Below are 57,671 nucleotides of genomic sequence, written 5' to 3' on the forward strand. Positions count from 1 at the left end.
GGTCGCGACGCCATGCGACGACTGACGCCTGCGCACGTCGCCGACGATCTCGACGCGCTGCTGTCCGGCCTGCGCGGCGGCGCGCCCGATACGCGCACACCGCTTCCCGCTCCGACCGATGCCGAGGATGCCGATGCACGCGCCGCCGCGTAGCCGACTGCTCCACCACGACACGGGCTGGTGCCTGCGCGCCAACCGGGCCTGCACGCGGCTGGGGATCCGCCGCTACTTCTCCACCGTCAGCCGCCTCGGCGACGGCGTGTTCTGGTATCTGCTGATGGCCGCGCTGGTGCTGATCGACGGCTTCGACGGCCTGGTCGCCGCAACGCACATGGCCGCCACCGGCGCGGTCGCGCTGCTGCTCTACAAATCCCTCAAGCGCTGGACGAAACGCCCCCGCCCCTTCGCCGCCGACGGCCGCATCCGCGCCTGGGTCGCCCCGCTCGACGAATTCAGTTTTCCGTCCGGACACACGCTGCACGCGGTATCGTTTTCGATCGTCGCGGTGGCGTGGTATCCGATGCTCGCCGGCGTGCTGGTGCCATTCGCAGCAAGTGTGGCGGTGTCGCGGGTGGTGCTCGGCCTGCACTATCCGAGTGATGTACTGGCGGCGACGGCGATCGGCAGTGCGCTCGGCGCCACTTCGCTCTGGGCGGGTGGTGTCATCTGATCCGACTTGATATTGACGAAGCATCGATCCGCTTTTCGCTTTTCGCTCTCCGGATCGGCGCCGTTCTGCCCGCAGACCCGTAGGGCGCCGCACATGGATGTGCGGCGTTTTTCGACCGAGCCAGGATGACGAGTCGAAAAATCCCGGAACGAACAACCCGCCATGACGCTGTGATCGGGGCTGGCCCTTTTCTTTGGTTCCGTTTCTTTGACTCGCATCTTCGATGCTCGCCCCTCCGGGGCCGGCTGCGCCGTTCGCACTACGTGCGTGGGGCCAGCAAAAGAAATGAACCCGCTCGCCGCAAGGCGAGTGGAAGCGTCTGACTTTGCTTCTCTCGACAGACGAACAAGTAAACGCGCAGATCAAACGCTTTCGTCCGCTGACGCGGCCGAGTTCATTTCTTTTGGTAGACGCCAAAAGAAACGGAACCAAAGAAAAACGTCTCCCCGACACGTCCACAGCCCGCGGCTTGTCGTGCACAGGGATTTTCCGACTCGGCATCCTGCCTCGGTCGGAAAACGCCGCACGTCCTGTGCGGCGCCCTCCGGGTGAGTGACTACCGCAACGGCGGATCGGAGATCAGAAGCAGATTTCTCGCGCGATTGACGCTGGAGCGAGCGCTAAGCGATCGAATCAAACGACGACAGCACCGCCCGCGCCAGCGCCGGCCGCGCCTGCCCCACCCAGTCCCGATCATTGTCGACCTGCGCGTCCAAACGCGCGGCCTCAAGCGCCTCCACATCGAGATCGGCGATCGCCCAGACATCCGCGTTGCCGGTCTCGACCAAGACCCCGCCTGCCGGAAATCCCGCATCCATCGGCGCGAACAGACCGGCGCTGCCGGTGTTGACGTCGAGGATCGGCGTCCAAGGCGCGTCGCCCGCCGTCACCGACTGGGCGACAAAGCAGCGGTTCTCGAGCGCTCTCGCGAGGCAGCCGACACGCACGCGGGTCGCGCCGGCGGCGGTGTCGGTGCAACTGGGGACCAGCAGCAGGCGTGCACCGGCGTCCCACTGCGTGCGGGCCGGCAGCGGGAACTCGATGTCGTAGCAGATGGCAATGCCGACACGCACGCCGCCCAGATCGAAGACCTTCAGCGCGTCGCCGGGTTCGATCACACCGGTCTTCTTCTCGAAGCCGGTCAGCTGCAGCTTGTCCTGCCAGCCGTGTCCGCCGTCGGGCGATAAGATGTCACTGCGGTTGCGGTAGCGGCCGCCGCCGATGTCGACGAGGAAGGAGCCGGCGACGATGTGCATGCCGGTGTCCCGCGCCAGACCGGCGAACAGCGTGAGCCAGTGGTCGCGGTAGCGCTGCACTGCCGCCAGCGAGGCAAGCGTGTCGCTGCGCACGCTATCGTCGAAGGTCGCGGCCAGTTCCAGTGCGAGGTATTCGGGCAGCACGGCGACCTGTGCGCCCTGCGCGGCGGCGTCGCCGAGCAGCCGGCGCTGGTGCGCCGCGAAGGCGTCGAAATCTGGCGGCATGCCGATGGCGTAGCGCGCGGCGGCCACCCTCATGCGCTGGCCTCCAGCGGCCGGGTCCAGAACGTCATCGGGTGCGCCACGTCGCCGACATCACGCTCGTCCCAGCGCAGCAGCATGGTCATGCCCGGCTGCCGCACGTAGCCGCGCTTGTGCCAGAACACCTCGTTGTCGTGGTGATCGGCGGGCCGACGCGGATCGTCCTCGGCGCGATCGACGGCGGCGAAGGCGGTCATGTCGAAGCCACCGAGCGCGCGCGCGTGGGCCTCGCGCAGAGCGAAGAATCGATGCCCGATGCCGTGCCCGCGCCACTGCGGCAGCAGCACCGACTCGCCGAAATAGAACACGCGGTCGACGGCGACATCCTGATCGACGAACGGCGCCTGGAACTCGGCGGTGTCATCGGCCAGAGGCAGACCGGTCGACGCGCCGACGATCGTGTCGCCGTCGAAGGCCAGCACGAACACGCTGCGCGGCGAGCGCGCGTATGCGGCCAGATAGTCGCGTTCGTAGTCGGCATCGCCCGCGTAGAGATACGGCCAGTCGTGGAAGACGGTCATGCGCAGCCGGGCGACTGCATCGAGCCAGGGCTGCATCGCAGCGCCCGACAGCGCGCGCACGGTGGGAACGGAAGACGTCATGCCCGAAGTCTGGCATGCGCGCAGTGGGCGTTTCGTATGCAACACGGAACGCAGCGTGGCCGCAGGCATCCCTGTGGCCACGTGCGCACGACAGCGGGATCAGCGCGGCGGCAGAGGCGGCGGTGCCACCGTCGGCGTGGCGGCGACCTGGTACCAGTCGACCCGGCGCGTCACCAGCATGATCGCCGCGAGGATCGCGAACAGCAGGCCCGCACCCAGCACCAGCGCGTTGTCCTCCGAAACCAGCAGGCCGTACAGCGCGGCGTAGAGCAGGCCCAGACCGGCCGCGAACCCCACACCGCGCACGCGGCTGCGCAGCACCGCGCTCAGGTACACGCCGATCAGGCCGATGCAGGCGCCACTCGCGGCGAGGTAGGCCCAGTCGAAGGCGATGTGTTCCGACAGGCCGAGCAGCAGCAGGAAGAAGATCGCCAGCGCCAGGCCGACAAGGCCGTACTGGATCGGATGGATGCGCAGTCCCCGCAGCATTTCGAACATGAAGAACGCGGTGAAGGTCAGCAGCACGAACACGATGCCGTATTTGCTGGCGCGGTCGGCCCGGGTATAAGCGTCCACCGGGTCGACCAGTGAAATGCCGAGCACGTCGACGCCGGCATCGCCATGGCCGCGCAGCAGCGATGCGGTGCCGGATTCGGCCCGCGTGCCGTTGCGGTACTGCAGCTGCGCATCGCTGGCCAGCGAGGAGACCGCCCACTCGGCGTGGAAGCCGCTGCTGGAAACCTCACGGGTGCGCGGCAGGAAGCGGCCGTTGAACTGCGGATGCGGCCATGGCGAATCGAGCGCCACCCGGTTTTCGTCCGCCAGCGGCACCACTGCCAGCGTCTCGGCGCCGGTCAGTTCGAAGTCCAGCACCGTGCGCAGCCGCAGCGGCGCGCCGGCGAGTGCGGGCCGCGTCAGCAGACCGTGTACACCGCTGCCGCCATCGCTGCCCGCGCCCTGATGCAGCACGACGCCGGCGCCGTCGACCCGCAGACGCGGCGTGCCACGCAAACCGCGCACGTCGGCCACGGTGTAGCCGATCCAGGGCGTGCCGATCTTCCGCGGCGGCAATCCCTCGGCGTCTTCGGGGATCCGCACATCGAAATCCGCCGACAGCTGGCCGCCGAGTGCATACATGCGCACGTCGTGCAGGCCGAGCTGGCGCAGGTACGGCGACATGGTGCCGGTCATCTCCATGGTCTTCGGGAAGAACGTCCAGGCGCCGCTGCGGTCACGCCAGACGCGGCCGGTCGGCCGGCCCCGGTCATCGGTCTGTTCCACTTCGACGCGCTCGGTGTAGGGCACGACGAGCACCGGCGCGCTCAGCGTCTGGGCGCCCGCCTCGCTCGAGGCGATGCGCGCGACCGCGGCGGCGCGGTGCTGTTCGCGGTCCTGGATCACCACGCGGATCAGCACCAGCGGTATCAGGATCGCCAGGCTCAGCCCGGCGATGATCAGGATCTTCAGCATCAGTCGCATCGCGACGCTCCGTATTGGGATGCGCGCAGACTGCGCCGCCCACGTGTGGGCACGCGGGCGGCTGTGTGAAGCGGACAAGAAGTCTCAGCCGGTGGCCGACAGCGGCAGCTCGACGATCGCGCACGTGCCGCCGCCGTCGCGTTGCGCCAGCCGTACGGCGCCGCCATGCAACGTCGCGACCTCGGCGGCGAACGCCAGTCCCAGTCCGCTACTGCGGCTGCGTCCGCCGGGACGTGGCAACGAGAAGAAGCGCTCGAACACACGCGGCAGGGCGTAGTCCGGCACGCCGGGGCCGCGATCGGCGACGACGATCCGCAGCTGCGCGCCGTCGTGGCGTGCCGTGACGTCGACCACGCCGTCGGCAGGCGAGAAGTCGCAGGCGTTGTCGACGAGGTTCGACAGCAGTTGCCGCAACAGGAAGGCGTCGCCGCGGATGTGCAGGCCCGACGCGTCTCCGGTGTCCACCCGCAGCTGCACGCCGCGATCGGCGAACGGCGCGACGGCCGCGTCGATCAGAGTGCGCACGTCGATGTCGGCCGGCTGCTCGATCCGCTGGCGATGTTCGACCGCGGCCAGCGCCAGCAGTTTGTCGATCATCTGCGCCATGCGCTCGCTCTGTTCGCGCACGCTGGTGGCGAAGCGCGCGCGGTCGGCATCGGGCAAGGGCGATTCGAGCAGCTCGGACGCGCCGCGCACGGCCGCCAGCGGCGCTTTGAGTTCGTGGGTCAGCGCATGCACGTAGCGCTCGACGTACTGCTTGCCCTCCAGGCGCTCGCGCATGGTTTCCAGCGCGCGGCCGAGATCGGCGAATTCGCCGGCCGAATCGGGCAGCGTCGCGCGCTCGCCGGCGGTCACCTTGTCGGCATACCGGCGCAGACCGCCGAGCTGGCGCGACAGCCACCACGCCGCGAGCAGACCGACCGCCAGCGCTGTGCCAAGCAGCAGAAACCCCCAGCGCAGGATCGTGCGTTCGCTGCGGGCGATGAAGGGGGCGATCGCGCTGTTGGGCTTGGCGACCGTGAGCACGCCGACGACGCGGTTGCCGTCGCGGATGGGCGCGGCGACGTGCATCACCGACGTGCTGTCGTCGGCCGGATCGGTCCGCGTGGAGCGCGCGCCGTATTGGCCACGGAGCGTAAGCAGCACGTCGTTCCAGCGCGAGTAGTCGCGGCCCAGGTCGCGACCGGCGGAGTCGAACACCACGATGCCGTCGGCGTTCGTGACGTAGACGCGGTACTCCGCCTGCGTCTTGCGGAAGCCCCAGATGTTGCCGCCGATGTCGCGTTCGCGCAGCGCGCGCACGCGGGTGGCGAACCGACCGTCGTCGATGCGCCCGGCGAGGAAATCGTCGGTCGCCAGTTCGGCGAGCACGTTGGCGGTGTCGGCCAGCGTGTCTTCCATCGCCTGGCGCACACCCGGCTTGATCTCCTGGGTGAAGACGCGCATCAGCAGGAACGCCGCGAGCGCGACGATCAGGAAGTAGCCCAGCAGGATCCGCAGCCCGATGCGCACGTCAGTCCAGATCCAGCGAATAGCCGATGCCGCGATGCGTGCGCAGCGGATCGGACCCGGGCGCGACCGCGCGCAATTTGCCGCGCACGGTCTTCACGTGGGTGTCGACGGTGCGGTCCCCGCTGTCGAGCGCGTCGCCCCAGACCCGCTCCATCAACTGCATGCGCGACAGCACCGCGCCCGGCCGGGCCAGCAGCGCGGCCAGCAGGCCGTACTCGTAGCGCGTGAGGTCGAGCGCATGGCCGTGATAGCGGATGCGCCGGCCTTCCGCGTCGTGCGCGAACGCACCACTGCGCGTCGCCTCGCCGCTCACCGTGTCGGGCGCGCGACGCAGGACCACCCGCACACGCGCCACCAGCTCGCGCAGCGAAAAGGGTTTGGCGATGTAGTCGTCGGCGCCGAGATCGAAACCGAGGACGCGGTCCGATTCCGCCGCCTGCGCGGTCAGGAAGATCACCGGCAGCGGCGCGTGTCGGCGCAGTTCACCGCACAGCGCGAAGCCGCTGATGTCCGGCAGGCCGACATCGAGGATCGACAGATCGAATGCGGTGTCGACGACGGCCGCCCGCGCCTGTTGCCCGTCGAGACAGTGGCGCACCGTGTGGCCGTCGGCCTGCAGCGCATAGACCACGGTCTCGGCGATCGCGATTTCGTCCTCGACCAGCAGGATGGCGCTCATGGAATCCACGACGTCGGAAGTCGCCGAATCCTAACCTGCGCCGCCGATCTGCCCACGCGCAGCCGGCGCGTTCGCAACGAACCGTCAGTCCGCTTGCGGTCCCGGGTACGCTGTCGCGATGAATTACCAACATGCCTTCCATGCCGGCAACCACGCCGACGTCCTCAAGCACCTCGTGGTCCTCGCGATCTGCGATGCGCTGACGGCGAAGCCCGCGCCCTGCTTCGCGCTCGACACCCACGCGGGCGGTGGCGTCTATCGCCTGCGCGAGGAGCGTGCCCGGCGCACCGGCGAGGCCGACGACGGCATCAGCCTGCTGCTGGCGACCGCGCCGAAGCAGCCGCTGGTCGCGCGCTATCTGGCGGCCGTCAACGCCTGCCGGGCCGAGCACGGCGCCGATGCCTATCCCGGTTCTCCGTGGTTGCTGGCGCACGCATTGCGCGAGCAGGACCGCATCGCCTGCTTCGAGACCGAACCGGCGGCCGCGGGTGCGCTGCGCCGGGCCCTGGGCGCCGACCCGCGCGTCGCGATCCATTCGGGCGACGGCTACGCGGCATTCAAATCGCTGCTGCCGCCGAAGATCGGCGACCAGCGGTTCAACCGCGGCCTGGTGCTGGTCGACCCACCCTACGAGGCGCAGGCGGCCGAGTTCGAGATCGCCCTCAAGGCGATGCGCGAGGGGCTGACGCGCTGGCCGCAGGGCATCCAGATGCTGTGGTATCCGATCAAGCAGCGCCGCACGCTGACGCCCTTTCTGCGCTCGGCCGCCAAGCTGCAGACCAAATCCTCGCTGCTGGTCGAACTGCTGGTCCGCGCCGACGACTCGCCATTGCGCATGAACGGCAGCGGCCTGCTGATCCTCGATCCGCCGTGGCAGCTGGCGACCGCGCTCGCCCCCGCGCTCGACGCCCTGAAGGGCGCGATCGGCGAGGCCGGCGCCGACACCCGCCTGCACTGGCTGCGCGAGCCGGCCTGAACGCTGCACGTCGACCTGCCGGATGAATGGGGAAACTTCGCGCAACCGGCGCGACCCCTTCACGGTTCGTGAATAGACGGTCCGGGTAAGGTCAGGCAAATCCGTTCACACATGACTTTCGATGACCGCACGCAACCGACTTCCCCCGTGGCACGAGGAGATCCGCCTCGCCAATGGTCGCCAGGTGCTGATCCGCCCGATCCGTCCGGCCGATGCCGAGCCGCTCCGGGCGTCGTTCGCGCTGCTCGAGCCCGATGAGGTCCGGCAGCGCTTCCTGTACGCGAAGGCGGAGCTGTCGCCCGAAACCGCGAACCGTCTGACCCAGCCGAATCCGAAGTCGGAGTTCGTGCTGGTCGCCGCCGAGCCCTACACGCCCGGCGACGCGCTGGTGGGTGCGGTGGCCCGTGCGGCCGTGCTGCCCGGCACGCGCCAGGCCGAGTTCCACATCCTGGTCAGTCACTACGTGGCCGGCATGGGACTGGGCCGGCACATGCTCCGGCGCCTCGTGCGCTGGGCCAAGGGCAAGCGTCTGGAGCGCATCTTCGGCGACGTGCTGGAGGAGAACGAGCCGATGCTCGCCCTGGCCAAGTCGCTCAGCTTCCAGCAGCAGGCCGTCGAGGCGCCGGGCATGGTCCGGGTGTCGCTCGAACTCAAGCGCCAGGTCGTCGACACCACGCCGAACGTGCGCCTGGGCTGACCGCTTGCACCCCACCGCGCCGGTCTCCGGCGCGGTTTCGTCTCCGCCGTCGCAGGTCCTGCGACGCGCTCGTCTAGACTTCACCCCCTGATTCGCGCCGGCCACGTGGCTTTCGGCGCTGCCGTTGTTTTGTGTTTCCGCCATCCGGATCTCCCATGCCGCACGCCGTCATCGCTTCGCCTCCCCTGCCAACCGCCGGTCATGCACGCGCCTGGTGGCGTGCGCCCGCCAGCCGCAGCGCGCTGGCGTGGGCAGTGCTGCAGGCGGCGCGGACGCATGACGGTCCGCTGCTGCTGGTCGCCCGCGACAACCACGGTGCGCAGCAGCTCGAGCACGATCTGCGCACGCTGGGCGGCGACGATCACGAGCTGCCGGTGGTGCCGTTCCCGGACTGGGAAACCCTGCCCTACGACCGGTTCAGCCCGCATCCGGACATCGTCTCGCAGCGCCTCGCCGCCCTGCACCGCCTGCCCTCGCTGAAGCGCGGCATCGTCGTGGTGCCAGTGCAGACGCTGATGCAGCGGCTGGCGCCGGTGCGGCACGTGTCCGGCGCCAGCTTCGATCTGGAGATCGGCCAGACGCTCGATCTCGACGCCGAGAAGCGCCGGCTCGAAAGCGCCGGCTATGCGCACGTGCCGCAGGTCCATGATCCGGGCGACTTCGCCGTGCGCGGCGGTCTGCTCGACGTGTACCCGATGGGCGCCGACCAGCCGTATCGCATCGAGCTGTTCGACGACGCGATCGAAACCATCCGCGCGTTCGATCCCGAATCCCAGCGTTCGCTCGACAAGATCGCCGCGCTGCGCATGCTGCCCGGTCGCGAAGTGCCACTGGACGAGGCCGCGACGGCGCGCGCGATGGACACGCTGCGCGAGCGTTTCGACATTGACACGCGCCGCAGCGGTCTGTACCAGGACCTCAAGGCCGGCGCCGCGCCGGCGGGCATCGAGTACTACCTGCCGCTGTTCTTCGAAGCGCCGCGCCGCGCACTGGCCGACAAGGGCGAGGCCCCGCTGTCGACGGCAACGCTGTTCGATTACCTGCCGGCGAACACGCTGCCGGTCATCGACACGGGTGCGTCGCCGGCCAGCGACCATTTCTGGACGCAGCAGGTCCTGCACCGCTACGACCAGCTCCGTCACGACATCGAACGGCCGCTGCTGCCGCCGCCCGAGCTGTGGCTCACTCCGGACGCGCTGCGCGAGCGGCTCAACCAGGGCGCGCGCGTCGAAGTCTGCGACGCCGAACATCCGCGCCACGCGCAGGCGTCCGCGCTCGGCGACCAGCCCGCGCCCGACCTGCCGCTGGCCGCACGCGACCACACGCCGGCCGATGCGCTGGTGACCTTCCTCGGCAGCTATCCGGGTCGGGTGCTGATCGCCGCCGATTCGGCCGGTCGCCGCGAAGCACTGCTGGAGATCCTGCACGCGGGGAAGTTGCGGCCTTCGGTGCTGCAGGACTTCCCGGGCTTCATCGCGGAGACGGACACCAGGTTCGCCGTCGCGATCGCGCCGCTCGACAACGGCTTCGCCCTCGATGCACCGCAACTGACGGTGCTCACCGAGCGCCAGCTGTTTCCCGAACGTGCCGCGCAGCCGCGTCGCCGCAAGCGGGCCGCGCGCGATCCCGACAGCATCATCCGCGACCTCGGCGAACTCAGCGAAGGCTCGCCGATCGTCCACGAGGATCACGGCGTCGGCCGCTATCGCGGGCTCGTCGTGCTCGAAGCCGGCGGTCAGCCGGGCGAATACCTCGACATCGAATACGCCAAGGGCGATCGCCTCTACGTGCCGGTGTCGCAGTTGCATCTGGTCAACCGCTACTCGGGCGCCTCGCCGGAAACCGCGCCGCTGCATTCGCTCGGCGGCGAAGCCTGGACCAAGGCGCGTAAGAAGGCTGCCGACAAGGTGCGCGACGTCGCCGCCGAACTGCTGGAAATCCAGGCCAAGCGCCAGGCCCGTGCCGGTCTCGCGCTGGAAGTCGACCGCACGATGTACGAGCCGTTCGCGGCCGCGTTCCCGTTCGAGGAAACGCCGGACCAGCACGCGGCGATCGAAGCGATGATCCGCGATCTGGCCTCCAGCCAGCCGATGGACCGCGTGGTCTGCGGCGACGTGGGGTTCGGCAAGACCGAAGTCGCCGTGCGCGCAGCCTTCGTCGCAGCCGCGGCCGGCAAGCAGGTCGCGGTGCTGGTACCGACCACGCTCCTCGCCGAGCAGCATTACCGCACGATGGCCGACCGCTTCGCCGACTGGCCGATCCGTGTCGAGGTGCTGTCGCGCTTCAAGAGCACCAAGGAGATCAAGGCCGAGATCGGCAAGATCACCGACGGCACGCTCGACGTCATCGTCGGCACGCACCGGTTGCTGCAGCCGGACGTGAAGTTCAAGGATCTGGGTCTGGTCATCGTCGACGAGGAACAGCGTTTCGGCGTACGCCAGAAGGAAGCACTGAAAGCACTGCGCGCCAACGTGCATCTGCTCACGCTCACCGCCACGCCGATCCCGCGCACGCTCAACATGGCGATGGCCGGCCTTCGCGACCTGTCGATCATCGCGACGCCGCCGGCGCACCGCCTCGCGGTGCAGACCTTCGTCGTGCCCTGGGACGACGCGCAGCTGCGCGAAGCCTTCCAGCGCGAGCTCAGCCGCGGCGGCCAAGTGTATTTCCTGCACAACGATGTCGAGAGCATCGGCCGCATGCAGCGCGAGCTGGAAGAACTCGTGCCCGAGGCGCGCATCGGCATCGCCCACGGCCAGATGCCCGAACGCGAGCTCGAAAAGGTGATGCTGGATTTCAATAAGCAGCGCTTCAACGTGCTGCTGTGCTCGACGATCATCGAGTCGGGCATCGACATCCCCAACGCCAACACCATCATCATCAACCGCGCCGACAAGTTCGGCCTTGCCCAGCTTCACCAGCTGCGTGGCCGCGTCGGTCGCTCGCACCACCGCGCTTATGCGTATCTGGTGATTCCCGACCAGCGTTCGATCAGCAGCGATGCGAAGAAGCGCCTGGAAGCGATCGCCTCGATGGACGAACTCGGCGCGGGCTTCACCCTCTCGACCCACGATCTGGAAATCCGCGGCGCTGGCGAACTGCTGGGCGAAGGCCAGAGCGGGCAGATGGCCGAGGTCGGGTTCAGCCTCTACACCGAGCTGCTGGAACGCGCGGTGCGCAGCATCAAGCAGGGCAAGCTGCCGGACGTCGACGACGTGGACGCGCGCGGCGCCGACATCGAGCTGCACGTGCCCGCGCTGATTCCCGACGATTACCTGCCCGACGTGCACACGCGCCTGATGCTCTACAAGCGCATCAGCAGTGCGCGCGACATCGACAAGCTGCGCGAGCTGCAGGTCGAGATGATCGACCGGTTCGGCCTGCTGCCCGATCCTGCCAAGCATCTGTTCCAAATCGCCGACCTCAAGCTGCAGGCGACCGCGCTCGGCCTGCGCAAGCTCGATCTCGGCGACACGGGCGGCCGCGTGCAGTTCGTCGAGAAGCCGAAGGTCGATCCGATGGCGGTGATCCGCCTGATCCAGGGACAGCCCAAGCACTACAAGATGGATGGGCCCGACAAGCTGCGGATCACCCTGGACCTGCCGGACGCCGAGACGCGCATCCAGGCCGCACGTGGACTGCTGATCGCGCTGGCGCCGTCGCAGGCGGCCAAGTGATGCACCGCCAGCGCTGATGCTCAGCGCGGTGGTTCGGCCGTGCTGGACAGGATCAGTTCGGCGAGCCGCGCGTAGTCGCCGCCGAAGTGGTGACCGCCGGGCAGCGTGCGCACGGTGACGTGGCCCGGCGGCAATGCTGCGCAGGTCGCGTCCGTATCGCCCTCGCCTTCGATGCACAGCGTGCGCCCGGCCGACAGACGCAGCACTTCCGGTGCGATCTCCAGCGCATCGTCGTCGCCGGCCGACAGCCAGTTGCCGACGTGGAACTCGAACGACGCGCGCTTGCCCAGTCCCATCAGCACCGTGTGTGCAACTGTCGCGCGCGTGGACGCCGGCAGGCGGTTGACCGCGAACGGCAGCACGTCCGCGCCCTGCGAGTAGCCGATCAGCAGCACCTGCGGGCGCTGCCAGCGCGCGGCATACGCGCGGACCACGCGGTCCAGATCGCGGGCGAGCCCGTCGGGCGTGCGCGCGGACCAGAAATAGCGCAGCGAATCGAATCCCACGACCGGAATGCCGCGCGCGGCGAGCGCGGCGGCGACTTCGGCATCGAGGCCCGCCCATCCCCCGTCGCCGCTGAGCAGTACGGCGAACACCGGTTGCGCGGTGCCGGTTGCGGGCACCTCGACCAGCGGTAGATCACGCACGTCGGCTGGCGGGGGCGACGGCTGCCTGCGCGCCGATGCGGTGGCGAACGCGCCTACGGCAGCCACCAGCGGCGGCAGCGCATCGCCATGCGCACGCACCGCGGCGCCCTCGATGGTGCCGGCGAAGGCCTGCAATTCCGTCGACTGGCGCGCATCGCCCAGCGCCAGCCACGGCGTCGCCAACGTCGACACCGCCTGCAGCGCTACTGTCTTCGACACCGGCGTCGACGCCTTGAACAACGTGCCCGCCCCCTTGCACGGCGGCTTGCCGAGCGCGAGCAGCGGCAGCGCGCCACGCGTGATCGCGCCGGCGAACACACCGCGATCGGCCTGTCCCGCCATCGCGTAGACGATCGCAGCACCGTCGCCCTGCCCGATCAGCACCGGCGGCCGGTAGTCGGGCAGCCGTGCATATCCCTGCAGCCAGTGCGAGAGATTCTCGAGATCGCCGTCGGGAAACGCGCAAGGACCACCGTCCCTGGCGAATGCGGCCTGCAGGCGCGCCACGTCGATCGTCGCGACCAGCGCACCCTCGCGTGCGAGCGCGGCTGCCGTGGCGGCATCGTCGCCGCTGCCGAGCAGCAGCACGGTGTGCGTGGCCGGCTGCGCCGGACGCGTCAGCGCGACATCGTGAAAGAAACCGTGGCTCACGCGTTCCTGCGCGGCCACGGGACACGTGCACAGCAGTGCGAGCACGCAGATCCACAGCAGTCTCATTTTGACAGCACTCCACGATAGCCACCGGCGATCAGCGCCGCGGCGTCGGCCAGCACCAGCAACGGCGCCACGCCACCGGGCGTGGCGAGGTAGCGCGCATCCCATTGCGGATCGAACTTGTCCTTGAACGCGCGCAAGCCGCGGAAGTTGTAGAACTGCTCGCCGCGCGCGAACAGCAGCCGGCCCATGCGATGCCAGTTCGGTGCGAGGGCGTGCGCGGCCATGCCCGACAAGGGCGCCATGCCGAGGCCGAACTGCACGTAGCCCGCGTCGGAGAGATGCTGCAGCAGGCGCGCGAACAGGAAGTCCATCGTGCCGGGCGGCGCATCGGGCAGATGCCGCATCAGATCGATGCTGGCCTCGGCTTCTCCACTTGAAGGATCGCCGGCGACCAGCAGGCTCGCGAACGCGACGATCCGCTCGCCATTGCGCACCACCGCGACCGGATTGCGCGCGATGTAATCGGGATCGAACGCGCCGATCGAAAAGCGTTTCTCGGCCGCACGATGCTCGCCGAGCCAGGCATCGGACACCATGCGCAAAGCCGGCACCGCAGCCGGCACGTCGGCGGCGTCGATGATCGCGAAGGTCAGTCCTTCGCGCTCGGCGCGGTTCACCGCGGTGCGCAGATTGCCGCGGCGTTTGCCCTGCAGCGAGAAGCCGGCCAGCGGCACACTCGCGTACTCGCCGAGCTTGAACAGTCGCAGACCCGCATCGAGATACAGCGGCAGCGCGTCCTGCCCGACCTGGTAGAAGCAGCCGCGCGCGCCGGCATCGCGGGCCAGCTCGAGAAAGCGCCAGACCAGTTCCGGCCAGGATCCGCGCGGGCCGACCGGATCGAACAACGCGATCCACGAGCGGCCCTGCCGGCCGTACATCAGGAACGCATCGCCGGACTCCGAGAACAGCAGATGCTTGTCGCCGGTCAGCACCAGACCCGCGTCGGCCTGCGACTGCATGCGCAGGATCGCCTGCGCCTGCGCGAGCTGCGCGGCATGGGGCAGCGGCGGCGCCGGCATGCCCGGCCGCACCAGCTGGCGCAGCGCCAGCACCAGCGCGACCACCGCGACCGCGACCATCGCGCGCAGCGACCGCGGCGCCTCGCCCGACACCGCGAACTGCCACCACAGCTGGTGGCCGTAGGCGACGTCGCGATAGGCGAAGAACAGCAGACCCGTCACCGCGATGCAGATCACCGCCATCGCCAGCAGCCAGCCACCGGTGAACGGCACCGCCAGCAGCGATGCACGTCGCTTGAACGAACGCCGCGACGCGAGCAGCGCGACCAGCAATGCCGACAGCACGACCGCTTCGGTCAACGCCAACCCCTTGGGCAGCGCGAACAGCAGCGCGAGGGCGACCAGCAGGACGGCCGCCCACCACGCCGCATCGAGCCGCCGCAACAACGCGCGCGCGACGAACAGCAGCAGCACGCCGATGATCGAACTGAGAAAATGCGCCGCTTCGACCAGCGGCAGCGGCAGCACCTGCAGGGTCTGCAACGCGCGGCCGGTCGCCGGCGTCGCGCCGGAGACCAGCAGCATCACCGCCGCGACCAGCGTGGCGGCAGCAAGTACACGCGGCGCCAGGCCGGACAGGAAGCGCCGCGCCGGCGTCGCCAGCTGGCCGGTCTCGTGGACGATCAGCACGCCCAGCGCGATCAGCAGCGGCAACACGTAGTAGACGATCCGGTACAGCACCAGCGCTCCGGCCAGTTCGCCCGCGGGCACGCTGCTGCCGAGCGCGACCAGCATCACCGCCTCGAACACGCCCAGTCCGCCGGGCACGTGGCTGATGACGCCGATGACGACGGCTGCCGCATAGAACCCCAGGAAGGTCGCAAAGCCGACCGCGCCTTCGGGCAACAGCAGCCACAGCACCGCAGCCGCCGCGGTGATGTCGAGCACCGACAGCGCCAGTTGCGTCCACGCGAGTCGGGGCGACGGCAGCCGCACGCGGCCGATGCGATCACGCACGTGACACAGCCCCAGCACCAGCAGTACGGATCCCATCGCTGCAGCGCCGCAGACCGCGACCACCCAGGCCGGCAGACGCAGCAGCGGCGCGAGCGCGGCAGCGTCCCACCACAGACCGGCGCCGCCGACCGCGCAGGCGCCGAGCCCGAACACCAGCGCGTTGAAGACGATCGCGCGCGAGACGTCGGCAGGCTCCACGCCGGCCGCACCGTAGAGCCGCATCCGCACCGCGCCGCCGGTGAACACGCCCAGTCCGATGGTGTTGCTCAGCGCGTAGGCGACGAACGCGGTCTTGGCGATCGTGCGCGGCGGCACGCGGGCGCCGACGTAACGCAGCGAGCTGGCGTCGTACCCGACCAGCGCGGCGAAGCTGACGGCGGTCGCGAGCACCGCGAAGGCGATCCGCGTCCCGGGCGTGGCCTCGATCGCGGCGACGATGTCGTCGTAGCGCAGTTCGTGCCAGAAGCCGCGCAAGGCGAATACCAGCAGGGTGCCGATCGCCAGCACGCCGACGACGATCGCGATGCGGCGCAGGGCGTCGGCATGCGCGAGCACGCGGGCCGTCAGTGCCTGCAGCGAACGCCGGGACGACAACGCCATGCGACCCCCTCGCCAGCGCCCTCACACGATTGCGGGGCGCGATGGCGGCGGAGCATACACCGGCGGCGCCTGGACGATGTCGCTGTCAGCCCGCTCCGCGGCCCACTAGACTGCTGCGATGCATACGCGCGCCAGCGACCTGACGATCCGCGACTGCGGCGCGGCCGATACCGCAGCCCGCGATGCCCTGATCACCCGCGCGTTTCTCGATGCGCCGCACGCCGATGGGACCGAGGCCGCGATTGCCGCGGCGCTGGATGCGCGCGGCATGGCGTCCGTCTCGCTGCTGGCCTCGCGCGCCGGAATGGTCGTCGGTTGCGTGCTGACGTCGCCGGTGGCCCTGTCCGACGGCACGAGCGGCTGGCACGGGCTCGGGCCGATCGCAGTCGAGCCGGCCCAGCAGCGCCAGGGCATCGGCGTCGCGTTGATGGACGCCGCACTGGCGCGTCTGCGCGCCGATGGCGCCGCCGGCTGCGTGGTGCTCGGTGATCCCGCCTACTACGGTCGCTTCGGCTTCGTCGCCGATCCGCGGCTCGCGCTGCCGGGCGTGCCGCCCGCGTATTTCCAGTGCCTGTCGTTCAGCGGCGCGGTGCCCGAGGCGATCGTGCGGTACGACGGGGCCTTCGGCCCGACCTGACGGCCGCGCGTGACCGGATATCCCTCAGAGCCGCGAGAACGACCACGACTGCATGCGCCCGTCGCGGTACGGCATCACGCCGTGGAACGCGCGCGGGTCGGTATCGAACACCAGCGGCAGGAACTGGCGGTCGCCTTCCCACAGCGGCAACTCGAGGATGCGGTCGACGTCGACCCATTCCAGCGTGCCTTCCGGGTTCGAGGTCATCGGCGTGCCCGCGAACGCCTCGATGACGAACAGAAAGCCTAGCCAGTCCTCGCCATGCTTGCCGAAGCCTGGCCAGCTGATCGTCCCGCGCAGCGTCATCGCCTCGCAGGTGATGCCAGCCTCTTCCATGATCTCGCGACGCATGCCGGCGACGACATCCTCGTCCGGCTCGACCTTGCCGCCGAGACCGTTGTACTTGCCCAGGTGATGGTCGCCGGGCCGCGCGTTGCGATGGATCATCAGCACCTGGCGGCGGTCGGGCGAGAGCACGTAGCCGAGGGTGGCGACGATCGGGGTGTAGGGCATCGGGAGGCGGTCGAGGACGTCGGAAGCCCGCCATTGTAACGAGGCGGCGATCGGATCCCGGTAGCCGTCACGGATCCTCAAGCTCGTCGTCCCAGCGCACGCCGGGACCCATCTTGCGTTTCCGTTCCCGGAAGACACAGCGAAAATGGATCCCGGCGTGCGCCGGGATGACGGCATCCATGTGCGATACGACTGGGCGGGAGATGCGTCAGCCGCGCATCGCGCGCATGCGATCGAGCACCGACTTCAGCGCCAGCGGCCGTACCGGCTTGGGCAGCAGCGACAGGCCCGTGGCGAGCGCGTCGCTGCGGACCGCGCCGGTATCGTCGGCGCTGACGATCAGTGTCGGGCGCTCGCCGAAGCGCGCGGCGAGTCGCGTGTGCAGTGCGATGCCGGTGTCGCCGTCATCGAGGTGATAGTCGAACACCCACAGGTCGGCCGGCATCCGCGTGAGCGCGTGCGCGGCCGCATCGCCATCGGCGACCGCGTCCACGCTGCAGCCCCAGCCGCGCAGCAACGCGGCCAGTGCATCCAGCGCCGCGGATTCGTTGTCGACGACCAGCACGCGCGCGCCTGCGAGCCCCGCGCGGGTGGGCGGCGGCGCGGCACGATCGGGCTGCGCACCGGGCACCGCGATCGAGAACACCGTCCCATGCCCCGCCCGGCTGCGCAGCGCAATCGGCGCCTGCAGCAGATGCGCGATGCGGTCCGCGATCGCCAGGCCCAGACCAAGCCCCTGCCCGGCGGCGCCTTCGCCACGGCGGAACTCCTCGAAGATCACCGCCTGCTGCGCGTCCGGAATGCCGGAGCCGGTGTCGTGCACTTCGATGCGCACCTGTCCGCCGACGCGCCGCGCGCCGATCAGCACGCCGCCGCACTGCGTGTAGCGCACCGCGTTGCCGAGAAAGTTCTGCAGCACGCGCCGCAGCAGCTGCGGATCGCTGTCGACCCAGACGCGGCTGCGCACGTAACGGAACGTCAGACCGCGCTCGGCCGCGAGCGCGGCGAATTCGGAGGCCAGCGGCTCCAGCACCTCGGCCAGCGGAAACGCACGCGGCTGCGGCACCAGGCCGCCTGCCTCCAGCCGCGACATGTCGAAGAGGCCGGTCAGCAGATCGCTGGTGGAATCCAGTGCGCCGCGGATCTGCCGCAGGCGCGGCTCCACATCGCCTGGCAACTGCTGCGACAGCGCGTCGGTGAACAGCTGCGCGGCGTGCAGCGGCTGCATCAGATCGTGACCGACGGCGGTCAGGAAGCGGGTCTTGGCGAGGTTCGCGCGCTCGGCTTCGCGACGGGCCTGGTCGAGACTGTCGGTGCGCTCGGCGACGCGCTGCTCCAGCGTCTCGTTCGACAACCGCAAGGCGCGTTCCGTATGGCGGAATGCGGTGACATCGGTGAAGGTCGCGACGAAGCCGCCGCCGGGCATCGTATTGCCGCGGATCTCGATGACCTGCCCGCCCGCCAGCCGGCGCTCGGCGACATAGGGCGTGCCGGCGCGCATGTGCCGCAGGCGCTTGTCGACCTCGGCCTCGACATCGACCGCGCCGATCAGGCCACTGCCGACGTTGTGCCGCACCAGCGCCGCGACTTCGACACCCACGCGCAGCAGCGATGCCGGATAGCCGAACAGTTCGGCATAGCGCGCGTTCCATGCAACGAGCCGCAGCTTGTCGTCGACCACGCTGATGCCCTGGGTCATGTTCTCCAGCGCCGCTTCGAGTACGCGCTGGTTGAAGCGCAGATCCTGCGAGGCCTCGCCGACGATCGCCGCGACGGTATCGAAGTCCGGGCCCGCATCGCGCCGCGCGGCGTCGAGGAGCAGACGCGCGGATGCCGCGCCGAGCACGGCCGAGAGTTCGCGCTCCATCCGCGCCTGCACGCGTCTCGGCACAGGACCCTGCGCCGGCGCGTCCTGCAGCAGTTCGTCGACGCGCGCGCTCGACAGGAACCGCCGACCGGCGCTCGCCAGGGTCTGCCGGCTCGCACCGGGACGGCGCCGGCGCGCGGCGGCGTCGTCGGGCGAATGGCGCAGCGACAGCAGCAGGGTCAGCGTCACCCCGACGAACAGGCTCGCACCGACGGCACGACCGAGCCGGCTCCAGCCGGTCAGCCCGAACAGGCCATCGGGCGACAACCACGCGAGCGTCGCCGGCCAGGCCTGCAGCCATGTCGACGCGTCGCCGGCGAGCATCGGCACCAGCATCACCCAGGCCCAGGCCGCGAACGCCGCGAGCACGCCGACCAGGGCGGCGAACGGCGGCGTCTGCGGGCGCAGCACCGCGAAACCGAGCGCCGGCACCAGCGTCGCCAGCGCCGAGAAGGAGACCGCGCCGACATCGGCCAGCGCGTCGTTGCCGCTGACCATGCGGCTGTAGATCCAGCCCAGCAGCATGATCGCGACGATCACCCCACGCCGCAGCATCAGCAGCGCACCGCGATGATCGTCGCCATCGCCGCGCGACCACGCACCGCGCAGCAGGCCCGGCGCGAACCAGTGGTTGCCGATCATCAGGCTCAGCGTCAGCGTGCTGACGATGACCATGCCGGTCGCCGCGCTCAGGCCGCCGAGGAACACCACCAGTGCGAGTCCCTCCTGCCCCATCGCCAGCGGCAGCGCGAGCGCGTACATGTCCGAGGACACCGAATCGCCGAGCAGTGCACTGCCCGCGCGCGCGAGCGGCAGCATCGGCAGCGCGATCAGCAGCAGGTACAGCGGGAAACGCCAGCGCGCCGCGCGCACGTGCGATTCGTCGCGGCACTCCACGACGCCGACATGGAACTGATGCGGCATGATGAACATCGCCGCCGCGCCCAGCAGCACCAGCGGCACGAAACCGCTGGCGCCACCGACCACTGGCGACACGACCGCGGACGAAGCGAGCGCGGGCAGCCCGCGCAGGCCAAACCACACGAACAGGCCCAGCGCGAGCATCGCCGCGAGCTTGAACACCGATTCGAAGGCCATCGCCAGCACGAGGCCGCGGTTGTGTCCCGCGGCGCTCGCGCGGCGCGTGCCGAACAGCATCGTGAACAGCGCCATCGCCAGCGCCACGTACAGCGCGCTGTCCTGCCACGGCGCCACCGCGCCGGCCTGCGCCTGCGGATGGCCGAGCAGCGTCGCGTAGCTCATCGCGACTGCTTTCAGCTGCAGTGCGATGTAGGGCACCAGACCCAGCGCGACGACCAGCGTGACCGTCGCGGCGAGCCAAGCATCGCGCCCGAGCCGCGAGGCGATCAGATCCGCCAGCGACGTCGCGTTGCTGTCGCGCGCGAGCCGCACCAGCCGCAGCAACACCGGCCACGCCAGCAGATGGAACAGGATCGCGCCGAGGAAGGTCGGGGGCAGCGGCCAGCCGTAACGCGCGGCCTGCGTGACCGTGCCGTAGAAGGTCCACGAGGTGCAATGCACCGCGAGCGACAGCACATAGATGTGTCGCCAGCGCGCACCGAGCGCATCGGGATGCCGCTCGCCGTAGACCGCGGCGGCGAACATCGCGGCCAGCCACAGGCCGACCGCGGCGACGACGACGCCGACACTCAACATGCCGTGTTCCTGATGCGCGTTGTCGATGCCGCAATCACGGCGTGGCGTCCCCTCGATTCGCCGGCGAGCATAGCGCAGCGCAAGCCTTGATCCGGACGCACGAAGGCCGCCCGCAGGCGGCCTCCGCTTCCATCGATCACGTCGGAACCGCGACGCGTCAGAAGTTGTAGCGCACCGACACGTACCAGTTGCGCGGCCAGCCGTAGTACGCGGTCTGGATGTTGCCCACGCTGGCGAACTCCTGGCCTTCGACCTTGTAGGTCTTGTCGGTCAGGTTGCGCACGCCGGCGCGGACCTGCCACACGTACTGCGGCGAATCCCACACGCCGTAGGCGCCGACCAGGGTGTACGCGTCCTGGCTGAGGTTGGCGCGGTTGTCGACCGACAGCCAGGTGTCGCTGCGGTACGACACGTCGCCGCCCACGCTGACCTGGCCGCCGTTGGCGAGCGGGAAGCCGTGCTGCAGGGCCACGCGCGCGGTCCACTCCGGCGAGAACGGCACGTGATCGTGGTTGACGTTCGGATCGAAGCCCGGATACGCGGGGTCGAGACGGAAATCCTCGAAGGACTTGTACTGCGCATCGAGGTAGCCGACCTGCGCACTCAACGTCGTGGTCTCGCCCAGCAGCGCGCTGCCTTCGAACTCGATGCCCTTGATCTCGAGCTCGGCGGCATTGAGCACCGGGAACGTGCCGACATCCTGCGACACGCGCGCCTGGAAATCCTTGTACTCGCTCCAGAACGCCGCGACGCTGCCGCGCAGGCGGTTGTCCGACGAACTGCCTTTCATGCCCACTTCGTAGGTCCAGACGAATTCCGGATCGAAGTCCGGCGCCGCTGCATCGGCGCGCGAATTGGCGCGGCCGTTGAAGCCGCCCGCCTTGAAGCCGCGGTTCGCCGACACGTAGCCCATCAGATTGTCGGAGAACGCCTTCTGCAGGCTCACCGACGGCGTCCACGCGGTCCAGCTCTTCTTCGCGCTGAAGGCGACGGTCTCGTTGAGCGCGCTGAGCGGTGCGCCCCAGAACGTGCTGGTGCTGCGGTCGTAGTCCTTGGTGTCGCGCGTCCAGCGCAGGCCGGCGGCGAGCGTCCAGGTCGGCACGAACTCCCAGTTCGCGTGCGCGAATGCGGCGATGCTCTCGGTGCTCAGATCGTCGGCGATCGTGCGCAGGAACGGCACGCGCGTACCGGCGAACGAGAAGAGATCGTCGGCGTAGGCCTCCTGGTAGGACGGCACGTCCTCCTTCATGTAGTACGCGCCGAACGTGGTCTGCAGGTTGCGGCCGTTGTCGTACTGCAGCTGGAATTCCTGGCTGAACTGGTTCTGGTCCAGCGCGACCAGCACGTCGCCGAGTTCGAATTCGGAGGCGTCGATGTCGATGAAGGAATGCGTCTCCAGCTCGCGGTACGAGGTGATGCTCTTGAACAGCAGCGCATCGCTCAGATCCCATTCTGCCGCCAGCGACACGCCCGAGTGCTTCAGCTCCTGACCCTGGTCCGGACGGAAGGAGGTGCGCGCGGTGAAATCGAACTCCCCTGTCGGCGCCGGCAACAGCGTAACCGGGCCCAGCACGAGATCGGTGCGGCGCAGCGGCGCGGTGGGCTGGCCCAGCGAAAGCGCGGCGTCCTGCTTCGTGTGGTCGATCGACAGCGTCGCGCGGAAGTCGTCGGTGGGCTGGAACGCGATCTTGGCGCGGAGCGCGCGGGTGTCGTCGTCGTTGTAGTGCTTGCCGCTCACGCGGTCACGGATGAAGCCGTCGTGGTTGAGCCACGCGCCGGCGAAGCTGGCCGCGACGGTGTCGCTGAGCTTGCCGGAAACGTAGAAGCGGCCTTCGGCACGGCCATGGTCGCCGCCGGTGAGTTCGACCGCGCCGCCGCTGTCGTCGAAGGGATTCTTGGTCGTGACCTTGATCGCGCCGCCGGTCGAATTCTTGCCGTACAGCGTGCCCTGCGGGCCGCGCAGCACTTCGACCTGCTGGACGTCGAACAGCGAGAACAAAGCGCCGTTGATGCGCGAGTAGTAGACGTCGTCGACGTACAGGCCCACGCCCGGATCGAAGGTCTGCAACGCGTCGGGCTGGCCGATGCCGCGGATGAAGGCGTTGACGCTGTTGGCCGAACCGCGGCCCTGCACGATGTTGAGGTTGGGCACGGCGCCCTGCAGGCCGTCGATGTTGTTGGCCTGCAGGTCTTTCAGCTGTTCCTCGCCGAAGGCGCTGACCGCGACCGGCACGTCCTGGATCGATTCGCTGCGGCGGCGCGCGGTGACGGTGATCGCATCCAGCGTCGTGGCGGAACTGCCGGTCTGCGCCTGCGGCGCCGGTTCGGCGGCCTGCTGCGCATGGACCGCAGGCACGGACAGGCCGAAACCGACGGCCAGACTCAGGGCGGTATGCCGGATGGTGTTGCGCTTCATTGTGTCCCCTCCCACGGGTCGCATGTGTGCGGCACGGTGCCGCCCGAACGCAAGACTAGGGAGTGACGGCGGCGCGCGGCATCGTACCTTCGGACAATGGCCGCCGGTGCGCGGCCACGCCGACACTGCGCCCCATCTGGCCCGCGGGCCGCGGGTGGTGTGGGGCGACATGGACTTTCTGATCGTACTGGGCGCGCTGGTGTTCCTGATGGTGGTCGCCTACCGCGGCTACAGCGTGATCCTGTTCGCGCCGATCGCCGCACTCGGCGCGGTGCTGCTGACCGACCCCACGCTGGTCGCGCCGATGTTCACCGGCCTCTTCATGGACAAGATGGTCGGCTTCCTGAAGCTGTATTTCCCGGTGTTCCTGCTCGGTGCGGTGTTCGGCAAGGTCATCGAACTGTCGGGTTTCTCGAAATCGATCGTCGCCGCGACCATCCGGCTGTTCGGGCCGAAGCAGGCGATGCTGTCGATCGTCGTGGTCTGCGCGCTGCTGACCTACGGCGGCGTGTCGCTGTTCGTCGTGGTGTTCGCGGTGTACCCCTTCGCCTCCGAGCTGTTCCGCCAGAGCGACATTCCCAAGCGCCTGATCCCGGGCACGATCGCCCTCGGCGCCTTCACCTTCACCATGGATGCCCTGCCCGGCACGCCACAGATCCAGAACATCATCCCGACCTCGTTCTTCGGCACCGACGCCTGGGCGGCGCCTGTGCTGGGCACGATCGGCGGCGTCTTCATCCTCGCCATCGGCATGATGTATCTCGAATGGCGCCGCCGCGCGGCGCTGCGTGCCGGAGAAGGCTACGGTGATCCGGCGACCCTGCTCAACGAACCCGCGCCGTTCGCCGGCGGCACGCTCGCCAACCCCCTGATCGCGCTGCTGCCGCTGGTGCTGGTCGGCGTGAGCAACATCGTGTTCACCCGCTGGATTCCGACCTTCTATGGCGAGAGCCACAGTTTCCTCCCGAGCGTGATCGGCGACCCCGCACCGGTCGTGCAGGAAGTCTCGCGGATCGCGGCGATCTGGGCCGTCCAGGGCGCGTTGCTGGTCGGCATCCTCACCGTGCTGGCATTCGCCTGGAAGCCGGTGCTGACCAGCTTCGCCGAGGGCACCAAGACCGCGATCAACGGTGCGTTGCTGGCCTCGATGAACACCGCATCCGAATACGGCTTCGGCGCCGTCATCGCCGCGCTGCCGGGCTTCCTGCTGGTGACACGCGGGCTCGGCACGATTTCCGATCCGCTGGTAAATGAAGCCGTCACCGTGACCGCGCTCGCCGGCATCACCGGCTCGGCCTCGGGCGGCATGGGCATCGCGCTCGCGGCGATGTCGGAGACCTTCATCGCCAATGCGAACGCGGCCGGTATTCCGATGGAAGTCCTGCACCGCGTCGCGTCGATGGCGTCCGGCGGCATGGACACGCTGCCGCACAACGGCGCGGTGATCACCCTGCTCGCCGTGACCGGCCTGACCCATCGCCAGGCCTACAAGGACATCTTCGCGATCACGCTGATCAAGACCCTCGCGGTGTTCGTGATCATCGGCCTGTTCTACGCGACCGGCTGGGTCTGAAGGTCCGCGTCAGCGTCGCTGGCGCGCGAACTGCAGGATTGCCTGTAAGGGCAGTGCGCCGGACTGACGCGCGATCTCGCGACCGCCGGCGAACAGCACCAGCGTCGGGATGCTGCGGATATGGAATCGGCCGCCGAGCACCGGTTCGGCCTCGGTATCGACCTTGGCCAGCACGATCCGCGGCGCGAGCTGCGCGGCGGCCTGCTCGAACGCAGGCGCCATCGACAGGCACGGCCCGCACCACGGCGCCCAGAAATCGACCAGCAGCGGCAGATCCGACTGCAGTGCGTGCGCGTCGAATGTGCCCGCGGTCAAGGTGATCGGGTGTGCCGGCAACAAGGCGGCTTGGCACTTGCCGCAGGTCGGCGCATCCGCCAGCCGCGCATGCGGCACGCGGTTGCGGGTGTGGCATTGCGGACAGGCGACGATGGCGGAATCGGTCATGGTGTGCTCCCTTCCTGTGCAGCGTGCACGCGCGCGCGTGGACACGCGGACTAAGGTGTCAGCCAGCGCCCGGCAGCAGGCGCGCGATCAGCGCCTCGTAGAGATCGGGCAGCGCTTCGAGATCGGCGACGCGGATGTGCTCGTCGACCTGATGGATGCTCGCGTTGACCGGCCCGATCTCGATGCACTGCGCGCCCAGCGGCGCGATGAAGCGCGCATCCGAGGTGCCGCCGCCGGTGCTTTCCTCGGGCGGTGCGCCGGCGAACGTCGTCAGCACCTCGCGCGCCGCCGCGCGCAGCGGGCCTTCGGGCGTGTAGAACGGTTCGCCGCTGCGATGCCAGGCCAGCGTGTAGTCGAGTGCATGGCGATCGAGCAGTGCCGCGATCTCGGCTTCCAGCTTCGGCGCATCCCAGTGCGGCGTGTAGCGCAGGTTGAACTGCACGGTCGCGGTGCCGGGAATGACGTTCGTCGCACCGGTGCCGGCGGCGATGTTGCTGATCTGCAGGCTGGTCGGCGGAAAGGATTCGAAGCCGCCATCCCAGCGCCGCGCGACCAGTTCGGCCAGCGCCGGCGCCACGTCGTGGATCGGATTGCGCGCCTTGTCCGGGTACGCCACGTGCCCCTGCACGCCGCGCACCGTCAGCGTCGCCGACAGGCTGCCGCGCCGGCCGACGCGCAGCAGATCGCCCAGCGTCGACGTCGACGACGGCTCGCCGGTGATGCACCAGTCGATGCGCGTGCCGCGCTCTTCGAACGTGCGCGCGACGCGACGCACGCCGTCGATCGCATCGCCCTCCTCGTCCGAGGTCAGCAGCAGCGCGAGCGTGCCGGTGTGATTAGGATGCGCACCGACGAAGCGCTCGGCCGCGATGACGAAGGCGGCGACGCCACTCTTCATGTCCGCTGCGCCACGGCCGTACAGCACACCTTCGCGGATCTCGGGCGCGAACGGATCAGACATCCACGCCTCGACCGGCCCGCTCGGCACGACATCGGTGTGGCCCAGCAGCACCAGCACCGGCGCGCCCTGCCCGTGCGTGGCCCAGAGATTGTCGACCTCGCCATGGCGCATCGACTCGATCGCGAAGCCTGCGGCCTGCAGGCGCGCGGCGATCAGCGCCTGGCAGCCGGCATCGTCGGGCGTGACCGATTTGCGTGCGATCAGGTCACGGGTGAGATCGAGAACAGCTGACATGGGGGGACACACCTGAAGTCACGAGAAATCGGAAATATGGAAGCGCGCTTGTGCTCGCATCCCCTTTCGGGGGGGCGCGCGATGCGGCTCGACCGGGAACGCGTCATCGCGCGCAAGCGCGCTCCCACCAAGGTACTCAGTCGATACCGAAGCGCTTCTTGAAGCCGTTGTCGCTGAAACCCTGGCTGACCTCGCCGTCATCGGTCACCACCAGCGGACGCCGGATCAGCTGCGGATACTCGCGCAGCAACAGCTTCCACTCCGCATCACTGGCCGCGGCCTTGCGGTTGTCCGGCAGCTGCCGCCAGGTCGTCGAGGACTTGTTGACGATCGCCTCGAATCCGCCGAGCTTGCCGGCCCACTCGACCAGCGTCTCCGGCGTCGGCTTGGCATCGCGGTAATCGACGAACGTGTGCGCGACGCCGAAGCGGTCGAGCCACTTCGTCGCCTTCTTGCATGTATCGCAGTTCTTCAATCCGTACAACGTCGTCATGCGCGTGCCATCGTGGAGTATCGGAAGAATGCGCAGAATCTCACAGCAGCAGTTCCGAGACGACCTCGAAGCGAACCCGTGGTAGCCGAAAACAGAGCGCATGCCCCACGTCACCGCCCAGCTCACCGACCCATTCGCATTCGATCCGCAAGGCCTCCAGGGGCTCAAGCGTTGCCTCGTCGACCGGCAGCGAGATACGGGTCCAGGCCACGCGGCCGTCGGGCGCCACGGCGAGCGCCGTGTCCTGGCACGCGAGGAACCGGAGCGCGGCCTCGCGGCCGGCGAAGGCGCCGCGCCACCAGTCGGCGTCTGCGGGTGGCGGCGAATCGACAGCGCGCAGACAGGTGTGCAGCGCCGGCGCCGCGCCGCCGCCTGGATCGATGCGCGTCTCGAGCACGCTGCCGCGCCAGTCGTGCCGAAACCTAGCCGCCAGCTCCGGCTGCATCGCATCGCTGCACAGGCGCGCGCCGATTACGTGCAACACGCTGTCCATCACGTTCGTCGCGAACAGCACCGTCGGTGCCGCATTGACGGGTGTGTCGTCGGCCAGCAAGTAGCCGCGCCAGTTGCTTTGCAGGGGAGACGGAAAGCCGCGTCGAAACAGGCCCGCCGAAGCAGGACCGAAATGCCCGTGTCGATAGGTCAGCACCGTGAATGGCGTGCGTCCCGCGTGCTGCCAGTAGCGTGTTCCCGACGGCGGCGTCGGCATCGCTGTCACGTCCACCCACCATGTGACGTAGGCCACATCCACCACGTCGCTGCGCAAGCGAGGCACCGGCAGGACGGTGCAGACGCGGCGGCGCAGCTCCGTCCAGCGTGCGTGGCCAACCAATGCTTCCAGCCAGCGTGCGCCACGGCCGGGATGGCGATAGCGCGCCAGCGCGGACAGCGACACGGCAGTCGCGCGAGGCACGCCGGAACTCAGTCCGCCAGACCGCGCAGCAGGTCGTTGACGCTGGTCTTGCTGCGGGTCTTCTCGTCGACCTGCTTGACGATCACCGCGCAGTACAGCGAATGCGAGCCGTCCTGCGACGGCAGCTGGCCGGAGACGACGACGCTGCCCGGCGGCACGTAGCCGTAGCTGACTTCGCCGGTCGCGCGGTTGTAGATGCGGGTCGACTGGCCGAGGAACACGCCCATGCCGATCACGCTGTGGTGGCCGACGACGACGCCTTCGACGACTTCCGAACGCGCACCGATGAAGCAGTGGTCTTCGATGATCGTGGGGCTGGCCTGCAGCGGTTCCAGCACGCCGCCGATGCCGGCGCCGCCCGAGAGGTGCACGTGCTTGCCGATCTGCGCGCAGGAGCCGACGGTCGCCCAGGTGTCGACCATCGTGCCTTCGCCGACATACGCGCCGATGTTGACGAAGCTCGGCATCAGCACGACGTCGCGGCCGAAGTAGGTGCCACGACGCACGGCCGCACCTGGCACCACGCGCACGCCGGCGGCCTTGAACTTCGCTGCGTCGTAGCCGGCGAAGCGCGGCTCGACCTTGTCCCAGAACGGCGCCGGCTGCGCATCGACGACGGCCATGTCGTTGGTGCGGAAATACAGCAGCACCGCTTTCTTCAGCCACTCGTTGACCTGCCAGCCGCCGTTGCCATCGGGTTGGGCGACGCGCAGTTCGCCCGACTCCAGGCCCTGCATCGCCTGTTCGACGGCCGGTTTGACGGCGTCACCGATCTCGGCGGCGGTCAGTTCGGCGCGACGCGCGAACGCATCTTCGATGGTGGTCTGCAGGGCTTGGGTCATGACGGGACTTCGTGGGGAAAAACGGGGCGTTATCGTGCCACGTCGCCGTCGATCGAGGCGAGCAGTGCGGTGCGCAAGGCGTCCTGCGCGTCGTCGTCGAGCAGGCGCCCGGCGCTGTCGCTGAGCCGGAACACGTCCTCGACGCGTTCGCCGAACGTCGCCACCCGCGCGTCGTGCACGCGCACGCCATGCTGGCGCAGCTCGTGGGCGACATCGGCCAGCAGGCCGGGACGATCGGTGCAGACGAGGCTGAAGACGGTGTGCCGGCCATCGGCGCTGGCATTGAATTCGATACGCGGCGGCACGCGGAAATGGCGCAGATGTCGCGGCTGCGCGCGACGTGCGGGGCGCAGATCCAGCGACCCGGTCAGCACCGTCGTGAGCTTGCGCTCGATCGAGGCGAGTTCGAGGCTCTGCCGCGTATCCGCCGGCAGCACCTGGAACACGTCGAAGATCGTACCGCCCGGCCCGTCCAGCGCGCGCGCCTGCTGGATCACCAGGCCGAGGCGATCGAGCGTGATGACGATCGCCGAGAACAGACCGTCGCGATCGGGCGAATGCACGAAGACTTCCAGCGCCTGCGCGCCTGCGGCGAGCCGGCGCACGCGCACGACGACATCGCCGTCGACGGTGTCGCGCAGGCCCAGCGCCTGCCAGACCACCTGATCGGCACGGCCGCGCAGGAAGCTCTCCTGCGGAATGCGGGTGAACAGCGCATCGGCTTCGGTGTCCTCGACGCCGTGCGCCGACAGCAGACCACGTGCGCGATCACGCGCCTCGGCGATGCGCTCGACGGCGGCCACCGGATTCTCCAGCCCGCGCCGCAGCGCCAGCCGCGTCGCGCTGCGCAGATCGGTCAGCAGGCGGTCCTTCCATGCGTTCCACAGCTTCGGCGAGGTGCCGGCGATGTCGGCGCAGGTCAGCAGATAGAGATAGTCCAGGCGCTCGCGATCCGCGACCTCGGCCGCGAACTTGTGGATCACCGCCGGATCGGAGATGTCGAGTTTCTGCGCGCTGGTCGACATCAGCAGATGGCGCTTGACGAGCCATTCCACGAGTGCGGTGTCGGTCTCGCCGAGGCCATGGCCTTCGCAGAATTCGCGCGCATCCACCGCGCCGAGTTCCGAATGGTCGCCGCCGCGGCCTTTGGCAATGTCGTGGAACAGGCCGGCGATGAGCAGCAGCTCCGGTTTGCGCAGCTGCGGCCAGACTTCGTGCGCGCTGGAAAAACGCTCGTCCGGCGCCTCCGACGCGAAACTGGCGATGTTGCGCAGCACCGCGAGCGTGTGCTGGTCGACCGTGTAGACGTGGAACAGGTCGAACTGCATCCGCCCGGTGACGTTCGCGAACTCGGGAATCCACACGCCCAGCACGCCCAGACGCGCCATGCGTTCGAGTGTACGCACCGGAATCGGACCGCGCAGCAGGCCGAGGAACTGCTCGCGCAGCCCGGTCGACGCGGTGCGCCACGACGGCAGCGCATGCAGCGATTCGGCCAGCGCACGCGCCGTCTGCGAATGCAGGCCGCGCAGCTCCTGGTGATCGGCCCACATCGCGAACAGGTCGAACACGCGGGCGATATCACCGCCCGGCCACACGTCGTCGCGCGCGACGAGATAACCGCGCTGGCTGCCGAACTCGGCATCGAGCGGCTGCAGCGTGCCCTCGCCTTCGATCTGTTCCTCGAAACGCTGCAGCATGCGTTCGCTGATGCGCTGGACCACCGACGCGCTGCGGTAGAACTCCTGCATCATCTTTTCGACCAGCGGATTGTCCGCCGCCTCGACGTGATGCAGTCGCGCCGCCAGTGCTTTCTGGTAGTCGAACCGCAGACGTTCTTCGGCTTTTCCAGCCACCAGATGCAGTCCGAAGCGCAGCCGCGACAGGGTGCGCCGTTCGCGCTCGAGCGTCGCGTGTTCGTCGACGCCGAGCTGGCCCAGCGCGATCAGTTCCTCGGTGCCGTAGACGCCCAGCACGCGCCGCGCCATCCAGCGCAGGTTGTGCACGTCACGCAGGCCGCCCGGGCCGTCCTTGATGTTGGGTTCGAGGTTGTCGGCCGTGTCGCCGAAGCGCGCGTGGCGCATCTCGAGTTCGCGGCGCTTGGCGTGGAAGAAATCGTCCGCCGGCCAGACCTTCGTATCGGCGATCGCGTCCATCAGCGCGCGCACCTCGCCGATGTTGGCCAGCAGCGGCCGCGCTTCCAGCAGCGCGGTCAGCACGGTCACGTCCTCGGCGGCGCGCGTGCACTCCTCGAAGCTCCGCACCGCGTGGCCGACCGGCAGGCCGAAATCCCATAACAGCGCGAGCATGCGACCCAGGGCTTCGGCATGTTCGGCCTGCGCCTCGGAGGTCGCGATGACAAGCAGGTCGATGTCGGAATGCGGAAACAGTTCGCCGCGGCCGTAACCGCCGACCGCGAACAGCGCCAGCGGCGCATCGCCGGGAATGCAGCGCGCCCAGGCCTTGCGCACCCAGCCGTCGACGGCATTGGCGCGCGCGGCGAGCAGACGGTCGATGTGCTGCCCCGCGTCGAAGCCCTGTGCCAGACGCGCGTCGTGGGCGGCGAGCGCGGCACGCGCCTCCGCCACCCATGCCATGTCGTCGCCGTCGGCGCCGGGGACCTGGGGGGCGGTGCGCTCGCCCACGTCAGAGAAAGGCGTCGTTGTCGTCGCCGGGGATGCGGGTCAGCACGTCCACGCCGTCGGCGGTGACCGCGACCGTGTGCTCCCACTGCGCGGACAGCTTCCGGTCCTTGGTGACGACGGTCCAGCCGTCGGGCAGCACCTTGGTGAAGCGCGTGCCCTCGTTGATCATCGGCTCGATCGTGAAGGTCATGCCTTCCTTGAGCACGACACCGGCGCCCGGCGTGCCGTAATGCAGCACCTGGGGTTCGTCGTGGTAGACCTTTCCGATGCCGTGGCCGCAGTACTCGCGCACCACACTGAAACGCTCGGCCTCGGCGTACTTCTGGATCGCGTGCCCGACATCGCCCAGCGTCGCGCCCGGCTTCACCTCACGGATACCGCGCCACATCGCCTCGCGCGTCACCTCGACCAGGCGCCGCGCCATCACCGACGGCGTGCCGACGAAGTACATGCGGCTGGTATCACCGTGCCAGCCGTCCTTGATCACGGTGACATCGATATTGATGATGTCGCCGTCCTTGAGGACCTTGCCGTCGTTCGGAATGCCGTGGCAGATGACGTTGTTGGCCGAGATGCACGTCGTCTTGGGATAACCCTTGTAGCCGACGTTGGCCGGAATCGCGCCCTGCACCCGAATGATGTGGTCGTAGCAGATGCGGTCCAGTTCCTCGGTGGTCACGCCCGGCTTCACATGCGGGGCGACGATCTGCAGCACCTCGGCGGCCAGCCGGCCGGCCACGCGCATCTTCTCGATTTCTTCGGGCGTCTTGGTGTGGATACTCATGCCGCCATTATCGCCGAAAACCCCTCCGCCCGCCCGCAGAAGCCCGATCGCGGGTCGGATCTGCGGCGATGGCCCACCTCGTGACGCGCTGAGACGAATCTGAAAAGCGATGCGGAACAACGCGGGTCACTGACCGGGATGCGCGCAAGTTGCGAGACTTTCCCGGCGTGGAGGTGCCGGCCCGGAACCGCCCGCCCATCTCCGGAGAATCGAATGCGTCAGATCCACCTGCTCGCCGCCCTCGGCTTCGTCGCCGCGTCCTGCTTCACCCTGCCCGCCGCAGCCCAGTCGGCGACCACGACGTTCGACGTGACCCTGACCATCACCGCGGCCTGCACCATCAACACACCAGCGGCCACGAATGTCGCGTTCGGTTCGCAGCCGTCGACCGCCACCAATATCGATGCGGCCGGCCAGTTGAACGTCAACTGCACACCCAACACCGGTTACACGATCGCCCTCAGTCCGGGCCTGCACGCCGGCGGTGGCGGCATCGCGTCCCGCGCCATGGCCAGCGTGGCCGGCACGCTCGTGCCCTACCAGCTCTACCAGAACGCGGCCCGCACCACGGTGTGGGGACAGACGCCCGGCACCGACACCGTCGCCGGCACCGGCAACGGCGCGGTCCAGCAGATCGCGGTCTTCGGACGCGTGCCGAGCGCCAACTTCCCTGCGACCAGCTACACCGACACGGTCACCGCGACGATCACCTATTGACGTGTCGCGCCTCGCCGATGCGTGTCGCCGCCGCGGCGTCCTGGCGCTGGCGGCGGTGCTGCTGGCGGTGTCGATGCCGCTGTGCGCCGCGGACCTCCAGGTCGCGCCGACCATGGTCATCATCGCCGCCGACAAGGGCGCCGATGGTCTGACGTTGCGCAACAGCGGTGCGCGCCCGCTGGTCGCGCAGGTGCGGGTGTTCGCCTGGGACCAGAATGCGGGCGAGGATCACCTCGACCCCACGGAAGACCTCGCGATCAGCCCGGCGATGCTGGAGATCGCGCCCGGCGCCGAGCAACTGGTGCGCATCGTGCGCCTTGCCGACCCGCCGGAGGCGATCGAACGCAGCTACCGGGTAATCGTCGACGAGATTCCGGGGCCGCCGCCCGCGTCCGACGTGCGGATGGGCTTGAGCTTCGTGCTCCGCTATTCGATCCCGGTCTTCGTCGCGCCCCCTGCGCAGACGATGCCGGTGCTGCACGCGCGTCTGACGCACGACGGCGCCGGTCGCGTGCTGGAACTCGAGAATGTCGGCACCGCGCACGCCCAAATTGCCGACCTGACGCATGCGGGCCCCGACGGACGCCGGATGATCGCTGCGGGTCTGGCGGGCTACGTGTTGCCGGGTCGTCGGCGCAGCTGGGCATTGCCGGCGGACGCGCGCTCGGGTCCGCACGCCGACATCCAGGCGAGGATCAATGGCGAGCCGGATGTCCGTTCGCTGCTTCCGGATCGCTAGCGCGCTCGTCATGGCCGCCACGCTGTCGCTTGCGCGCGCCGCGCCGATCCCCGACATCGACGCCAGCCGGCCGCCGAACGGCGCGCTGTACCTGGCGGTCCGGCTCAACGAGGTCGATCTCGATGGGCTGCTGACGTTCGAGCAGATCGAGGGTCGACTGCATGCATCGCCGCAGACCCTGCAACGCATGGGGTTCGCGGTCGATGGCGCGAACTTCGGCTCGCGCATCGCGCTCGAGGCCATCGCCGGTGTGCAGGTGCGCTACGACCCGGCCTCGCAGTCGGTACGGATCGATGCGCCGCTCGACGTGCTGGCCCTGCCGTCCACCGCGCTGGGCGCCCCGGGGCACGATGCGGCAGTGGTCACCGATCGCACACCGGGCGTGCTGCTCAACTACGACCTCTACGCCAGCGACGGCGACGGGGGCTGGAACGCCACAGGGTTCGGCGAACTGCGGATCTTCGGTCTCGGGCGCGCGATCGTTTCCAACACCGGTTTCGCGCGGGCGTATCGCGCCGATGGCGGTACGCGCCGGCACGAGAGCGTCCGTCTCGACAGCCGCGTGCACTGGTCGTTCCCGGATGCGGCGGTCTCGATCGTCGCAGGCGACGTGTTCACCGGCTTCCTGGACTGGACGCGCCCGGTGCGTATCGGCGGCATCCAGATCGGACGGAACTTCGCACTGCAGCCCTACCGCGTGACGATGCCACTTCCCGAATTCCTCGGCGAGGCGGCCGTACCGTCGGAGGTGGAGCTGTACGTCAACGGCTTGCGGCAATACACCGGCAGCACACCGCCCGGCCCGTTCCAGCTTGCCCCCGTGCCCGGCATCACCGGCGCAGGCCAGGCGCAGGTGGTGGTGACCGACGCCTTCGGACGCGTCAGCACGCTCGATTTTCCGTTCTACGCGACGCAGCGCCTTCTCGCCGCAGGACTCAGCGACTGGTCGCTGAGCCTGGGCTGGGTGCGCGAACGCTACGGCCTGGAGTCGTTCGCGTACGCGGACGACCCCGTCGGCAGCGCCAGTCTGCGTTACGGCGTCAGCAACGCCTTGACGTTGGAGACACACGCCGAAGCGACCGAAGGACTTGCCGTCGCCGGCGCGGGCGTGGCCTGGCTCGCCGACATGGCGGGCGTGTTCAATCTGGCCTACGCGCGCAGCCGGAGCGATGGCGGCGCCGGGGGCCAGGTCGCGATGGGCTGGTCGTGGAACGATTCGCGCTATCAGTTCGCCCTCGACACACGGCGCACGCACGGCGACTACCGGGACGTCGCTGCGCGCCATGGTCCGCTGCCGCCGCGCCGAAGCGATCGCGCGGTCGCCGGGATCAATTCCGTCGCCGGCAGCTTCGGCGTGACCTGGGTCCAGCTCGACCAGTCGATCCCCGAGCCGACCGCAGCGGCGTCACCGGTTACACCGGAGCGCAACCGTTACGCCGGTCTCTACTGGAATCACGGCTTCGACAACGGCTGGTATGCGAATGCGTCGGTCAATCAGGGGCTGGACGGCGGGCGCGATCGCAGCGCGTTCATCGGCCTGACGATCCCGCTCGGCCGCGACGCGCGGCGCCAGGCCGCGCTGTCTTGGCAGCGCGACGCGGGGGGAGACAGCGTCGTCGCCGACGTCGCACAACCGGTGCCCGGCGACGGCGGTGCCGGCTGGCGCATGCAGGCGCGCGCGGGACGCCTGTCCGGCGGTTTGGCCGAAGGCGCCTGGCTGGGACGCCGCGGGCGGATCGGCGGCGGTCTCTCGCAACTGGGCGATTCCCGCTTCGGCTACGCCCAGGCGACAGGCAGCGTGGTGGGCATGGGCGGTGGCTGGTTCGCCGCACGCGCGATCAACGATGCCTTCGCCGTGGTCTCCACCGGCGGACATGCGGGCGTTCCCGTCGCGCTCGAGAACCGCGTGATCGGCGCCACCGACGCGCGCGGCCTGTTGCTGGTGACGCCGCTCAATGCCTGGCAGCACAACCGGCTCTCGATCGATCCCATGGATCTGCCCGCCGACATCCGCGTGACCAGTGCCGCCCGGCTGGCGACACCGGCACAGGGCGCGGGTGTGCGGGTGGGCTTTGAGGTCCGCCGGGTGCATGCCATGCGCCTGATGCTGCGCGACGACGACGGCCATACGGTGCCTGCGGGCAGCCGGATCGAGGACCCGCCGCCCGGGACACCGGGCGTGGTGGGATACGACGGCGAGGTCTACGTCGAGGACATCGCCGCCGGAACGCGGCTGTGGATCCTGCTCGCGGACGACAGCCGCTGCATGGTCGTGGTCCCTGCTCGACCCGACGCTGCGGCCGGGCAGCCGACGACGGTGCGCTGTATCGCGGTGTCGACGCCATGAGGGGCGCATCACATCTGCTCGCACTGGTGTGCCTGGCCTCTGCGCCCATGGGCGCCGGTGCCGCGACCGTCTGCGCTGCCTCGGCGACGCCGCTGGCCTTCGGCGCCGTCGCCGGCAACGCAGCAGTGGACGTGGACGGCACGGTGACGGTGGGTTGCCAGACCCTGGGCGTGGCGCTGCTGTCCACGGTCCGCGTGCGCATGTGTCTCAACATCGGCGCCGGCAGCGCCGGCGCTGGACAGCTCACGCCCAGGCGCATGAGCAGCGTGGCCGGCGATCCGCTGCAGTTCCAGATCTACCGTGACCCCGCGCGCGCGCAGATCTGGGGAGACAGCGCGGCCTCGACCGCGCCAACCCCCCGGAACGTGGACTTCGAGTACCTGGTGCTGCTGCTGGGCGCCACCTATTCGACGTCGGTTTCGATGCATGGCCGGGTACCGGCGCAGCCTGCACTGGCGGCCGGCAGCTACAGCAGCCAGTTCGCCGGGGCCGACACCCGCCTGGACTACCGCTACAGCGAGCCGGTGCTGGGCGTGGTGAACTATCCGGCATCGTGCATCAGCGGCGGCAGCGGGGGTGGCAGCGTGACGTTCCCGTTCGCCGTGTCCGCGCCCGTGCCCAACCGGTGCACGGTCACCAGCGTCACGCCACTGGCCTTCGGCACGGTCCCCGGTCGCGTGGCGGCCGGCGTCGACCAAGCGGCGACCCTGCATTTCAACTGCACCGGACGCACCGCCTGGACCGTGGGTCTCGACAACGGCACGCACGCCTCTGGCACCACGCGACGCATGCGGCTGGGCACAGCCGGTACGAGTTACGTGACCTACGAGCTCTACAACGATCCGGCCCGGACCCAGCGCTGGGGGGCGACCGCGGGAACCGGCGGTATGACCGGCACCGGCACCGGGCTGAACCAGTCTCTGCAGATCTACGGGCGCGTACCGGGCAATCAGACCGTGCCGGCCGGCACCTACCAGGACACCATCCAGGTCACGATCACGTACTGAGCGCCCGGCCGGGCGATTGTCCCGGCTTCCGACGTGGCGTATCATCGGCGGCTGCCCGGTGCATCGGGTCGCCAATGCCGGGCGTCATCGGCAAATCCACACCTGCCGCAACAGCCCGTGCCGGGGTGCCTCGCAAGAGGTTCGGTCACGGAGGCGCCAGGGAGGCTCAACCCCGGAACCACTGCCCCGCCATGCGCGGCGCAACCGCCCATACCTACCCGTGGCGGCCGGTTCCACTGTCAGGAGTTCCACCATGCCCCAGATCACCATGCGCCAGATGCTCGAAGCAGGCGTCCATTTCGGCCACCAGACCCGTTACTGGAACCCGAAGATGGGTCCGTACATCTTCGGCGCGCGCGGCAAGATCCACATCATCAATCTCGAGAAGACCGTTCCGCTGTTCAACGACGCGATGAACTTCATCTCGGGCATCGCGCAGAAGCGCGGCATGATCCTGTTCATCGGCACCAAGCGCAGCGCCCGCGAAGCGATCCGCGAAGAAGCCGAGCGTTGCGGCATGCCGTTCATGACCCAGCGCTGGCTCGGCGGCACGCTGACCAACTTCGCGACGGTGAAGAAGTCGGTGTCGCGTCTGAAGGAACTGGAAGCGGCCGAGACCGACGGCACGTTCGAGAAGCTGGTCAAGCACGAAGTGCTGGGCCTGCGCCGCGAGCGCGAGAAGCTGGAAGCCTCGCTGGGCGGCATCAAGGAAATGAACCGTCTGCCCGACGCGCTGTTCGTCATCGACATCGGCCATGAAGACATCGCCATCAAGGAAGCCAAGAAGCTCGGCATCCCGGTGATCGCGGTCGTCGACACGAACTACGATCCGGCCCTGGTCGACTACGCGATCCCGGGCAACGACGACGCCATCCGCGCCGTGCAGCTGTACGCGAACGCCGCGGCCGATGCCGTGCTGGAAGGCAAGGCGGCGACCCCGAGCGCGGCGACCGTGCGCGAGGAAGAGTTCGCAGAAGGCGGCGAGAAGCCGGCCCGCGCGCCGCGCGGCAAGAAGGCCGACGACGCCGCTGCCGCAGCACCCGCGGCCGAGTAATCGCCGCGACATGCGCACCGTCCATGCTGGACGGTGCGCGCATCACGCCGTGCGCGGTTCCCCGCGCCATCGGCGTCGATTCCGTGAGGCGGGCCCCGGCCCGCACGACAATCCCCGAATTCAGAGGTCTCCAATGGAAATCACCGCATCCCTGGTCAAGGAACTGCGCGAGCGCACCGGCGCCGGCATGATGGAATGCAAGAAGGCGCTCAGCGAAACCGGCGGCAACATCGACGCCGCCGCCGAGGCGCTGCGCAAGTCCGGTCTGGCCAAGGCCGACAAGAAGGCCGACCGCGTCGCCGCCGAAGGCCGCATCGCGGCTGCGCAGAACGACAGCGTCGCCGTGCTGGTCGAGATCAACTCCGAGACCGACTTCGTCGCCAAGGATGACAACTTCCTGCGCTTCACCGACGTCGTCGCCCAGACCGCGCTGGCGTCCGGCGCTGCCGATGCCGACACACTGAAGGCCGCCAAGGTCGAGTCCGGCGAGACGATCGAAGAAATCCGCGCCGCGGTCATCGCAAAGGTCGGCGAGAACCTGCAGATCCGTCGCCTGGTCCGCGTCGAAAGCACGAACAACGTGGCGGCCTACGTCCACGGTGGCCGTATCGGCGTGCTGGTCGAGCTCAAGGGTGGCGATGTCGAGCTGGCGCGCGGCCTGGCGATGCACGTCGCCGCGATGAACCCGCCCTACAACAAGACGAGCGACGTGCCGACCGAGTTCGTCGAGAAGGAAAAGGAAATCGAGCTGGCCAAGATGTCCGAAAAGGACAAGAGCAAGCCGGCCGACATCCTCGAGAAGATCATCAGCGGCAAGATCAACAAGATCGTTAACGAGGTCACGCTCTACGGCCAGCCCTACGTGCTCGACACCGACAAGACCGTCGAAGCCGTGCTCAAGGCCGCCGGTGCCGAAGTGATCGGCTTCCAGCGTCTGGCCGTCGGCGAAGGCATCGAGAAGGTGGTCGAGGATTACGCCGCCGAAGTGATGAAGCAGGCTGGTCTGGCCTGATCGATCACCGCGCATCCGTTCGACGCCGCGGCGTCGACGGTGTGGCCTGATCCCAAAACGCGCCCGCAAGGGCGCGTTTCTTTTTGCGTGTGCGTCGGAAACACAGCGGGAGGCGTGCTGATGACGCCCGATCGAGGGACGGCACGCCAGCGCGTTGTCCGTCGCGTGTCGCCGGCGAAACGCAACGTCGATCTCGCGGCGCTCGGACGTCAGAGTGATTGCCGCTGCCGACTCCAGTTACAGCGCGGCGGCGACTGCATCCCTCCGATACGTCTCGCGGCAGATCGGGGAACACCACGTCGAAACACGCGGATACGAAAACGCCCGGCGGAACCGGGCGTCTCCATCGCCGCGTGAAGACGTGCGTTACTCCAGCTCGCGAACGCCAAGTTCCTGGAGTGCATTGCGCATCAGCACGGCCGCCGGCTCGCTGAGCTTCTCGTTGTCGAGCGCGTAGCGGATCGTCGCCTCGATCAAGCCCAGATGGGTACCGCAGTCGAAACGGACGCCCTTGAAGCGATACGCGTGCACCGGCTGCTCGGCGAGAAGCGCCGCGATCGCGTCCGTCAGCTGGATCTCGCCACCCGCACCCGGCCTGGTGTTCTCGAGCAATTCGAAGATGCGGCCATCGAGCACGTAGCGACCGACCACGGCCAGCGTGCTGGGGGCATCCTCGGGCTTGGGCTTCTCGACCATCGCATTGATACGCCCATGGCGGCCTTCGAACGCGTCGGTCGCCACGATGCCGTAGCTGGCGGTCTGCTCGCGCGCCACGTCCTGCACGGCGATCATGCTCGCGCCGGTGGCCTCGTGCGCATCCGCCATCTGACGCAACGCGCCCGCGCCATTGCGGTTCCACAGCAGGTCGTCCGGCAGCATCACCGCGAACGGCTCGTCGCCGATGACCGCACGTGCGCACAGCACGGCATGACCGAGACCGAGCGCTTCGGGCTGGGTGACGAAGATCGCCTGCACGCCGTCAGGCAGAGGACGCCGGACCTTCTCCAGGAGTTCGTGCTTGCCGGCCGCTTCGAGGCGATCCTCGAGCTCGTAGGCCTTGTCGAAGTAGTCGCCGATCGCGTGCTTGTAACGGTTGGTCACGAAGACGAGGGTGTCGCAGCCCGCCTCGATCGCCTCGTCCACCGCGTACTGGATCAGGGGCCGATCAACGATCGGCAGCATTTCCTTGGGTACCGTCTTGGTCGCCGGCAGGAAGCGCGTCCCGAGTCCTGCAACGGGAAACACCGCCTTGCGGATCCTCTGCGTCATGTATGTCTCGCGTGTCGTGGGGGGAACGCGACGATCGTCGCACCCTCGTTGTGTGTGGACCGCGATTGCAGCGGCGCGAACTCGGGCACCGCTTCGCGCAACGAGGCGGCGAGCAAGTCCAAGTCGTAGCGTGCGACGCCGTCCGACAGTTTCACCAGCGCCGCCGCGAGCCGCTCCGCGTGCACGGTGCGTGCTTCGGCGAGCAGGATCTTCGGATGCGTGGTCGGGCGATACCGTTCGTCGGCATGGAACAGGGTTTCGTGCAGCTTCTCGCCCGGACGCAGACCGGAATAGACGATTGCGACATCCTGGTCGGGGTGCTTGCCGGCCAGGCGGATCATCTGCTCGGCCAGCAGGCGGATCGAGACCGGCTCGCCCATGTCGAGCGTATACACCGCCTGAGCCGAGCCGATCGCCACCGACTGCATGATCAGCTGGCAGGCCTCTGGAATCGTCATGAAGTAGCGGGTGACCTCGGGATCGGTCACGGTCACCGGCCCGCCGCGACGGATCTGCTCGCGGAACAACGGCACGACGCTGCCGGCCGAATCGAGCACGTTGCCGAATCGCACGGTGATGAAATCGGTGGATGCGCCCACCGCCAGATCTTGGCAGACCATCTCGGCCAGACGCTTGGTCGCACCGAGCACATTGACTGGATCGACCGCCTTGTCCGTGGAGATCAGAACGAACGTGCTGACCTTATGATCAATCGCCGCATGCGCGACTGTACGCGTTGAAAGCACATTGTTACGCACACCTTCGCGAAGCTGATTTTCGAGCACCGGCACCTGCTTGTACGCAGCGGCATGAAATACCGCGTCCGGCGCGGATAACCGCATGGCATGCTCGATCACCGCGGTATCGCCGCAGTCGCCCAAGACCGGGACCAGGGTGATCCGCGGGAAATCGCGACGCAACTCGCTCTCGATCCGGGTCAGCGCGAGCTCGTCCATCTCCACCAGCGCGATCTGCGCCGTCCCGTTGCGCGCGCACTGGCGACACAGCTCGGACCCGATCGATCCACCTGCACCGGTCACCAGCACGCTGCGGCCGCGCAACCACGCGCGGATCGCCTTCCAGTCGGGCATGACGGGTTTGCGACCCAGCAGGTCTTCGATCGCGACTTCCTTGAGTTCGCCTGGAAGCGATCGGCCTTCGAGCAGATCGTCGAGCTTGGGCACCGTGCGGAACGGAAGCCCGGTGCGTTCGCATGCTTCGACGACCTTGCGCATCGCGACGGCATCCGCAGACGGCATCGCGATCACGAGCAACTTCGCGGCCGTCTCCGGCGCCAGTTTCTCGAGATCCTGGATACGGCCCAGCACCGGCACGCCCTGCAACTGGCTGCCACGCAGCTTCGGCGCGTCGTCGAGGAAGCCGACCGGGTCGTAGGCACCCGTGCGTCGCAGGTCCCGCACCAGCGTCTCGCCCGCCTGTCCGGCGCCCAGGATCAGCACCCGGACCGCGGACTGGCTGGTCCGGGTCATGCCGTGATCCTTCCACGCGCGATACAGCAGGCGCGGCATCCCCAGCAAGGCTGCGAGCAGCAGCGGATACGTGATCAGGACGGTCCGCGGCACCAGATTGAGCCGGTTGTAGACGAACAGCACCAGCATGATCGTGAGCAAGCCCAGGACAGAGGCCTTCACGATGTTCATCAGATCTGGAACGCTGGCGAATCGCCAGACGCCGCGATACAGGCCGACGCGCCAGAAGATCAGGCCCTGCGCGAGCAGGATCAGCGCGATCTCGGGCGACCAGAATGCGAATGTCGGCGAGCTTTCCATCACCGAGTGACGGAACTGGTGGAGGCCGATCCAGCACAGCCAGACCATGGTCAGATCGTGCAGCACCACGGCCACACGAGGCCCCAGGACGCCGATCCTGGCCTTGAGGTCAATCATCCAGCCGCTTCCTTACGACAGGCGCATCCGGCGCGTATGCCGGATACGGAAAATGAGCCAGATGGTGACACCGAGCAGATACCACGTGGCGAAGGCTCCGATGATAACGGGTTGCGGCGCGCCTGCGATCGAAATGGCGACCAGAATCGACAGCAACGTCCAGGCGGCATAGCCACCTGTCACGACAGCGTGGCTGTGCCCCGCCTGCACACACCGCTGGTACACATGCTGTACATGCGGCGTCCACCACCGTTCGCCGCGGATGATGCGGGACAGCAATGTCAAAGCCGCGTCAATCAGGAAGGCGCTGAGGGGCAGCAGCCACGGCAGCGAAGCTATCGGATCAGGTGCCGGAGCGGACGCGATCAGGCAGGCCGCGAGCAATCCCAATGCGCCGCTGCCGACGTCACCCAGAAAGATCCGCGCAGTGGGGAAATTGAACGGCAGAAAGCCTGCACAGGCCGCAGCGACGATGCAGGCCAGGACTGCGCCCTCGCCCACCAGCCCGAGCAGCAGCAATCCCAACGCGACGAGGATCATCTGCGTCGCGGCCAGACCGTTGATCCCGTCCATGAAGTTCCAGACGTTGATCAGGCCCAGCGCAAGCACCATGACCACGATCGCCCACCATGCAGGCTGCCCGGCCCACGCAACGCCGACGGCGAGCAGCGCGGCGGCGAGGAGATGCACCGCCAGCCGCCCCCAAGGGGACAGCGGGCGATGGTCGTCGAGCCAGCCGATCGCGGCGACCAGCGCGAGGCCGCAGGCGCCGGACAGGAACACGGGCGACAGGCTCTTGCCCGCGATGCCCAGCCAGATCATCGCAGGCAGCACGACCGCGACGATCGCGATACCGCCTCCCCGCGGCGTCGCTACCGCGTGGCTGCGACGCTCGCCGGGCGTATCGACCAGCTGCCGAGCCAGCGCGTATCGACGCGCCAGCGCCGTCAATGCGAGCGCGGCCAGACACGCAGCGACACACAGCGTCGCGATCAAGGACAGGGGTGCCTGCACTCAGACCACGGCGTAGTTGAGCAGCGGCTTGATCGTGCCCCACTCCTTGCAGCTGGGACATTGCCAGTGGTGGCTACGCGCACCGAAACCGCATTGCTTGCACCGGTAGCTGGGATTGCGCACCAGCAGCTGCTCGGTGATCAGGCGCAGCTCCTGCAGCGTGCCGACATGGTCGACGCCGTCGGCCAACGTCAGATCGATCAGGGCCGCTTCGCCGCGCACCGACGGGCGATCCTTGAGCTGGCGCGCGAGGTAGGTGCGCGCCGCGTGCACGCCCTCCTCCTGCTCGACCAGGCGCGTCAGCGCCAGGACCGGCGCGACACCCTTGTAGTGCTCGGTCATCTGCGACAGGAAGTTGCGCGCGCCAGGCACGTCGCCGACGCGTTCGTACGCCGCCAGCAGTGGCGCGAGGATCTCGGGCAGGAAGTCCGTGTCGTGACGCGCGGCGCGCTCGAACGCGCGGATCGCGGCCTGATCGTTGCCGGCATCGATCTCGATGCGTCCTTCCAGGATACCGGCGCGCACCGAGCCCGAATCCGCCGCGTACGCACGCTGGACCGCGCTGCGCGCCGCATCGGTGTCCCCGGCCGAACGCAGGCGGTCGGCGAGCTCGCACTCGAACTGTGCGATCAGCTTGCCCATCGGCTCGCCCGTCGCGGTCTCGTAGCGCGTGGCGTTCTCGATGGCCTTCGGCCAGTCGCGTTCCGACTGGTAGATGCCGATCAGATGCCGCAGCGCCTGCGGCGCACGCTGGTCGATCCGCGCGAGATCGGAGAACACCGTCTCCGCGCGATCGAGCAGACCGGACTTCATGTAGTCCTCGCCCAGCGCGAGCAGCGCCTGGACTTTCTGCTGGTCGTTGAGATCGGGCCGCTGCACCAGCCCCTGGTGCAGGCGGATCGCGCGATCGACTTCGCCGCGGCGCCGGAACAGATGCCCGAGCGCGACCTGGGTTTCGAAGGTGTCCTTGTCGAGCTCCGCGATGTGCAGGAACAGTTCGATCGCCTTGTCCGGCTGCTCGTTGAGCAGATAGTTGAGACCGCGGAAATACGTCGTCGACAGACGGCTGACCTGGGTATCGCTGTGGCGCTCGCCGCCGCGGCGACCGATCACCCAGCCACTGAGGGCCGCGATCGGCAGCAACAGGAAGAACCAGAACCACTCGGTCACAAACGCCATGGATCACGCTCCATCGATGGATCGGCCGCGAACGCGCGACCCGGGCCGGCGATGGACATCACGGCGCGATGCGCGCCCCGCCGACGGTGCGTCGACGATCCTACCCGCTTGCCGATCCTGCACGCCAACCATGCGGCGATCCGCAGAGGCGTGGAAAAGAAAATGGGACCGCCGTGTGGCGGTCAGTCTTCGGCCGGCATCGGCTGTACGTCGCTGACGCGATCGCGCAGTTCCTTGCCCGGCTTGAAATGCGGCACGTGCTTGCCCGGAAGCGCAACGGCGTCGCCGGTCTTCGGGTTGCGTCCGGTGCGCGGCGGACGGAAGTGCAGCGAGAAGCTGCCGAAACCGCGGACCTCGATGCGATCGCCGGCCGCAAGGGCCCCGCCCATCATCTCGAGCATGGCCTTGACCGACAGGTCGACGTCCTCGCCCTTGAGGTGCGCCTGGCGCTGGGTCAGCAGTTCGATGAGTTCCGACTTCGTCATGTCTCGTTCTTGCAGATGCGAAAGCGCCGGCCCGGGCGGACCCGGGCCGGCGCTGACCGGGCTTACTCGCCCTTGTTGCCCAGCTGCTCGCGCAGCAGCGCGCCCAGCTTGGTGGTGCCGCTCGACGCTTCCGAAGCCTGCTTGTTGTACTCGGCCAGGGTCTCGGCGGTTTCCGCCTCGTCCTTCGCCTTGATCGACAGCTGCAGGACGCGGGTCTTGCGGTCGACGCCGAAGTACTTGGCCTCGATTTCCTGACCGACCTTCAGGTGCTGGCTGGCATCGTCGATGCGCTGGTCGCTGATGTCACGCGCCTGCACATAGCCTTCCACGCCTTCACCCAGGTCCACGACGGCGCCCTTGGCATCGACTTCCTTGACGGTGCCGGTGACCTTCGAACCGCGCGGCGTGGTCGCCATGAACTGACCCATCGGGTCCTGCTCGAGCTGCTTGACGCCCAGCGAGATGCGCTCGCGCTCCGGATCGACCGCCAGCACGACGGCTTCGACGGTGTCGCCCTTCTTGAACGCGCGTGCCACGTCTTCGCCGGTGGAGTTCCACGCGATGTCCGACAGGTGGATCAGGCCGTCGATACCGCCGTCCAGGCCGATGAAGATGCCGAAGTCGGTGATCGACTTGATCTGGCCGTCGACCTTGTCGCCCTTCTTGTGGATGGCCGCGAAGGTCTCCCACGGGTTCGAGGTGACCTGCTTGATGCCCAGCGAGATGCGGCGACGCTCTTCGTCCACGTCGAGCACCATGACCTCGAGCTCGTCACCGACCTGCACCACCTTGGACGGGTTGACGTTCTTGTTGGTCCAGTCCATTTCGGACACGTGCACCAGACCTTCGACGCCCGGCTCGATCTCGACGAACGCGCCGTAATCGGTGACGTTGGAGACCTTGCCGAACACGCGGGTGTTGGACGGGTAACGGCGGGCGATGTTGTCCCACGGATCCTCGCCCAGCTGCTTCAGGCCGAGGCTGACGCGGTTGCGCTCGCGGTCGTACTTGAGCACGCGGACGTCGAGCTCTGCGCCCACTTCCACGACTTCGGACGGATGGCGCACGCGCTTCCAGGCCATGTCGGTGATGTGCAGCAGGCCGTCGATGCCGCCGAGGTCCACGAACGCGCCGTAGTCGGTCAGGTTCTTGACGACGCCCTTGAGCACCGCGCCCTCGACCAGCTTCTCCATCAGCTGCTCGCGCTCTTCCGAATGCTCGCTCTCGACGACTGCGCGACGCGAGACGACGACGTTGTTGCGCTTGCGGTCCAGCTTGATCAGCTTGAACTCGAGCTCCTTGCCCTCGAGGTACACCGGGTCACGGACCGGACGCACGTCGACCAGCGAGCCCGGCAGGAATGCGCGGACGTCCTTGATGTCGACGGTGAAACCGCCCTTGACCTTGCCGCTGATGCGGCCGGTGATGGTTTCGTTCTTCTCGAGCGCTTCTTCCAGCTCGTCCCACACCATGGCGCGCTTGGCCTTCTCGCGCGACAGCACGGTCTCGCCGAAGCCGTTCTCGAGCGAGTCCAGCGCCACCTTGACGGTGTCGCCTTCCGCGACGTCGATCTCGCCGGCGTCGTTACGGAACTGTTCGATCGGCACGATGCCTTCCGACTTCAGGCCGGCGTTGATCACGACGACGTCGGTGCGGACCTGCACGACGACGCCGGTGACGATGGAGCCCGGCTTGAGCTTGGCCAGATTGGTCTGACTGGCTTCGAACAGTTCTGCGAATGATTCGGTCATTGGTAGATACCTGGTTGACTCAGACTGCGTGGCGGCGCTTGTCAGCGCGGAATGCCGGCAGTCCACCCGTTGGTCGGCCGTCGCGGGATTGCAGGGCCGTGAGTGTTGAGGTGAATGGACCGGCGACCGGAACGATTCCGGACACCGACATGGGTGCAGCGATACAGCGGTGGCACATCACACATTCAACAACGCCGAAGCGGCCCGGAGCGGACCACCGCGGCTTGCAGCGCACGCCCGACCGTGTAATCCGGTCAAACGTTGCGTGCGGGGAGCAACGCGAGCACCCGTTCGACGACGGCCTCGATGCCCTGACCGGTGGTGTCGATCCGGACGGCGTCTTCGGCCGGCCGCAACGGCGCCACCGAACGGTTGGCATCGCGGGCGTCGCGGGCGAGGATCTCGCGCAGCAGACCGTCCATTGTCACCGAAACCCCCTTGTTCTTCAACTGCTTATAGCGCCGGTCGGCCCGCTCCTCGGCGCTCGCGGTCAGGAACACCTTCCAGCCCGCATCCGGAAAGATCACCGTGCCCATGTCGCGGCCATCTGCGACCAGGCCGGGTGCCACCCTGAATGCACGTTGTCGGTCCTTGAGCGCGGCGCGGACTTCCGGAATCGCGGCAATCGCCGAGGCGGCAGCGCCTGCGGTTTCGGTCCGCAGCTCGTCGGTGGCGTCGTGGCCGTTGACCAACACCCGCAACTCGTCGCCGCTCTCGTCGAAGGCGATGGTCGTGTCGAAGGTGCAGCGCACCAGGGCGCCGCCGTCGTCGAGATCCAGATCAGCCCAGCCCGCCGCCACGCCGACTGCGCGATACAGCGCGCCCGAATCGAGATAATGCCAACCCAGCTGCTGCGCGACCGCGCGGCTGATGGTGCCCTTGCCGGAACCCGAAGGCCCGTCGATCGTCAAAACCGGCACCGTCGCCGTCATCTGCATCTCCTGCGCCGGGGGATGTCCGCGGGCGAACACCCAAGCGCTTGAATCGTGGGGGAAAGAGCCGCTAGAATAGCCGGCTTGCTGTTCGTATCCCATCCCAGAGGTTCACCATGAAGGTCCTGTCGTCCCTGAAGTCGGCGAAGACCCGCCACCGCGATTGCAAGGTAGTGCGTCGCCGCGGCAAGGTCTTCGTGATCTGCAAGTCCAACCCGCGTTTCAAGGCGCGTCAGCGCTAAGACGCGTTGCCGCCGCGCGAGCGGTGTGCACGCGAGAAAGGCCGCAGCGATGCGGCCTTTCTTCGTTTGGGGCGCCCATCGCTCCGCGTCGGCATCACCATCGCGCAAATTCTGCTACACAGGCGCGTGCGCCCTTGCGGCGCCTAGCCATCCCATCGCTGTCCTGCCCAGGAGTCACCGCCATGTCGCGTTCCTTCGCTTCGATCCTTGCAGGCACCGCGCTGAGCTGCGCGCTGCTCGCCAGCCTGCCCGCCTCCGCAGACACGCTGCTCGTCGACCGCACCAAGCAGGCCACCACCGGCGTGCCGACGCGCGGCATGTCGATGGCCGATGTCGAAGCCCGCTTCGGCGTGCCCACCGAGCGCATGGATCCGCGTGGCGGCCAGAAGCGCCAGTGGCCGACGATCAACCGCTGGGTCTACCCCACCTTTACCGTCTATTTCGAGCGGAACCGGGTCATCGATACCGTCGCCAACCGCGCCACGGCGTCGGAGATCGGCCCCAAGCCCGCCATCCGTTGAGTCCATGACCGAACACGCATTGCGCTTCCCCGCGGAGTGGGAACCTCAGTCCGCGATCCTGATCGCCTGGCCGAACGAAGACACCGACTGGGCCGCGCGCCTGGGCGAGGTCGAAGACACGTACATCGCGCTGGTCGCGGCGATCACCCGCTTCCAGCCGGTCGTGATCTGCGTGCCGGACGAGGACATCCAGAGCTACGCCTACGTGCGTCTGGCATCGAACCGCATCGACATGACGCGCGTGCGCTTCGTCGAAGCGGCCTACGACGACACCTGGCTGCGCGATTCCGGCCCGATCTCGCTGCGACGTGGCGATGACGCATTCGTGCTCAACGATTTCCGCTTCACCGGCTGGGGCGGCAAGTTCGATGCGAGCCAGGACGATCTGCTGGTCGGCCATCTGCACGGCGCCGGCGTGTTCGCCGGCGAGGCGCAGCGACGCGAGATCGACTTCGCGCTCGAGGGCGGCGCGATCGAAACCGACGGTGCCGGCACGCTGCTGACCACCTGGCGCTGCCTGCACGAGCGCCACCCCGACACCCCGCGCGACGCACTGACCGCGAAGCTGTCGGACTGGCTCGCACAGGACCGCGTGTTGTGGCTCGACCACGGCTATCTGGAAGGCGACGACACCGACGCGCACATCGACACCCTCGCCCGCTTCGCACCGAACGACGCGATCGTGTTCCAGGCCTGCGACGACGTCGCCGATCCGCACCATGTCGAGCTGCAGGCGATGGCCGACGAGATCGCCGCGCTGCGCACGCGCGAGGGCGCGCCGTATCGCCTGTTTCCGCTGCCATGGGCGCAGCCGGTGCTCGACGACGGGCGTCGTCTCGCTGCGAGCTACGCGAATTACCTGATCCTCAACGGCGCGGTGCTGATGCCGGCCTATGGCGACCCGGCCGACGACGCCGCAGCGGCCGTGCTCGCGCAGGCGCATCCCGGTCGCGAGATCGTGCAGGTGCCATGCCGCCCGTTGATCTGGCAGAACGGCAGCCTGCACTGCATCACCATGCAGCTGCCCGCCGGCCTGCTGGCCGACGATCGCCCCGGCTGATGCGGGACACACGCCCGAAGTCCGCACTGCGGATTTCGGGTGGCGCGCCGCAGCCTGGAACCGGAGGCGCACGCCCAGGCGCGCATCACCTCTGAGCGATGCGGAGGTCGCACGCAGTCCAGCGTGCATGCGACCCGCGGGCGTCGCGGCGTTTATCTGCCCGCACATCGCATCGCGTTAGCATTGTCGTCATCCCCCGAGGGTTCGAATCCATGTCCCGCAAGACCACGTTGCCTGTCGCGCTGATCCAGGAGCGCGCCGTCATCGACCAGGGCGCCGGCAATGCCGACGCCAACCTGTCGATCATCGAAGCGCGCGTCGCCGACGCGGCAAAACAGGGTGCGAAGCTCGTGTTGCTCCAGGAGCTGCACAACGGCGCGTATTTCTGCCAGCACGAGTCGGTCGACGAATTCGATCTGGCCGAGCCGATTCCCGGTCCGAGCACCGAGCGCCTGGCCGCGCTGGCCAAGCAGCATAAGGTCGTGCTGGTCAGCTCGCTGTTCGAGCGCCGTGCAGCCGGGCTGTACCACAACACCGGCGTGGTCTTCGACGCGGACGGCAGCACCGCGGGCAAGTACCGCAAGATGCACATCCCCGACGATCCGGGCTTCTACGAGAAGTTCTATTTCACGCCGGGCGACATCGGCTTCAAGCCGATCGACACCTCGGTCGGCCGGCTCGGACTGCTCGTGTGCTGGGACCAGTGGTACCCGGAAGCCGCGCGTCTGATGGCGCTGGCGGGTGCGGATCTGCTGCTGTATCCGACCGCGATCGGTTGGGATCCGACCGACGTCGACGACGAGAAGAAGCGCCAGCGCGATGCCTGGATTCTCAGCCATCGCGGCCATGCGGTCGCCAACGGCCTGCCGGTGCTGTCGTGCAACCGCGTCGGCCACGAGCCGTCGCCGATCGGCGCGTCGGGCATCGACTTCTGGGGCAACAGCCACGTGCTCGGCCCGCAGGGCGAGTTCCTCGCCGAAGCGGGGACCGACCCGACCGTGCTGACCTGCGAAGTGGATCTGGGCCGCAGCGAACACGTGCGCCGCATCTGGCCGTTCCTGCGCGATCGCCGCATCGATGCCTACGGCGACCTGCTCAAGCGCTACATCGACTGATCCCGATGACGCTCGAACTCCGCGACGCCGTCGAAGCCGATTTCGACGCCATCACCGCGCTCTACGGCCGCGAAGTCGCGGACGGCGTGGCGACCTACGAGTACGACGCGCCCGACGTGGACGAGATGCGACGGCGCTGGTCGACGATCACGTCGGCCGGCTATCCCTACATCGTTGCGATCCGCGACGGCGTGTTCGCCGGCTACGCCTACGCCGGGGGATTCCGCACGCGCATCGGCTACCGCTTCACCGTCGAGAGTTCGGTCTACGTTGAACACGCGCAGCATGGCCACGGCATCGGCCGCGTGCTGATGGAGCGGCTGATCGAACTCTGCACGCAGCGCGGCTACCGCCAGATGATGGCGGTGATCGGCCCGCCGTCTGACGGACCGTCGGTGCAGTTCCACCAGCGCCTCGGCTTCGAGACCGTCGGCGTGCTGCCAGGCTCCGGCCGCAAGCACGGACGCTGGCTCGACACCATCCTGATGCAGCGCGCCCTCGGCGACGGCGCCGCCACTCCTCCTGAAGACGAATGACCCGATGACCCAACCGATGACCGGCGCGCTGACGCCCGATGGCGCCACGTCCTGGCAGTCGCAACCGCACGCGATCGTCGAACGCGACGGCGTGCGCTACACCCTGCTCGGCACCGCGCACGTGTCGCGGGTCAGCGTGGAAGCCGTCGAGGACGCGATCGGCAGTGGCGCCTTCGATGCGGTCGCCGTCGAACTCGACGCGCAGCGTCTGCAGGCGATCAGTGATCCGGACGCGCTGGCCAAGCTCAATCTCGTCGACGTGATCCGCAAGGGCCGCGTCGCGTTGTTCGCCGCCAATCTCGCGCTCGCCGCATACCAGCGCCGCCTCGCCGAACAGCTCGGCATCGAGCCGGGCGCCGAGCTCAAGCGCGCGGTCGCGCTGGCCCACGAACGCGCTCTGCCGGTCGCGCTGATCGATCGTGACGTCGGTCTGACGTTCAAGCGTGCGTCGAAGAAGCTCGGCTTCTTCGGCCGCATGAAACTGGTCGGCAGTCTGCTCGGGGGGCTGATGGCCTCCGACGAACTCGGCGAAGAGGAAATCGAGAAGCTCAAGCAGGGCGACATGCTCGAATCGAGCTTCGGCGAATTCGCCAAGAGCAGCCCGGAACTCTACGAGGCGATCATCGCCGAGCGCGACCGCTACATGGCCGCGAAGCTGCGCGCGCAGGCCGGCACTGCACGCGAAGTGCTGGCCGTGGTCGGCGCCGGCCATCTCGCCGGTCTGGCGCGCCATCTTGCCGACGATGCGCAGGCGCCCGCGGCCACGACCGCCGAACTCGAACACGCGCCCAAGGGCACAAGCGTCCGCTGGGTGATGACCGCGATCACGCTGGCGATCCTGGCGATGATCGGCTGGGGTTACTACCAGGGCGGCGCCGAGCTCGGCCGCCAGCTGGTCCAGGAATGGATCGTGATCACGGCCGGCTTCGCAGCGCTCGGCGCACTGGCGGCGCTGTCGCATCCGCTCGGCATCCTCGCCGCCGCGATCGCCGCGCCCCTCAAACCGATCCGCCCGCCGGGCATCTCGCCCGGTCTGTTCAGCGGCCTGATCGAGGCTTACCTGCGCAAGCCGGCCTACAACGATTTCATGTCGCTGCGCGACGACGCCGGTACCGTCCGCGGCTGGTATCGCAACCGCGTCTCGCGCACGTTGTTGAGCTTTCTGCTCGCCAATATCGGGTCGAGTATCGGGGTGTGGGTGGCGGGGTTGCGGATTGCCGGCAAGGTGCTGACCTGACGCACGCGTGGCGCGTGATCTTAGTCGAGAGATTCAATTGCACGCGCTGGAGAATGCCTGATCTTCGCAGCTCTGCTTTCGGCTTCGCGCTGTTCCTGTTGCTGTTGCCGCGGCTTGTGCAGTGGCCTCGGCCTTTGATCTCAATCGAGCCGTAAAGCGAGCCGAGCATCGCAGGGCGGCGGGGTCGAAGAGCAGCCCGTGTCTGAGCGCAGCGAGTTTGGGCTGCGTGCCCCGCCGACCGAGAAGCGCAGGGGACCGCCGCGGCCGTATCGCGGCGGATCGCGTCCGGCGAAGACGGTTTTGCTTACTTTTGCCAAGACAAAAGTAAGCCGCGCGACAGCGCGGAAGCCCTGTCTTTGATCTTCGCTCGCGATTGACTTGTTTCTTGAACATCAAAGTCGTAAAGCGACGAGCGAAGAAGCTCAAGCAAGTACAGAGCTTTCGCCCGCTGCGCGTGCGAGTTCCTTTTTGACGGGCCAAAAAGGGAACCAAAAACCCCCTTCGCCGGACGCGAGCCGATGCGATGAAGCCGCATCGGTGCCCTATGCTCCTCGCCTGACGCGGCACGCAGCCCAAACTCGCTGCGCTCAGACATGGGCTGCTCTTCGGCCACGTCAGGCTCCGGTGCTCGGCTCGCTCTACGGCTCGATTCAAGTCAGAAGCCAAGGCAAAGCCAAAGCAAAAGCGAAAGCTGAAGCTGAAGAAGCATCCGGCGCCCGATGGACGCCGGATGCTGGAAAGGCGTATCAGCCTGCCGCTGAAGCAAGCTCCCCCTGCACACCCCGCGCCCGTCGGATCAACCGCACGCTGCCATGCCGCATGTCGTCGAGAATCGCGTAGATCGTCGGCAGGAACAGCAGGCTGACCACCGTCGAGAACGCCAGACCACCTGCCACCGCGCGGGCCATCGGCGAGTACGCCAGGCCGCCGAGCACGACGGTGTCGCTGAGCGAGATCGGAATCATCGCCAGGATCGCCGTGCCCATCGTCATCAGGATCGGACGCAGACGTTCGCGACTGCCTTCGACAAGTGCCTCCAGTCGCGGCATGCCGCGCCGGCGCAGGTTGTTGATGTGCTCGACCATGATGATGCCGTTGTTCACCACCACGCCCATCAGCACGAGGATGCCGATGAAGGCCATCACGGTGAACGACGTGCCCGTGAGCCAGAACAGCCAGAACACGCCGAAGACCGAGAACACCACGCAGCTCATGATCGCCGCCGGGAACAGCAGCGATTCGAACACCGCCGCCATCACCACGTAGATCATGATCACCGCGATCAGCAGGTTGAACATCATCTGCCGGCTCGCCGCCGCGTCGTCCTCGAAGCCGCTGCCCGAGAAGCTGTAGCCGTAGCCCGCGGGGAACGCGACCGTGTCGAGCACCTGCTCCAGTGCCTTGCGGGCGTCGGGCATCGTGGTTTCGCCGGCGAGATTGGCCTGCAGGGTCAGCGAGGTCTGACGATCGTTGCGACTGATGCGACTGGCGGACGGCTCGACCCGCATTTCCACCAGACTCGTCAGCGGCACGCTGCGGCCATCAGGTGCGCGGACCATGAAGCTGGCAATGTCGGCCTGGTTGAACTGCTCGGCGCCGGCGAAACGCACCCACACCGGCACTTCGTCCTCGCCGCGTCGGAACTCGCGCAACTGGCTGCCGCGCAGCGCCAGGCCGATGAAGCTGGAGACCTGGTCGGCACTGAATCCGAACGCGGCCGCGCGGTCGCGATCGACGCGGATGGTGAGTTCCTGGTTGAGGTCGCCCGCCTCGACGCGCACGTCGCGCAGCGCGGGGTTGGCAGACAGCATCGGGATCACGCCATCGGCGAGTTCACGCAGCACCTGGGTCGAGTCACCGACCAGCTGCACCTGCACGCCCTGTCCGCCTTGGCCACCACCACCACCGCCACCCTGCCCGCCGCCCACGCCGACCTCGGCACGCGCCGATTTCGGCAAGGCCTGGCTGATCGCTTCGGACAGCGCCTTGGTGTCGCCGACGTCGTCGTTGAAGGTCACGACCGTGCCCGAGTCGTTGCCCTCGCCGAACCAGGAATAGATCTGCTTGATCCGGTAGGTCTCGCGGTTCTCGTCGAGGAAGGTCTCGAAACGCAGGACCTCGTCGGAGCGCTGTTGCAGGTTGTAGCTGCCCTTCCACTGGTAGTAGATCTGGATTTCCTTGCCGCCGCCGCTGTCGCCAAACATGTCGAACTTGGTCTTGGTCATCGGCACCAGACTCACCGCGACCACCAGCAGGATGGAGAGCACGGTGATGCCGCGATGCTCCAGCGACCAGCGCAGGATGCGCGCGTAGCGACGTTGCATGCGCGCGATTAAGCCGTTCGGGCTGGCCACGGCAGGCGGCGTCTTCATGCGCGCCGACATCATCGGGATCAGGCTCACCGCGACCAGCCACGAAGCCAACAGCGACACCGAAATGGTGATCGCCAGCTGGTTCATGAAGATGCTGATGTTGTTGGTCTCGCCCAGCATGTTCGGCACGAACACGATGCAGTGGCACAGCGTGCCGGCCGACAGCGCGATCGCGACATGGCGCGTGCCCAGCACCGAGGCCAGCCACGGCTGGTCGGGCATGCGTTCGCGTTCCTGGTAGATGCTCTCCACGACCACCACGGCGTTGTCGACCAGCATGCCGACCGCGAGCAGCAAGCCCATCAGCGACAGCACGTTGAGCGTGACGTCGAAGAAGTGCATGAAGCCGAGCGTGATGATGAAACAGATCGGAATCGCCAGCGTGACCATCAGCGTCGACGGCCAGTGGCGCAGGAAGAAGTACAGCACGATGATCGACAGCACCAGACCGATCGCGCCGGCCTCCACCAGTTCCAGCAGCGAGGACGTGACCTCGTCGCCCATGTTCTGGATGACCTTGACGTCGATGCCTTCGAGCCCGGGCTCGCTGCGCGCGGCCTCGACTTCGGCGAGTACGTTCCGCGACACCTCGACCAGGTTCGCGTCGCGCTCCTTGTAGATCTCCAGGCCCACCGCGGCGCGGCCGTCCAGACGGCGGCCGTAGTCCATGCGCTGCGGCTTCATGCGCACGTCGGCGACGTCCGACAGACGCAGGCCCTGCTGGTTGATGACGAGGTCGCGCAACTGCTGCAGATCCCCGATCTCGCCGAGCGGCTGCACGCGCAAGCGCTGCCCGCCATCGAGAATCTGTCCGGCGGAGACCGAGAAGTTCAACGCGCGCAAACGCGTCGCCAGTGCATTGAGCTCGATGTCGTGTGCGGTCAGACGGTCGGGCTGGACCGCGATCTCGACTTCGTTCGGCGCCGCGCCGTTGATCTCCACGCGCGCCACGCCGGGCACGCGCTCGAGCCTGCGCTTGAGCTGGCGGTCGATGAGCTCGTAGCTGCCGGACAGATCGACGTTCGCCGCCAGACGCATGCGGAGCACCGGCTGGTCGCTGGTGGAGAATTTCTGCACCATGTAACGGCGGAAATCGTCGGGCAGATCGCTGCGGATCGCATCGATGCGCTCGCGGGCTTCCGATGCGCTGATCGCGATGTTGCGGTCCCAGTCGCTGAACTCGAGAAACACGAACGCGCCGTCCGAAGTCGCCTGCCCCCGCATACGCTTGATGCCGCTCATCGTGGCCAGCGTTTCCTCCGCCGGGCGCAGCAAGTTCTGCTCCGCCTCGGACGGCGTCGAGCCGGTATACGGCAGCTGCACCACCAGGAACGGCGCCGAGATGTCCGGCAGCGCTTCCAGCGGCAGGCGCACCGACGCGATCAGTCCGATCACCACCATCGAGATGAAACACATGATGGTGGTGACCGGGCGCCGCAGGCTCAGCTCGGCGATGCTCATGTCGCGCTGGCCTCCGCGTCGGGACGATCGGCCGCTGCCCCAAGACGCGTACGTCGGCCGCGTTCGGCGTAGTAGGCATCGGACTTGCGATCCAGCAGGTCGTAGACCACCGGAATCACCAGCAGGGTGAGCACGGTCGACACCGCCAGACCGCCCATCACCACGATCGCCATCGGCGAGCGCACTTCGGCGCCGTCACCGAAGGCCAGTGCCAGTGGCAGGAAGCCGAACAGCGTCGACAGCGTGGTCATGATGATCGGCCGCAGACGCGAGCGTGCACCGTCCACCAGCGCCTCGCGCTTGGGCACGCCGGCCTCGCGCAACTGGTTGACCTTGTCGATCAGGATGATCGCGTTCTTCACCACCAGGCCCACCATCAGGATCAACCCGATGAAGGCGACCACCGAAATGGTGTTGCCCGTCAGCAGCAGGCCGCCGATCGCACCGACCATCGCCAGCGGGATGGTGAACAGGATGACGAAGGGATGCAGCAGCGATTCGAACTGCGAGGCCATCACCAGATAGACCAGGAAGATCGCCAGCGCGAACGCCATCAGCAGCGAACGCATCGACTCGGCGAGCTCTTCGCCCTGACCGCCGATGTGCATGCCGACTTCGGGACCGAGCGGATTCTCGGCCACCATCTGCCGCACTTCGCTCACCGCAGCGCCCAGATCGATGCCGCGCAGGTTCGCCGAGATCACCGCCACGCGGACCTGGTCGGCGCGGTGGATTTCGCTCGGCCCGACCGTCGCGATCACGTCGGCCACCGAATCGAGCCGCACCGGCGATGCGCTGCCCGGATTGACGATCAGGTTGCGGATGCGGTCGACCGAATCGCGTTCGTTCTCCTGCGCACGCACCAGCACGTCGATCTTGCGATCGCGGAAGTTGTAGCGCGTGGCCACTTCGCCGCGCACCGCGCGCACCACCGCATCGGCGATCTGACGCGTGGTCAGGCCGAAGGCGCCGGCGCGTTCCTGATCGAACACGATCTGGATCTCCGGAAAGCCCTGCTCCACCGTGCTCTTGACGTCGGCGTAGTGCGGATTGGCGCGCAGCAGTTCGGACATGCGCTGGCCGGCCTTGGCCAGACCTTCGAGATCCTGCCCGCGCAGTTCGATTTCCAGCGGTGTGGAGAAGCTGAAAATCTGCGGGCGTGCGAAATCGACCGCGACACCCGGATACTTCTGCATCGTCTCGCGCAGGCGCTCGGTCTGCTGCGCTTCGAACTCGCGACTGCCGCCACCGCTCATCACGATGCTCAGCTTGCCGATGTTCTCGCCGCTCTCGGTCGGATTGGCATCCAGGCGCGTGCCGCTGCCGCTGACGCCGAACAGCAGCTCGACGCCGTCATCGCCGGTGTGCGCCTGCTGCACCTCGCGCATGATGCGGTCGGTCTCGCGCAATGGCGTGCCGGGCGGCAGCTTGGCGGTCATCTCGAACCGGTCCTGCGCCAGCTGCGGAATCAGGTCGGTGCCCAGCAGGGGCACCGCCAGCAGGCTGACCACGAACACCGCGGTCGCAGTGCCCAGCACCAGCCAGGGACGCGCGAGCGCGGCCGGCAGCATCTTCAGGTAGCTGCGCTCGGCGCGGTTGTAGGGCGCCATCGCCAGATCGCTGGCGCGGCCCATGACCCGGCCGCTGCCGCCCGAGATGAAGCGCCAGACCCGCACGACCACCCAGGCGATGCCGAACAGCACGCCGCGGAACCCGGCGCCGATGCCGCGTCCGGTCGCCGCCAGCGGCTTCTGCCAGCGGCTGTCCGGATGCCACTGCGGGTGCGGCGCCTCTTCCGGAAACGCCATCGGCGGACGGCCCTTGAGCGAGGCCATCATCGGAATCAGCGTCAACGCGACGAACATCGACACGCCGACCGCGATCGCGATCGTCAGCGCCTGGTCGCGGAACAGCTGGCCGGCGATGCCTTCGACGAACACCAGCGGCAGGAACACCGCAATGATCG

At 68.2% G+C, this 57,671-nt stretch carries 46 protein-coding genes (2 of these 46 cut by a window edge); 19 read left to right on the top strand and 27 right to left on the bottom strand.

The features are described 5' to 3' along the window. On the top strand, positions 1-153 hold the end of the coding sequence (locus AC3A5T_RS13085) for a glycosyltransferase family 4 protein (protein WP_487628937.1). 1,038 nt of this gene lie to the left of the window's left edge; only the last 153 of its 1,191 coding nucleotides appear in the window; its start codon lies beyond the left edge, outside the window; it ends in the stop codon at positions 151-153. Beyond that, on the top strand, positions 134-670 hold the full coding sequence (locus AC3A5T_RS13090) for a phosphatase PAP2 family protein (protein WP_487628938.1): 537 nt from the start codon (positions 134-136) through the stop codon (positions 668-670). Before AC3A5T_RS13085 ends, AC3A5T_RS13090 begins: the two co-directional genes overlap by 20 nt. Before the next feature lie 620 nt (positions 671-1,290). Here the strand turns inward: AC3A5T_RS13090 and AC3A5T_RS13095 are convergent. From AC3A5T_RS13095 to creB, 5 genes are all read right to left on the bottom strand, one after another. Beyond that, on the bottom strand, positions 1,291-2,184 hold the full coding sequence (locus AC3A5T_RS13095; RefSeq protein ID WP_487628939.1) for a carbon-nitrogen hydrolase family protein: 894 nt from the start codon (positions 2,182-2,184) through the stop codon (positions 1,291-1,293). After that, complete coding sequence (locus AC3A5T_RS13100) at positions 2,181-2,789, bottom strand: GNAT family N-acetyltransferase (RefSeq protein WP_487628940.1); 609 nt, start codon at positions 2,787-2,789, stop codon at positions 2,181-2,183. The genes AC3A5T_RS13095 and AC3A5T_RS13100 overlap by 4 nt, the downstream gene beginning before the upstream one ends. 99 nt (positions 2,790-2,888) lie before the next feature. Beyond that, a complete protein-coding gene (gene creD, locus AC3A5T_RS13105; protein ID WP_487628941.1) occupies positions 2,889-4,268 on the bottom strand; it encodes a cell envelope integrity protein CreD in 1,380 nt (459 codons plus the stop codon). A gap of 84 nt (positions 4,269-4,352) precedes the next feature. Next, positions 4,353-5,780, bottom strand: a complete 1,428-nt coding sequence (gene creC / locus AC3A5T_RS13110; protein WP_487628942.1) for a two-component system sensor histidine kinase CreC — start codon at positions 5,778-5,780, stop codon at positions 4,353-4,355. A gap of 1 nt (position 5,781) precedes the next feature. After that, entirely contained in the window at positions 5,782-6,459 is a 678-nt protein-coding gene (creB, locus tag AC3A5T_RS13115; RefSeq protein WP_487628943.1) for a two-component system response regulator CreB, read from the bottom strand. A gap of 118 nt (positions 6,460-6,577) precedes the next feature. Here creB and AC3A5T_RS13120 point away from each other — a divergent pair, with 118 nt between their 5' ends. The 3 genes from AC3A5T_RS13120 (at position 6,578) to mfd (ending at position 11,809) form a co-directional block, all read left to right on the top strand. Continuing rightward, on the top strand, positions 6,578-7,435 hold the full coding sequence (locus AC3A5T_RS13120) for a 23S rRNA (adenine(2030)-N(6))-methyltransferase RlmJ (protein ID WP_487628944.1): 858 nt from the start codon (positions 6,578-6,580) through the stop codon (positions 7,433-7,435). A gap of 121 nt (positions 7,436-7,556) precedes the next feature. Further along, positions 7,557-8,132, top strand: coding sequence for a GNAT family N-acetyltransferase (locus AC3A5T_RS13125; protein ID WP_232138179.1), 576 nt, complete (start codon positions 7,557-7,559; stop codon positions 8,130-8,132). A gap of 155 nt (positions 8,133-8,287) precedes the next feature. After that, entirely contained in the window at positions 8,288-11,809 is a 3,522-nt protein-coding gene (gene mfd, locus AC3A5T_RS13130; RefSeq protein WP_487628945.1) for a transcription-repair coupling factor, read from the top strand. 20 nt (positions 11,810-11,829) lie between these two features. Here the strand turns inward: mfd and AC3A5T_RS13135 are convergent, their stop codons facing one another. Together AC3A5T_RS13135 and mprF are read right to left on the bottom strand one after the other, a co-directional pair. After that, positions 11,830-13,173, bottom strand: coding sequence for a virulence factor family protein (locus tag AC3A5T_RS13135; protein ID WP_487628946.1), 1,344 nt, complete (start codon positions 13,171-13,173; stop codon positions 11,830-11,832). Next, complete coding sequence (gene mprF / locus AC3A5T_RS13140) at positions 13,170-15,749, bottom strand: bifunctional lysylphosphatidylglycerol flippase/synthetase MprF (protein WP_487628947.1); 2,580 nt, start codon at positions 15,747-15,749, stop codon at positions 13,170-13,172. The genes AC3A5T_RS13135 and mprF overlap by 4 nt, the downstream gene beginning before the upstream one ends. A 118-nt stretch (positions 15,750-15,867) precedes the next feature. Between mprF and AC3A5T_RS13145 the strand changes: the two genes are divergently transcribed. Next, complete coding sequence (locus tag AC3A5T_RS13145) at positions 15,868-16,386, top strand: GNAT family N-acetyltransferase (protein ID WP_487628948.1); 519 nt, start codon at positions 15,868-15,870, stop codon at positions 16,384-16,386. A 24-nt stretch (positions 16,387-16,410) separates the two neighbouring features. On the opposite strand, the gene AC3A5T_RS13150 is transcribed toward AC3A5T_RS13145, so the two are convergent. From AC3A5T_RS13150 to AC3A5T_RS13160, 3 genes are all read right to left on the bottom strand, one after another. Then, on the bottom strand, positions 16,411-16,899 hold the full coding sequence (locus tag AC3A5T_RS13150; protein ID WP_332077655.1) for an NUDIX hydrolase: 489 nt from the start codon (positions 16,897-16,899) through the stop codon (positions 16,411-16,413). A 208-nt stretch (positions 16,900-17,107) separates the two neighbouring features. Beyond that, the gene (locus tag AC3A5T_RS13155) at positions 17,108-20,443 is read right to left on the bottom strand and encodes a PAS-domain containing protein (RefSeq protein ID WP_487628949.1); all 3,336 of its coding nucleotides are present in this window, start codon (positions 20,441-20,443) and stop codon (positions 17,108-17,110) included. Positions 20,444-20,600: 157 nt separating this feature from the next. After that, positions 20,601-22,859, bottom strand: a complete 2,259-nt coding sequence (locus tag AC3A5T_RS13160) for a TonB-dependent receptor (protein WP_487628950.1) — start codon at positions 22,857-22,859, stop codon at positions 20,601-20,603. Positions 22,860-23,028: 169 nt separating this feature from the next. Between AC3A5T_RS13160 and AC3A5T_RS13165 the strand changes: the two genes are divergently transcribed. Next, a complete protein-coding gene (locus AC3A5T_RS13165; RefSeq protein ID WP_487628951.1) occupies positions 23,029-24,432 on the top strand; it encodes a GntP family permease in 1,404 nt (467 codons plus the stop codon). 9 nt (positions 24,433-24,441) lie between these two features. Here AC3A5T_RS13165 and trxC read toward each other — a convergent pair whose 3' ends face one another. From trxC to map, 7 genes are all read right to left on the bottom strand, one after another. Then, positions 24,442-24,876, bottom strand: a complete 435-nt coding sequence (trxC, locus tag AC3A5T_RS13170) for a thioredoxin TrxC (protein WP_487628952.1) — start codon at positions 24,874-24,876, stop codon at positions 24,442-24,444. Positions 24,877-24,934: 58 nt separating this feature from the next. Next, positions 24,935-26,071 (bottom strand): succinyl-diaminopimelate desuccinylase, encoded by a 1,137-nt coding sequence (gene dapE / locus AC3A5T_RS13175; protein ID WP_487628953.1) that lies wholly within the window; start codon positions 26,069-26,071, stop codon positions 24,935-24,937. A gap of 136 nt (positions 26,072-26,207) precedes the next feature. Next, the gene (locus tag AC3A5T_RS13180; RefSeq protein ID WP_487628954.1) at positions 26,208-26,564 is read right to left on the bottom strand and encodes an arsenate reductase; all 357 of its coding nucleotides are present in this window, start codon (positions 26,562-26,564) and stop codon (positions 26,208-26,210) included. Between the two features lie 40 nt (positions 26,565-26,604). Continuing rightward, a complete protein-coding gene (locus AC3A5T_RS13185) occupies positions 26,605-27,459 on the bottom strand; it encodes a hypothetical protein (RefSeq protein ID WP_487628955.1) in 855 nt (284 codons plus the stop codon). A gap of 26 nt (positions 27,460-27,485) precedes the next feature. Further along, positions 27,486-28,319, bottom strand: coding sequence for a 2,3,4,5-tetrahydropyridine-2,6-dicarboxylate N-succinyltransferase (gene dapD / locus AC3A5T_RS13190; protein WP_487628956.1), 834 nt, complete (start codon positions 28,317-28,319; stop codon positions 27,486-27,488). Positions 28,320-28,348: 29 nt separating this feature from the next. Then, entirely contained in the window at positions 28,349-30,916 is a 2,568-nt protein-coding gene (gene glnD / locus AC3A5T_RS13195) for a [protein-PII] uridylyltransferase (protein WP_487628982.1), read from the bottom strand. Between the two features lie 49 nt (positions 30,917-30,965). Beyond that, positions 30,966-31,748 (bottom strand): type I methionyl aminopeptidase, encoded by a 783-nt coding sequence (gene map, locus AC3A5T_RS13200; protein WP_332077663.1) that lies wholly within the window; start codon positions 31,746-31,748, stop codon positions 30,966-30,968. A 213-nt stretch (positions 31,749-31,961) separates the two neighbouring features. Between map and AC3A5T_RS13205 the strand changes: the two genes are divergently transcribed. From AC3A5T_RS13205 to tsf, 6 genes are all read left to right on the top strand, one after another. Next, a complete protein-coding gene (locus tag AC3A5T_RS13205; protein ID WP_487628957.1) occupies positions 31,962-32,465 on the top strand; it encodes a Csu type fimbrial protein in 504 nt (167 codons plus the stop codon). Position 32,466: 1 nt separating this feature from the next. Then, a complete protein-coding gene (locus tag AC3A5T_RS13210) occupies positions 32,467-33,204 on the top strand; it encodes a fimbrial biogenesis chaperone (protein WP_487628958.1) in 738 nt (245 codons plus the stop codon). Between the two features lie 10 nt (positions 33,205-33,214). Beyond that, the gene (locus tag AC3A5T_RS13215) at positions 33,215-35,551 is read left to right on the top strand and encodes a fimbria/pilus outer membrane usher protein (RefSeq protein WP_487628959.1); all 2,337 of its coding nucleotides are present in this window, start codon (positions 33,215-33,217) and stop codon (positions 35,549-35,551) included. Further along, positions 35,548-36,558: a Csu type fimbrial protein gene (locus AC3A5T_RS13220; RefSeq protein WP_487628960.1), complete on the top strand. Its 1,011-nt coding sequence runs from the start codon at positions 35,548-35,550 to the stop codon at positions 36,556-36,558. The genes AC3A5T_RS13215 and AC3A5T_RS13220 overlap by 4 nt, the downstream gene beginning before the upstream one ends. A 253-nt stretch (positions 36,559-36,811) precedes the next feature. After that, entirely contained in the window at positions 36,812-37,612 is an 801-nt protein-coding gene (gene rpsB, locus AC3A5T_RS13225) for a 30S ribosomal protein S2 (protein WP_332077664.1), read from the top strand. A gap of 133 nt (positions 37,613-37,745) precedes the next feature. Continuing rightward, positions 37,746-38,624, top strand: coding sequence for a translation elongation factor Ts (gene tsf / locus AC3A5T_RS13230; RefSeq protein ID WP_487628961.1), 879 nt, complete (start codon positions 37,746-37,748; stop codon positions 38,622-38,624). Positions 38,625-38,990: 366 nt separating this feature from the next. On the opposite strand, the gene galU is transcribed toward tsf, so the two are convergent. The 7 genes from galU to cmk form a co-directional block, all read right to left on the bottom strand. Then, positions 38,991-39,893, bottom strand: coding sequence for a UTP--glucose-1-phosphate uridylyltransferase GalU (gene galU, locus AC3A5T_RS13235; RefSeq protein WP_487628962.1), 903 nt, complete (start codon positions 39,891-39,893; stop codon positions 38,991-38,993). Next, entirely contained in the window at positions 39,890-41,800 is a 1,911-nt protein-coding gene (locus AC3A5T_RS13240) for a polysaccharide biosynthesis protein (RefSeq protein WP_487628963.1), read from the bottom strand. The genes galU and AC3A5T_RS13240 overlap by 4 nt, the downstream gene beginning before the upstream one ends. A gap of 12 nt (positions 41,801-41,812) precedes the next feature. Continuing rightward, positions 41,813-42,802, bottom strand: a complete 990-nt coding sequence (locus AC3A5T_RS13245; protein WP_487628983.1) for an MraY family glycosyltransferase — start codon at positions 42,800-42,802, stop codon at positions 41,813-41,815. A 12-nt stretch (positions 42,803-42,814) separates the two neighbouring features. Continuing rightward, entirely contained in the window at positions 42,815-43,993 is a 1,179-nt protein-coding gene (lapB, locus tag AC3A5T_RS13250; protein WP_332077669.1) for a lipopolysaccharide assembly protein LapB, read from the bottom strand. A 182-nt stretch (positions 43,994-44,175) separates the two neighbouring features. Then, on the bottom strand, positions 44,176-44,478 hold the full coding sequence (locus AC3A5T_RS13255; RefSeq protein ID WP_055248739.1) for an integration host factor subunit beta: 303 nt from the start codon (positions 44,476-44,478) through the stop codon (positions 44,176-44,178). A 62-nt stretch (positions 44,479-44,540) separates the two neighbouring features. Beyond that, positions 44,541-46,229, bottom strand: coding sequence for a 30S ribosomal protein S1 (rpsA, locus tag AC3A5T_RS13260; RefSeq protein ID WP_232115175.1), 1,689 nt, complete (start codon positions 46,227-46,229; stop codon positions 44,541-44,543). A gap of 254 nt (positions 46,230-46,483) precedes the next feature. After that, the gene (cmk, locus tag AC3A5T_RS13265) at positions 46,484-47,161 is read right to left on the bottom strand and encodes a (d)CMP kinase (protein ID WP_487628984.1); all 678 of its coding nucleotides are present in this window, start codon (positions 47,159-47,161) and stop codon (positions 46,484-46,486) included. 116 nt (positions 47,162-47,277) lie between these two features. Between cmk and ykgO the strand changes: the two genes are divergently transcribed. The 6 genes from ykgO to AC3A5T_RS13295 all read left to right on the top strand — a co-directional run bounded on the left by ykgO (position 47,278) and on the right by AC3A5T_RS13295 (position 51,872). After that, entirely contained in the window at positions 47,278-47,403 is a 126-nt protein-coding gene (ykgO, locus tag AC3A5T_RS13270; protein WP_005913193.1) for a type B 50S ribosomal protein L36, read from the top strand. A 182-nt stretch (positions 47,404-47,585) separates the two neighbouring features. Continuing rightward, positions 47,586-47,924, top strand: a complete 339-nt coding sequence (locus tag AC3A5T_RS13275) for a hypothetical protein (protein ID WP_487628964.1) — start codon at positions 47,586-47,588, stop codon at positions 47,922-47,924. 4 nt (positions 47,925-47,928) lie between these two features. Next, a complete protein-coding gene (locus AC3A5T_RS13280; protein WP_487628965.1) occupies positions 47,929-48,984 on the top strand; it encodes an agmatine deiminase family protein in 1,056 nt (351 codons plus the stop codon). A gap of 212 nt (positions 48,985-49,196) precedes the next feature. Continuing rightward, positions 49,197-50,099, top strand: a complete 903-nt coding sequence (locus tag AC3A5T_RS13285; protein ID WP_487628966.1) for a carbon-nitrogen hydrolase — start codon at positions 49,197-49,199, stop codon at positions 50,097-50,099. Positions 50,100-50,104: 5 nt separating this feature from the next. Beyond that, positions 50,105-50,635: an N-acetyltransferase family protein gene (locus AC3A5T_RS13290; protein ID WP_487628967.1), complete on the top strand. Its 531-nt coding sequence runs from the start codon at positions 50,105-50,107 to the stop codon at positions 50,633-50,635. A gap of 16 nt (positions 50,636-50,651) precedes the next feature. After that, positions 50,652-51,872, top strand: a complete 1,221-nt coding sequence (locus AC3A5T_RS13295) for a TraB/GumN family protein (protein WP_487628985.1) — start codon at positions 50,652-50,654, stop codon at positions 51,870-51,872. Positions 51,873-52,176: 304 nt separating this feature from the next. Here the strand turns inward: AC3A5T_RS13295 and AC3A5T_RS13300 are convergent, their stop codons facing one another. The 3 genes from AC3A5T_RS13300 to AC3A5T_RS13310 form a co-directional block, all read right to left on the bottom strand. After that, entirely contained in the window at positions 52,177-52,485 is a 309-nt protein-coding gene (locus tag AC3A5T_RS13300; protein WP_487628968.1) for a hypothetical protein, read from the bottom strand. Positions 52,486-52,618: 133 nt separating this feature from the next. Next, positions 52,619-55,705: an efflux RND transporter permease subunit gene (locus AC3A5T_RS13305; protein ID WP_487628969.1), complete on the bottom strand. Its 3,087-nt coding sequence runs from the start codon at positions 55,703-55,705 to the stop codon at positions 52,619-52,621. After that, positions 55,702-57,671, bottom strand: the 3' portion of a protein-coding gene (locus AC3A5T_RS13310) for an efflux RND transporter permease subunit (protein WP_487628970.1). 1,537 nt of this gene lie beyond the right edge of the window; only the last 1,970 of its 3,507 coding nucleotides appear in the window; its start codon lies beyond the right edge, outside the window; its stop codon occupies positions 55,702-55,704. The genes AC3A5T_RS13305 and AC3A5T_RS13310 overlap by 4 nt, the downstream gene beginning before the upstream one ends.

The organism is Luteimonas sp. Soil_C_16, from assembly GCF_057657295.1.

Excerpts from the sequence above, each read along its gene's own strand:
- AC3A5T_RS13290 (WP_487628967.1), top strand. The coding sequence starts at position 50,105 with ATGACGCTCGAACTCCGCGACGCCGTCGAAGCCGATTTCGACGCCATC.
- AC3A5T_RS13215 (WP_487628959.1), top strand. The coding sequence starts at position 33,215 with ATGGCCGCCACGCTGTCGCTTGCGCGCGCCGCGCCGATCCCCGACATC.
- dapE (WP_487628953.1), bottom strand. The coding sequence starts at position 26,071 with ATGTCAGCTGTTCTCGATCTCACCCGTGACCTGATCGCACGCAAATCG.
- tsf (WP_487628961.1), top strand. The coding sequence starts at position 37,746 with ATGGAAATCACCGCATCCCTGGTCAAGGAACTGCGCGAGCGCACCGGC.
- creD (WP_487628941.1), bottom strand. The coding sequence starts at position 4,268 with ATGCGACTGATGCTGAAGATCCTGATCATCGCCGGGCTGAGCCTGGCG.
- galU (WP_487628962.1), bottom strand. The coding sequence starts at position 39,893 with ATGACGCAGAGGATCCGCAAGGCGGTGTTTCCCGTTGCAGGACTCGGG.
- mprF (WP_487628947.1), bottom strand. The coding sequence starts at position 15,749 with ATGGCGTTGTCGTCCCGGCGTTCGCTGCAGGCACTGACGGCCCGCGTG.
- AC3A5T_RS13150 (WP_332077655.1), bottom strand. The coding sequence starts at position 16,899 with ATGCCCTACACCCCGATCGTCGCCACCCTCGGCTACGTGCTCTCGCCC.
- AC3A5T_RS13240 (WP_487628963.1), bottom strand. The coding sequence starts at position 41,800 with ATGATTGACCTCAAGGCCAGGATCGGCGTCCTGGGGCCTCGTGTGGCC.
- AC3A5T_RS13155 (WP_487628949.1), bottom strand. The coding sequence starts at position 20,443 with ATGTTGAGTGTCGGCGTCGTCGTCGCCGCGGTCGGCCTGTGGCTGGCC.
- AC3A5T_RS13205 (WP_487628957.1), top strand. The coding sequence starts at position 31,962 with ATGCGTCAGATCCACCTGCTCGCCGCCCTCGGCTTCGTCGCCGCGTCC.
- AC3A5T_RS13135 (WP_487628946.1), bottom strand. The coding sequence starts at position 13,173 with ATGAGACTGCTGTGGATCTGCGTGCTCGCACTGCTGTGCACGTGTCCC.
- cmk (WP_487628984.1), bottom strand. The coding sequence starts at position 47,161 with ATGACGGCGACGGTGCCGGTTTTGACGATCGACGGGCCTTCGGGTTCC.
- AC3A5T_RS13090 (WP_487628938.1), top strand. The coding sequence starts at position 134 with ATGCACGCGCCGCCGCGTAGCCGACTGCTCCACCACGACACGGGCTGG.
- AC3A5T_RS13180 (WP_487628954.1), bottom strand. The coding sequence starts at position 26,564 with ATGACGACGTTGTACGGATTGAAGAACTGCGATACATGCAAGAAGGCG.
- AC3A5T_RS13165 (WP_487628951.1), top strand. The coding sequence starts at position 23,029 with ATGGACTTTCTGATCGTACTGGGCGCGCTGGTGTTCCTGATGGTGGTC.
- AC3A5T_RS13095 (WP_487628939.1), bottom strand. The coding sequence starts at position 2,184 with ATGAGGGTGGCCGCCGCGCGCTACGCCATCGGCATGCCGCCAGATTTC.
- AC3A5T_RS13125 (WP_232138179.1), top strand. The coding sequence starts at position 7,557 with ATGACCGCACGCAACCGACTTCCCCCGTGGCACGAGGAGATCCGCCTC.
- AC3A5T_RS13295 (WP_487628985.1), top strand. The coding sequence starts at position 50,652 with ATGACCGGCGCGCTGACGCCCGATGGCGCCACGTCCTGGCAGTCGCAA.
- map (WP_332077663.1), bottom strand. The coding sequence starts at position 31,748 with ATGAGTATCCACACCAAGACGCCCGAAGAAATCGAGAAGATGCGCGTG.
- AC3A5T_RS13275 (WP_487628964.1), top strand. The coding sequence starts at position 47,586 with ATGTCGCGTTCCTTCGCTTCGATCCTTGCAGGCACCGCGCTGAGCTGC.
- dapD (WP_487628956.1), bottom strand. The coding sequence starts at position 28,319 with ATGACCCAAGCCCTGCAGACCACCATCGAAGATGCGTTCGCGCGTCGC.
- AC3A5T_RS13285 (WP_487628966.1), top strand. The coding sequence starts at position 49,197 with ATGTCCCGCAAGACCACGTTGCCTGTCGCGCTGATCCAGGAGCGCGCC.
- AC3A5T_RS13255 (WP_055248739.1), bottom strand. The coding sequence starts at position 44,478 with ATGACGAAGTCGGAACTCATCGAACTGCTGACCCAGCGCCAGGCGCAC.
- AC3A5T_RS13145 (WP_487628948.1), top strand. The coding sequence starts at position 15,868 with ATGCATACGCGCGCCAGCGACCTGACGATCCGCGACTGCGGCGCGGCC.
- rpsA (WP_232115175.1), bottom strand. The coding sequence starts at position 46,229 with ATGACCGAATCATTCGCAGAACTGTTCGAAGCCAGTCAGACCAATCTG.
- lapB (WP_332077669.1), bottom strand. The coding sequence starts at position 43,993 with ATGGCGTTTGTGACCGAGTGGTTCTGGTTCTTCCTGTTGCTGCCGATC.
- AC3A5T_RS13100 (WP_487628940.1), bottom strand. The coding sequence starts at position 2,789 with ATGACGTCTTCCGTTCCCACCGTGCGCGCGCTGTCGGGCGCTGCGATG.
- AC3A5T_RS13305 (WP_487628969.1), bottom strand. The coding sequence starts at position 55,705 with ATGAGCATCGCCGAGCTGAGCCTGCGGCGCCCGGTCACCACCATCATG.
- trxC (WP_487628952.1), bottom strand. The coding sequence starts at position 24,876 with ATGACCGATTCCGCCATCGTCGCCTGTCCGCAATGCCACACCCGCAAC.
- rpsB (WP_332077664.1), top strand. The coding sequence starts at position 36,812 with ATGCCCCAGATCACCATGCGCCAGATGCTCGAAGCAGGCGTCCATTTC.
- AC3A5T_RS13280 (WP_487628965.1), top strand. The coding sequence starts at position 47,929 with ATGACCGAACACGCATTGCGCTTCCCCGCGGAGTGGGAACCTCAGTCC.
- AC3A5T_RS13160 (WP_487628950.1), bottom strand. The coding sequence starts at position 22,859 with ATGAAGCGCAACACCATCCGGCATACCGCCCTGAGTCTGGCCGTCGGT.
- AC3A5T_RS13120 (WP_487628944.1), top strand. The coding sequence starts at position 6,578 with ATGAATTACCAACATGCCTTCCATGCCGGCAACCACGCCGACGTCCTC.
- AC3A5T_RS13220 (WP_487628960.1), top strand. The coding sequence starts at position 35,548 with ATGAGGGGCGCATCACATCTGCTCGCACTGGTGTGCCTGGCCTCTGCG.
- creB (WP_487628943.1), bottom strand. The coding sequence starts at position 6,459 with ATGAGCGCCATCCTGCTGGTCGAGGACGAAATCGCGATCGCCGAGACC.
- mfd (WP_487628945.1), top strand. The coding sequence starts at position 8,288 with ATGCCGCACGCCGTCATCGCTTCGCCTCCCCTGCCAACCGCCGGTCAT.
- glnD (WP_487628982.1), bottom strand. The coding sequence starts at position 30,916 with ATGGCATGGGTGGCGGAGGCGCGTGCCGCGCTCGCCGCCCACGACGCG.
- ykgO (WP_005913193.1), top strand. The coding sequence starts at position 47,278 with ATGAAGGTCCTGTCGTCCCTGAAGTCGGCGAAGACCCGCCACCGCGAT.